Source organism: Bordetella genomosp. 12, from assembly GCF_002261355.1.
Lineage (GTDB): Bacteria > Pseudomonadota > Gammaproteobacteria > Burkholderiales > Burkholderiaceae_B > Bordetella.
On sequence record NZ_NEVU01000003.1, the window covers coordinates 1655605 to 1711463 of the forward strand.

At 65.9% G+C, this 55859-nt stretch carries 56 protein-coding genes (2 of these 56 only partly in view); 29 read left to right on the forward strand and 27 right to left on the reverse strand.

What is annotated here, in order from left to right; all coding sequences use genetic code 11:
• Nucleotides 1-305, forward strand: partial view of a helix-turn-helix domain-containing protein gene (locus CAL22_RS19710; RefSeq protein WP_432264316.1) — the 3' portion only. The gene continues 49 nt to the left of window position 1, outside the view; the window shows 305 of its 354 coding nt (coding positions 50-354); its start codon lies off the left edge, out of view; its stop codon occupies nt 303-305.
• A gap of 18 nt (nt 306-323) precedes the next feature.
• On the opposite strand, the gene CAL22_RS19715 is transcribed toward CAL22_RS19710, so the two are convergent.
• Complete coding sequence (locus CAL22_RS19715) at nt 324-896, reverse strand: SecDF P1 head subdomain-containing protein (RefSeq protein WP_094816077.1); 573 nt, start codon at nt 894-896, stop codon at nt 324-326.
• A gap of 294 nt (nt 897-1190) precedes the next feature.
• Between CAL22_RS19715 and thiC the strand changes: the two genes are divergently transcribed.
• Entirely contained in the window at nt 1191-3104 is a 1914-nt protein-coding gene (thiC, locus tag CAL22_RS19720; RefSeq protein WP_094816079.1) for a phosphomethylpyrimidine synthase ThiC, read from the forward strand.
• Nucleotides 3105-3142: 38 nt separating this feature from the next.
• On the opposite strand, the gene CAL22_RS19725 is transcribed toward thiC, so the two are convergent.
• Nucleotides 3143-3514, reverse strand: coding sequence for a hypothetical protein (locus CAL22_RS19725; protein WP_094816081.1), 372 nt, complete (start codon nt 3512-3514; stop codon nt 3143-3145).
• Nucleotides 3515-3585: 71 nt separating this feature from the next.
• Nucleotides 3586-4479, reverse strand: coding sequence for a LysR substrate-binding domain-containing protein (locus CAL22_RS19730; RefSeq protein ID WP_094816083.1), 894 nt, complete (start codon nt 4477-4479; stop codon nt 3586-3588).
• A gap of 100 nt (nt 4480-4579) precedes the next feature.
• Here CAL22_RS19730 and CAL22_RS19735 point away from each other — a divergent pair, with 100 nt between their 5' ends.
• Nucleotides 4580-5563 carry a TerC family protein gene (locus CAL22_RS19735; RefSeq protein ID WP_094816085.1) on the forward strand — a complete coding sequence of 328 codons (984 nt, stop codon included), beginning with the start codon at nt 4580-4582 and terminating at the stop codon, nt 5561-5563.
• A gap of 48 nt (nt 5564-5611) precedes the next feature.
• Here CAL22_RS19735 and CAL22_RS19740 read toward each other — a convergent pair whose 3' ends face one another.
• The 6 genes from CAL22_RS19740 to gpmA all read right to left on the reverse strand — a co-directional run bounded on the left by CAL22_RS19740 (nt 5612) and on the right by gpmA (nt 12376).
• Nucleotides 5612-7024, reverse strand: coding sequence for an FAD-binding oxidoreductase (locus tag CAL22_RS19740; protein ID WP_094816087.1), 1413 nt, complete (start codon nt 7022-7024; stop codon nt 5612-5614).
• Nucleotides 7025-7027: 3 nt separating this feature from the next.
• On the reverse strand, nt 7028-7726 hold the full coding sequence (locus tag CAL22_RS19745) for a FadR/GntR family transcriptional regulator (RefSeq protein WP_094816089.1): 699 nt from the start codon (nt 7724-7726) through the stop codon (nt 7028-7030).
• A gap of 75 nt (nt 7727-7801) precedes the next feature.
• Nucleotides 7802-8551, reverse strand: a complete 750-nt coding sequence (locus tag CAL22_RS19750) for a HesA/MoeB/ThiF family protein (RefSeq protein ID WP_094816091.1) — start codon at nt 8549-8551, stop codon at nt 7802-7804.
• Nucleotides 8548-10002, reverse strand: coding sequence for a S41 family peptidase (locus CAL22_RS19755; protein ID WP_094816093.1), 1455 nt, complete (start codon nt 10000-10002; stop codon nt 8548-8550). The genes CAL22_RS19750 and CAL22_RS19755 overlap by 4 nt, the downstream gene beginning before the upstream one ends.
• Nucleotides 10003-10029: 27 nt before the next feature.
• The gene (locus CAL22_RS19760; RefSeq protein WP_094816095.1) at nt 10030-11619 is read right to left on the reverse strand and encodes a murein hydrolase activator EnvC family protein; all 1590 of its coding nucleotides are present in this window, start codon (nt 11617-11619) and stop codon (nt 10030-10032) included.
• Nucleotides 11620-11623: 4 nt separating this feature from the next.
• Nucleotides 11624-12376: a 2,3-diphosphoglycerate-dependent phosphoglycerate mutase gene (gene gpmA, locus CAL22_RS19765; RefSeq protein ID WP_094816097.1), complete on the reverse strand. Its 753-nt coding sequence runs from the start codon at nt 12374-12376 to the stop codon at nt 11624-11626.
• Between the two features lie 192 nt (nt 12377-12568).
• Between gpmA and CAL22_RS19770 the strand changes: the two genes are divergently transcribed.
• Genes CAL22_RS19770 through CAL22_RS19790 form a run of 5 tightly spaced genes read left to right on the forward strand, consistent with a single transcriptional unit; the run spans nt 12569 to nt 16024 of the window.
• The gene (locus CAL22_RS19770; protein WP_094816099.1) at nt 12569-12991 is read left to right on the forward strand and encodes a rhodanese-like domain-containing protein; all 423 of its coding nucleotides are present in this window, start codon (nt 12569-12571) and stop codon (nt 12989-12991) included.
• 56 nt (nt 12992-13047) lie between these two features.
• Nucleotides 13048-13305 carry a glutaredoxin 3 gene (gene grxC, locus CAL22_RS19775; RefSeq protein ID WP_094816101.1) on the forward strand — a complete coding sequence of 86 codons (258 nt, stop codon included), beginning with the start codon at nt 13048-13050 and terminating at the stop codon, nt 13303-13305.
• A 58-nt stretch (nt 13306-13363) separates the two neighbouring features.
• Nucleotides 13364-13891: a protein-export chaperone SecB gene (gene secB / locus CAL22_RS19780; protein ID WP_094816103.1), complete on the forward strand. Its 528-nt coding sequence runs from the start codon at nt 13364-13366 to the stop codon at nt 13889-13891.
• A gap of 12 nt (nt 13892-13903) precedes the next feature.
• Nucleotides 13904-14980 carry an NAD(P)H-dependent glycerol-3-phosphate dehydrogenase gene (locus CAL22_RS19785; RefSeq protein ID WP_094816105.1) on the forward strand — a complete coding sequence of 359 codons (1077 nt, stop codon included), beginning with the start codon at nt 13904-13906 and terminating at the stop codon, nt 14978-14980.
• Between the two features lie 60 nt (nt 14981-15040).
• Nucleotides 15041-16024 (forward strand): Bug family tripartite tricarboxylate transporter substrate binding protein, encoded by a 984-nt coding sequence (locus CAL22_RS19790; protein WP_094816107.1) that lies wholly within the window; start codon nt 15041-15043, stop codon nt 16022-16024.
• 29 nt (nt 16025-16053) lie between these two features.
• Here the strand turns inward: CAL22_RS19790 and CAL22_RS19795 are convergent, their stop codons facing one another.
• Nucleotides 16054-16524, reverse strand: a complete 471-nt coding sequence (locus CAL22_RS19795) for a tRNA (cytidine(34)-2'-O)-methyltransferase (RefSeq protein ID WP_094816814.1) — start codon at nt 16522-16524, stop codon at nt 16054-16056.
• 27 nt (nt 16525-16551) lie between these two features.
• Nucleotides 16552-17055, reverse strand: a complete 504-nt coding sequence (locus CAL22_RS19800) for a ComF family protein (protein ID WP_244193950.1) — start codon at nt 17053-17055, stop codon at nt 16552-16554.
• Nucleotides 17056-17375: 320 nt separating this feature from the next.
• Between CAL22_RS19800 and CAL22_RS19805 the strand changes: the two genes are divergently transcribed.
• The gene (locus CAL22_RS19805; protein WP_094816109.1) at nt 17376-18302 is read left to right on the forward strand and encodes a methyltransferase domain-containing protein; all 927 of its coding nucleotides are present in this window, start codon (nt 17376-17378) and stop codon (nt 18300-18302) included.
• 3 nt (nt 18303-18305) lie between these two features.
• Here the strand turns inward: CAL22_RS19805 and CAL22_RS19810 are convergent, their stop codons facing one another.
• The 9 genes from CAL22_RS19810 to CAL22_RS19850 form a co-directional block, all read right to left on the reverse strand.
• Nucleotides 18306-19538, reverse strand: a complete 1233-nt coding sequence (locus CAL22_RS19810; protein ID WP_094816111.1) for a YbdK family carboxylate-amine ligase — start codon at nt 19536-19538, stop codon at nt 18306-18308.
• 385 nt (nt 19539-19923) lie between these two features.
• Nucleotides 19924-21393 carry a TrkH family potassium uptake protein gene (locus CAL22_RS19815; RefSeq protein WP_094816113.1) on the reverse strand — a complete coding sequence of 490 codons (1470 nt, stop codon included), beginning with the start codon at nt 21391-21393 and terminating at the stop codon, nt 19924-19926.
• Nucleotides 21394-21420: 27 nt separating this feature from the next.
• Nucleotides 21421-22800 carry a Trk system potassium transporter TrkA gene (trkA, locus tag CAL22_RS19820; RefSeq protein ID WP_094816115.1) on the reverse strand — a complete coding sequence of 460 codons (1380 nt, stop codon included), beginning with the start codon at nt 22798-22800 and terminating at the stop codon, nt 21421-21423.
• Complete coding sequence (locus CAL22_RS19825; protein ID WP_094816117.1) at nt 22797-23486, reverse strand: response regulator; 690 nt, start codon at nt 23484-23486, stop codon at nt 22797-22799. Before CAL22_RS19825 ends, trkA begins: the two co-directional genes overlap by 4 nt.
• Nucleotides 23487-23497: 11 nt before the next feature.
• Entirely contained in the window at nt 23498-25795 is a 2298-nt protein-coding gene (locus CAL22_RS19830; protein ID WP_094816119.1) for a sensor histidine kinase, read from the reverse strand.
• Entirely contained in the window at nt 25792-26376 is a 585-nt protein-coding gene (locus tag CAL22_RS19835; RefSeq protein ID WP_094816121.1) for a DUF4390 domain-containing protein, read from the reverse strand. The genes CAL22_RS19830 and CAL22_RS19835 overlap by 4 nt, the downstream gene beginning before the upstream one ends.
• 42 nt (nt 26377-26418) lie before the next feature.
• Nucleotides 26419-27750 (reverse strand): 16S rRNA (cytosine(967)-C(5))-methyltransferase RsmB, encoded by a 1332-nt coding sequence (gene rsmB, locus CAL22_RS19840; protein WP_094816123.1) that lies wholly within the window; start codon nt 27748-27750, stop codon nt 26419-26421.
• A 112-nt stretch (nt 27751-27862) separates the two neighbouring features.
• Nucleotides 27863-29044 (reverse strand): acyl-CoA dehydrogenase family protein, encoded by a 1182-nt coding sequence (locus CAL22_RS19845; RefSeq protein WP_094816125.1) that lies wholly within the window; start codon nt 29042-29044, stop codon nt 27863-27865.
• Between the two features lie 2 nt (nt 29045-29046).
• The gene (locus CAL22_RS19850) at nt 29047-30006 is read right to left on the reverse strand and encodes a tripartite tricarboxylate transporter substrate binding protein (RefSeq protein ID WP_094816127.1); all 960 of its coding nucleotides are present in this window, start codon (nt 30004-30006) and stop codon (nt 29047-29049) included.
• A gap of 198 nt (nt 30007-30204) precedes the next feature.
• Between CAL22_RS19850 and CAL22_RS19855 the strand changes: the two genes are divergently transcribed.
• From CAL22_RS19855 to CAL22_RS19870, 4 genes are read left to right on the forward strand one after another with little or no spacing between them, the layout of a single operon-like run.
• Complete coding sequence (locus tag CAL22_RS19855; protein WP_167383695.1) at nt 30205-30918, forward strand: SDR family oxidoreductase; 714 nt, start codon at nt 30205-30207, stop codon at nt 30916-30918.
• 23 nt (nt 30919-30941) lie between these two features.
• Complete coding sequence (locus tag CAL22_RS19860; protein ID WP_094816129.1) at nt 30942-31985, forward strand: cyclase family protein; 1044 nt, start codon at nt 30942-30944, stop codon at nt 31983-31985.
• A gap of 10 nt (nt 31986-31995) precedes the next feature.
• Nucleotides 31996-33588: an AMP-binding protein gene (locus tag CAL22_RS19865; RefSeq protein ID WP_094816131.1), complete on the forward strand. Its 1593-nt coding sequence runs from the start codon at nt 31996-31998 to the stop codon at nt 33586-33588.
• Nucleotides 33589-33590: 2 nt separating this feature from the next.
• Nucleotides 33591-34349 (forward strand): GntR family transcriptional regulator, encoded by a 759-nt coding sequence (locus CAL22_RS19870; protein ID WP_094816133.1) that lies wholly within the window; start codon nt 33591-33593, stop codon nt 34347-34349.
• A gap of 7 nt (nt 34350-34356) precedes the next feature.
• Here CAL22_RS19870 and CAL22_RS19875 read toward each other — a convergent pair whose 3' ends face one another.
• Nucleotides 34357-35256 (reverse strand): LysR family transcriptional regulator, encoded by a 900-nt coding sequence (locus CAL22_RS19875; RefSeq protein WP_094816135.1) that lies wholly within the window; start codon nt 35254-35256, stop codon nt 34357-34359.
• Nucleotides 35257-35360: 104 nt separating this feature from the next.
• Here CAL22_RS19875 and CAL22_RS19880 point away from each other — a divergent pair, with 104 nt between their 5' ends.
• From CAL22_RS19880 to rimO, 3 genes are all read left to right on the forward strand, one after another.
• Entirely contained in the window at nt 35361-36572 is a 1212-nt protein-coding gene (locus tag CAL22_RS19880) for an MFS transporter (RefSeq protein WP_094816137.1), read from the forward strand.
• 115 nt (nt 36573-36687) lie between these two features.
• Complete coding sequence (locus CAL22_RS19885) at nt 36688-36933, forward strand: helix-turn-helix domain-containing protein (protein WP_094816139.1); 246 nt, start codon at nt 36688-36690, stop codon at nt 36931-36933.
• Between the two features lie 178 nt (nt 36934-37111).
• Complete coding sequence (gene rimO, locus CAL22_RS19890; protein ID WP_094816818.1) at nt 37112-38413, forward strand: 30S ribosomal protein S12 methylthiotransferase RimO; 1302 nt, start codon at nt 37112-37114, stop codon at nt 38411-38413.
• A gap of 39 nt (nt 38414-38452) precedes the next feature.
• On the opposite strand, the gene CAL22_RS19895 is transcribed toward rimO, so the two are convergent.
• Nucleotides 38453-39343: a LysR substrate-binding domain-containing protein gene (locus CAL22_RS19895; RefSeq protein WP_094816141.1), complete on the reverse strand. Its 891-nt coding sequence runs from the start codon at nt 39341-39343 to the stop codon at nt 38453-38455.
• Between the two features lie 188 nt (nt 39344-39531).
• Here CAL22_RS19895 and CAL22_RS19900 point away from each other — a divergent pair, with 188 nt between their 5' ends.
• The 12 genes from CAL22_RS19900 to CAL22_RS19955 all read left to right on the forward strand — a co-directional run bounded on the left by CAL22_RS19900 (nt 39532) and on the right by CAL22_RS19955 (nt 52041).
• Nucleotides 39532-41001 carry an NAD-dependent succinate-semialdehyde dehydrogenase gene (locus tag CAL22_RS19900; RefSeq protein WP_094816143.1) on the forward strand — a complete coding sequence of 490 codons (1470 nt, stop codon included), beginning with the start codon at nt 39532-39534 and terminating at the stop codon, nt 40999-41001.
• Nucleotides 41002-41008: 7 nt separating this feature from the next.
• Nucleotides 41009-42643: a GMC family oxidoreductase gene (locus CAL22_RS19905; protein WP_094816145.1), complete on the forward strand. Its 1635-nt coding sequence runs from the start codon at nt 41009-41011 to the stop codon at nt 42641-42643.
• 62 nt (nt 42644-42705) lie between these two features.
• The gene (locus tag CAL22_RS19910) at nt 42706-43896 is read left to right on the forward strand and encodes an ABC transporter substrate-binding protein (RefSeq protein WP_094816147.1); all 1191 of its coding nucleotides are present in this window, start codon (nt 42706-42708) and stop codon (nt 43894-43896) included.
• Nucleotides 43897-43950: 54 nt separating this feature from the next.
• The gene (locus tag CAL22_RS19915) at nt 43951-44865 is read left to right on the forward strand and encodes a branched-chain amino acid ABC transporter permease (RefSeq protein ID WP_094816149.1); all 915 of its coding nucleotides are present in this window, start codon (nt 43951-43953) and stop codon (nt 44863-44865) included.
• Entirely contained in the window at nt 44862-46619 is a 1758-nt protein-coding gene (locus CAL22_RS19920) for a branched-chain amino acid ABC transporter ATP-binding protein/permease (protein ID WP_094813893.1), read from the forward strand. Before CAL22_RS19915 ends, CAL22_RS19920 begins: the two co-directional genes overlap by 4 nt.
• 9 nt (nt 46620-46628) lie before the next feature.
• Entirely contained in the window at nt 46629-47351 is a 723-nt protein-coding gene (locus CAL22_RS19925) for an ABC transporter ATP-binding protein (RefSeq protein ID WP_094816151.1), read from the forward strand.
• Between the two features lie 11 nt (nt 47352-47362).
• A complete protein-coding gene (locus CAL22_RS19930) occupies nt 47363-48553 on the forward strand; it encodes a CaiB/BaiF CoA transferase family protein (protein WP_094816153.1) in 1191 nt (396 codons plus the stop codon).
• 11 nt (nt 48554-48564) lie between these two features.
• Nucleotides 48565-49488: a hydroxymethylglutaryl-CoA lyase gene (locus CAL22_RS19935; RefSeq protein ID WP_094816820.1), complete on the forward strand. Its 924-nt coding sequence runs from the start codon at nt 48565-48567 to the stop codon at nt 49486-49488.
• Nucleotides 49489-49596: 108 nt separating this feature from the next.
• A complete protein-coding gene (locus tag CAL22_RS19940) occupies nt 49597-50184 on the forward strand; it encodes a TIGR00730 family Rossman fold protein (protein ID WP_094816155.1) in 588 nt (195 codons plus the stop codon).
• Nucleotides 50185-50194: 10 nt separating this feature from the next.
• The gene (locus CAL22_RS19945; protein ID WP_094816157.1) at nt 50195-50773 is read left to right on the forward strand and encodes a hypothetical protein; all 579 of its coding nucleotides are present in this window, start codon (nt 50195-50197) and stop codon (nt 50771-50773) included.
• Nucleotides 50770-51402 carry an HAD hydrolase-like protein gene (locus CAL22_RS19950; protein WP_094816159.1) on the forward strand — a complete coding sequence of 211 codons (633 nt, stop codon included), beginning with the start codon at nt 50770-50772 and terminating at the stop codon, nt 51400-51402. The genes CAL22_RS19945 and CAL22_RS19950 overlap by 4 nt, the downstream gene beginning before the upstream one ends.
• Before the next feature lie 12 nt (nt 51403-51414).
• Entirely contained in the window at nt 51415-52041 is a 627-nt protein-coding gene (locus tag CAL22_RS19955; RefSeq protein WP_094816161.1) for a pyridoxamine 5'-phosphate oxidase family protein, read from the forward strand.
• An 8-nt stretch (nt 52042-52049) separates the two neighbouring features.
• Here the strand turns inward: CAL22_RS19955 and fmt are convergent, their stop codons facing one another.
• The 3 genes from fmt to kynU form a co-directional block, all read right to left on the reverse strand.
• The gene (fmt, locus tag CAL22_RS19960) at nt 52050-52982 is read right to left on the reverse strand and encodes a methionyl-tRNA formyltransferase (protein WP_094816163.1); all 933 of its coding nucleotides are present in this window, start codon (nt 52980-52982) and stop codon (nt 52050-52052) included.
• Between the two features lie 101 nt (nt 52983-53083).
• Entirely contained in the window at nt 53084-53596 is a 513-nt protein-coding gene (gene def / locus CAL22_RS19965; protein ID WP_094816822.1) for a peptide deformylase, read from the reverse strand.
• Nucleotides 53597-53702: 106 nt separating this feature from the next.
• Nucleotides 53703-54941 carry a kynureninase gene (gene kynU / locus CAL22_RS19970; protein WP_094816164.1) on the reverse strand — a complete coding sequence of 413 codons (1239 nt, stop codon included), beginning with the start codon at nt 54939-54941 and terminating at the stop codon, nt 53703-53705.
• Nucleotides 54942-55083: 142 nt separating this feature from the next.
• Between kynU and CAL22_RS19975 the strand changes: the two genes are divergently transcribed.
• The gene (locus tag CAL22_RS19975) at nt 55084-55548 is read left to right on the forward strand and encodes an Lrp/AsnC family transcriptional regulator (RefSeq protein WP_094816166.1); all 465 of its coding nucleotides are present in this window, start codon (nt 55084-55086) and stop codon (nt 55546-55548) included.
• A 38-nt stretch (nt 55549-55586) separates the two neighbouring features.
• On the opposite strand, the gene CAL22_RS19980 is transcribed toward CAL22_RS19975, so the two are convergent.
• Together CAL22_RS19980 and cstA are read right to left on the reverse strand one after the other, a co-directional pair.
• The gene (locus tag CAL22_RS19980) at nt 55587-55799 is read right to left on the reverse strand and encodes a YbdD/YjiX family protein (RefSeq protein ID WP_348271697.1); all 213 of its coding nucleotides are present in this window, start codon (nt 55797-55799) and stop codon (nt 55587-55589) included.
• Nucleotides 55800-55812: 13 nt separating this feature from the next.
• Nucleotides 55813-55859, reverse strand: partial view of a pyruvate/proton symporter CstA gene (cstA, locus tag CAL22_RS19985; RefSeq protein WP_094816167.1) — the 3' end only. 2038 nt of this gene lie beyond the right edge of the window; only the last 47 of its 2085 coding nucleotides appear in the window; its start codon lies beyond the right edge, outside the window; the stop codon is at nt 55813-55815.

Below are 55859 nucleotides of genomic sequence, written 5' to 3' on the forward strand. Positions count from 1 at the left end.
GCGTGGCGGGCCTGTCGCAAAGCGCCATCGCCAGCTACGAAAGCGGACGCAGACACAGCAGCCGGGCTTCCCGCCGGCTGGCGCGCGCCCTGCGCGTGCAGCGCGACTGGCTGGAGACCGGCCAGGGCCCGCGCGAGATCGACATGCCGCCCGAACTGCAAGAGCCCGGCCCGCCCCGGGCCGCGCTGCACCCACGGGATCAATTCATTCTGGATCGTCTGGTCAACGCCTATATCAGCGCCTGTCTCGAATGGCCGCCGGAACAGGCCGCCATGAAAAAGCCCGCCGGTGAGGGCGGGCTCTGAAGCGCCAGACAGCTGGCCTTAGCGCGTGGGCGCAGCCGGCACGCCGCCCGCGGCCGGTGCCGCAGCAGGCGGGGGAGCGTCACCGCGGATCTTGGCGGCGATGGCGGCCGCAGCATTGGCCGTGGGCACGCCAAAGGCCAGCACGCCCTTGTTCAGCGGCTCGGCGATACGCGGCGCGGCGATGAGCTCGCGATCGATGACCAGCACCAGCATCTTGCCCACGTTCTGGGTGCTGACTTCGGTCAGCTTGCGGGTGCCAGACTCGCTAAAGCGCAAGCCGACGAAATTCTGGCCTTGACGATCCACCAAAGCTTGGGCCTCGGTCAGATCGGCGCGGGTAAGCACCGGTGCGCGTTGCAGATACAGCGTGCCGTCGGAGACCTTGACCGGGGTCAGCGAAGGATCGGCGTCCGTGGAGGCGATGTAAAACTCGACTGCCGCGCTGGTGGCCGGGGCCTGGGCCTGCGTGGCCGCGGTGGGCTGGGTATTGCCGTTGGCTGTCTTGTCCGCGCCCTTGGGAGCTGCGCATCCGGCCAGCGCCAGGACAGCAATCAAAGCCGCCGGAGCAAGTTTTCGCTTAGTCAGTTGCATAGTGGATTCCTTCTGAGGTTGGCTTGCGTACCAGGACAGGGCCTGCCCCTGGCTCATGAACAAAGTTTACAGGGCCATATTACGCGGCTTCACGCCGGACTGCTTCCAGATGTAAAGACCCAATACGGCCTATACTCCGGATTCACGCAGGGGTACTCGTGCGCCGCAAGGCACGCGTGTTGAGAGAGTCCCTTCGTACCAGTACGGATAATGCCGATGCTGGGAGCGTCTTTCCCCGGGTATTGCCCGCGGGGAGAAGATCCCGATTCGGCTCCATTTTCTTTGGAGCTTTCCATGAATGCCAACCCGAAGTTCCTGGCCGCCACGGCCGAGGTCGACGCTGCCGCTGTCGCACCGCTTCCCAAATCCCGCAAAATCTACGAAACCGGCTCGCGGCCCGATATCCGGGTGCCCTTTCGCGAAATCGAGCAACACGATACGCCGACGATGTTCGGCGGCGAACACAACCCGCCGTTGACCGTCTACGACACCAGCGGCCCCTATACCGATCCCCAGGCCACGATCGACATCCGCCGCGGCCTGCCGGAATTGCGCCGCGCGTGGATCGATGAGCGCGGCGACGTGGAAGTGCTTGACGGCCCGAGCAGCGAGTACGGCCGTGGCCGTCTGGAAGACCCCAAACTGACGGCCATGCGCTTCGATTTGCGCCGCCCGCCGCGCCGCGCCAAGCCGGGCGCCAACGTGAGCCAGATGCACTATGCCCGCCGCGGCATCGTCACGCCGGAGATGGAATACGTCGCCATCCGCGAAAGCCTGCGCCGCGAACATTATCTCGAGTCGCTGCGCGCCAGCGGCCCCGAAGGCGAGAAGATGGCCCGCCGCCTGATGCGCCAGCACCCGGGCCAGTCTTTTGGCGCCGCCATCCCCACGGCCATCACGCCGGAGTTCGTGCGCGACGAAATCGCGCGCGGGCGCGCCATCATTCCGGCCAACATCAATCACCCGGAAGTCGAGCCGATGATCATCGGCCGCAATTTCCTGGTCAAGATCAACGCCAATATCGGCAACTCCGCCGTGAGCTCGGGCATCGGCGAGGAAGTCGAGAAGATGACCTGGGCCATCCGCTGGGGCGGCGACACCGTCATGGATCTGTCGACCGGCAAGCACATCCACGAAACGCGCGAATGGATCATCCGCAATTCGCCCGTCCCGATCGGCACAGTCCCCATCTATCAGGCGCTGGAAAAAGTCGACGGCAAGGCCGAAGACCTGACCTGGGAGATTTTCCGCGACACGCTGATCGAGCAGGCCGAGCAAGGCGTGGATTACTTCACCATTCACGCGGGCGTGCGTCTGCCCTTCATCCCCATGACCGCCGATCGCATGACGGGCATCGTCTCGCGTGGCGGCTCCATCATGGCCAAGTGGTGTCTGGCGCACCACAAGGAGAGCTTCCTCTACGAGCGCTTCGAAGAAATCTGCGAAATCATGAAGGCCTACGACGTGAGCTTCTCGCTCGGCGACGGGCTGCGCCCGGGCTCCGGCTATGACGCCAATGACGAAGCGCAGTTCGCCGAGCTCAAGACCCTGGGCGAGCTGACCCAGGTCGCCTGGAAACACGATGTCCAGGTCATGATCGAAGGCCCGGGCCACGTGCCCATGCAGATGATCAAAGAGAACATGGAGCTGCAGCTGGAGCACTGTCACGAAGCGCCCTTCTATACGCTGGGGCCGCTGACCACCGACATCGCGCCGGGCTACGATCACATCACCTCCGGGATCGGCGCGGCGATCATCGGCTGGTATGGCACGGCGATGCTGTGCTATGTCACGCCCAAGGAGCACCTGGGCCTGCCCAATAAGAAGGACGTCAAGGACGGCATCATCACCTACAAGATCGCCGCCCATGCCGCCGATCTGGCCAAAGGCCATCCGGGCGCGGCCGTGCGCGACAACGCCCTGTCCAAAGCCCGCTTCGAGTTCCGCTGGGATGACCAGTTCAACCTCGGTCTGGACCCGGACACCGCGCGCGAATTCCACGACGAGACGCTGCCCAAGGATTCGATGAAGGTGGCGCACTTCTGCTCGATGTGCGGCCCGCACTTCTGCAGCATGAAGATCACCCAGGACGTGCGCGAGTACGCCGCCAGCCAGGGCCTGTCGGATCAGCAGGCACTGAGCCAGGGCATGCAGGAAAAAGCGATCGAGTTCGTGAAAAAAGGCGCGGAGGTCTATCACCGCAACTAAGCGGCGCGCGCCCGCCCCACGCAACCGCCCGCGTCAGCTCACTGACGTGGGCGGTTTTTTTTGCCCGCCAGCCAGTGCAGGCCCGCCGCGACCAGCAACAAGCCCAGCATGATGCAGCCCCAAAACAGCCAGGCCGCCACGCCGATGACGGCCGACAGCCCGCCGGCCATGGGCAGGACGGCGTTGGCGGCCCGGGCGAAATCCAGCAGCATCTGCTGCAGCATGGGCATCCAGGGCCCGTCCAGCAGCGGCCCCGCCCAGGGCGGGGCGGGCTGGGCCTGCGTGCCCGTCGGCAAGCTCGCCGCGGCGACGGCGCCCAGCATCCAGTCGGTCAGGCGCAGCAACAGCCAGATCGTCAGTGTCCACAAGCCGGCCAACACCGCAAAGGACAGCCAGATAAGTTTTCTCATGACAGCTCCGCGCAAAGCGGCAGGATAGCGAGTCTGGCCAGACCGAAAAACCAGTTCTGGCGATACCCACACTACGAAAAAACCGAAGTTTTCGCCTCGGCGAGGATGCGCTGCACCAAGGGATGCTGCTGGCCGCGCCGGTTGCGTATGGCGTGGATTTCCTCGTGGACGGCCTCGCAGCGGCCCAGCGGGCGCAGCCCGTTGAGCAGGCGGACGTCTTCGCCGCCCATGCGGCTCAATGGGAAAACACCCAGGCCGCGCGCGGCGAACACCGCCATGAGCGCGCTGTCCTCGAACTCGCCAACGATCTGCGGCACGATGCCCTGCGCCTCAAACCAGCGATCCAAGGTCTGGCGCAGCACCGAGTGCCCGGTGGGCAAGAGCAGCGGCAGCCGGGCCAGACTGGCGGGAAAAGCCGCCACATCGGCGCGCCGCACCCAGCGTGCCGGCCCGTACCAGTCCACCGGCGAGGAGATCAGGCGCTCGCTGGTCAGCCGCAGATTGGGATTGGGAGGAGCCCCCTGCCCGGTGAGCACCAGGTCGAGGTGATGGCGGGCCAGTTCGCCCAGCAGTTCGTCGACCTCGCCGTCGTGGCAGGTCAGCCGCAGGTCCGGTGTCTCCAGGATGGGCCCGAGCAGCGCATGCACCGCCAGTTTGGAGATCCCATCCGACAGCCCGATGGCCAGCCGCATCATCGGCCGGGTGGCCGCGGATCGTACGTCGTCGGCAAGCTGCTGGCCGATCTGGAATATCTCTTCGGCCCGGGCGAAGGCCGCCTCGCCCGCTTCAGTGAGCGCCACGCCCCGCCCGGCGGGCTTGAGCAATTGATGCCCGAGGTTGCGCTCGAGCTCGCGCACCTGGGCGCTGATGGTCTGGATGGCCATATCCAGTTTCTCGGCCGCCCGCGCGAAGCCGCCCTCTTTGGCCACAGCCCAGAAATAGTAGAGATGCCGGTAGTTGAGCATGGAATCACTTCGGTTTTTTCGAACCATAGCTCAAATTCAAGCTGATTTATAGAGCAGGCCCATGCCAGGAAGATGACAACCTTCTTAGACGAGGTAAAGCATGGATGCCTTGATGACTTTCTTTCTGAACGATTTTCTGGGCACGCCGGTCTGGAGCTGGCTGCTCTTTCTGGGCGTGGTCGTGGCCCTGCTGGCCTTTGACCTGGGCGTGCTGCACAAGGAGGAGCGCGAGATCGGCGTGCGCGAGAGCCTCTTGCTGTCGGCCGGCTATATCGCCGCGGCCCTGGCCTTTGGCGGCTGGATCTGGTGGCAAATGGGCGCCGAGAGCAGCATGGCGTACTACACGGGCTTTCTGATCGAAAAATCATTGTCCATGGACAATGTCTTTGTGATCGCGCTGATCTTCACCTACTTTGCCATCCCGCGCCTTTACCAGCACCGCGTGCTGTTCTGGGGCATCTTGGGGGTCATCGTGCTGCGCGCCATCATGATCGGCCTGGGCACGGCGCTGGTCAGCCAGTTCGGCTGGATCATGTATGTGTTTGGCGCCTTTCTGGTCTACACCGGCTTCAAGATGTGGCGCATGGTGGATGAAACACCCGACATCGAGAACAACGCCATTCTCAAGTTCCTCAAGCGCCGCATGCGCGTGACGGATGGTTTGCGCGGCAGCGCCTTCACCGTGGTGGAGACCGACCCGGCCACTCAGCGCAAAGTGCGCTTTGCCACGCCGCTGCTATTGGCGCTGGTGTTGATCGAGTTCGTGGATCTGCTGTTCGCGGTGGACTCGGTGCCGGCGATTTTCGCCATTACCACCGACCCCTTCATGGTCTATACCAGCAACATCTTCGCCATCCTGGGTCTGCGTGCGCTGTATTTCGCCCTGTCGGCCCTGATACACCGCTTCCATTACCTGAAGTACGCCCTGGCGCTGGTGCTGGTCTTTATCGGCGGCAAGATCTTCCTGCACGGCCTGGTGGGCAAGGTGCCCGCGACCTTCTCGCTGTCGGTGACCTTCGGGCTGATCGCGGCAGGTATCCTTTATTCGCTGTGGAAGACCCGCAAGGAAGTCCCCGCCAGCTAACACCTGCCCCTCAGGGCACCTGCAAGGGCGCTCCGAGGGGCTTTACTCTTACAGCAGCTTGCCGGGGTTCATGATGCCGGCCGGGTCGACCAGGCGCTTGATGCCCGCCATCAAGCGCAGCTCCAGCGGATCCTTGGTGTGCAGGAAATGCTCGCGCTTGAGCTGGCCGATACCATGCTCGGCGCTGATGCTGCCGCCATAACGATGGACCTCATCGAGCACCACGTCCGTCACACGCCCGCCTTCCTGCGCCGCCCACGCTTTGCTCGCGCCCTCAGGGCGCGACAGGTTGTAGTGCAGATTGCCATCGCCGAAATGCCCGAAGATATAGAGGCGGATACCGGGGTCCAATTCGCGCACGCGTTGCTGGGCGGTCTGCATGAAGGCGGGGATCTTCTCGATGGGCAAGGACACGTCATGCTTCAAGTGCGGCCCGTCGGCGCGCTGGGCTTCGGAAATCTCCTCGCGCAGCTTCCACAGTGCCTGCAGTTGGCCCAGCGAGGCCGATACCGCGGCGTCCAGGCACAGCCCCTCTTCGAGCGCCTGACCGATCACCTTCTCCAACATGGCGGTCAGGGCCGCCTCGTCCTCGGTGTCGGCCAACTCCATCAGCACGTAACCCGGATAGCGCTGAGCGAAGGGTTCCTGCACCCCCTCGGCATGCCGCAGCACCAGATCCAGGCAGTCACCGGTGAAAAACTCATAGGCTTGCAAACGCGCGCCGCACGCCTGGAACAGCAGCTCGTACAACGACAAGGCCTGGGCCGGCGACTCCACGGCCGCCAGCACCACCGTACGCACATCGGTGCGCGGAAACAGGCGCAGGGCCACGGCGGTAATCACGCCCAGCGTTCCCTCCGAGCCGATCAGCAACTGTTTGAGGTCATAGCCGGTATTGTCCTTGCGCAGCGTACGCAGCCCGTGAAAGATCTCGCCCGTCGGCAGAACGGCCTCCAGCCCGAGGACCAGCTCGCGCGTCATGCCGTAGCGCACGACGTTGACGCCGCCGGCGTTGGTGGCAACGTTGCCGCCGATCTGGCTGGAATCCTCGGCCGCCAGGCTCAAGGGCAATAGCCGGCCGGCGTCCTGCGCGGCGCGGCGCAGATTGCCCAGGATGCAGCCCGCCTCGGCCACCATGGTATTGGCGATGGTATCGATGCCGCGGATGGCATTCATGCGATCCAGGCTCAACACCACGTTGGCGGGCGACGCGTCCGGCGTTGCCGCCCCGCACAGGCCGGTGTTGCCCCCGCGCGGCACCACCGGCACCGCCTCGGCCTGGCACATGGCCAGCGCATGCGCGACCTCTTCGGTCGTGCGCGGGCGCAGCACCGCCTGGGCCTGGCCCTGGTACATGCCGCGCCAGTCGGCCAGCCACGGTGCAACATCGTCAGGCCGGGTCAGCACCACATCGGGACCCAGGGCGGCGGTCAAGCGTTCGGCAAAAGTGTTCTGGCTCATGGTTCAGGCTGTCAGAGAAAAATCGAGTTGCAGGCGGGCGGCGGCGTTGCGCAGATGCTGCCAGGCCGCCTCGCGCGCGGCATCGGCGCGGCCGGCGGCGATGGCTTGGAAAACGGCAATATGCTCGCCGTGCACGGCGCGCGCCAGACCCTGCTGGCGAGCGGTATTGGCGCGCGCGGCGGTCACGGCCTGGCGCAATTGCAGATTGAGGTAGTGCAGCAAACGCTGGTAATGCTCGTTGTGCGTGGCGCGCGCGATGGCCAAATGAAAGGCGACATCGTGCTCGCTGCCCTGCACGGGATCCTCCAGATGCAGTTCGAGGGCCGAAAGCGCCGCCTGCATGGCCTGCAGATCGGTCGGGTCGCGGCGCTGGGCGGCCAGCGCGGCCGCACCCGCCTCCAGGTCCATGCGCAATTCATACACCGCGCCCAGGGCGGCACGATCCAGCGCGATCTCCGGCGGCACCTGGAAACCCTGCGCGCCGGTGCGGGCGATCACCGTGCACCCCGAGCCCTGACGCGTGCGCACCAGGCCTTGCGTGCGCAACCGTTCGGTCGCTTCGCGGATCACGGCCGCGCTGACCCCGTATCGGGCGGCCAAAGCGCGGCCCGAGGGCAGTTTTTCTCCCACGGGATAGTCGCCGCGGCCAATCTCATCGGCCAATTGATGGGCGACCTGTTCGGTAAGCGTCCTCGTTTGCATGCCGCGGATTATAGCCACAAAGCATTCAGGTTATCTGATAACTTTGGGCGCACATCCGCCCCACGCCCGACCGTCTCAACGATGGCGGCAGACGGGGCAGTCGGGATCGCGCGGCACGTTGACGCTATGCCATTGCATGCTGCGCACATCCAATTGCAGCAGGCGGCCGGCCAGGGTCTGGCCCAGACCGGCGGCCAGTTTCAGCGCCTCGGCTGCCTGCATGGCACCAATGATGCCCACCAGGGGCGCCAGCACGCCCGTCGTGGCGCAATTGATTTCTTCGACCTCGTCCGACTCCGGGAAGAGGCAGTGATAACAGGGCGCGTCATCGCGGCGCAGGTCGTAGGTGCTGATCTGGCCGTCATAACGAATGGCCGCCCCCGACACCAGCGGCTTACGGTGCTGCACGCAGGCGCGGTTGATGGCATGCCGGGTGGCGAAGTTATCGCAGCAATCCAGCACGATGTCGGCAGCAGCGACCGCGTCGGCCAGGGCCTGGCCATCCAGCCGTTGGACGCGGGGTTCGACCTCCACCTCCGGATTGAAGGCCGCCAGCATGTCGCGCCCGGACTCGGCCTTGGGCCGGCCCAGGCTGGCCGTCGTGTGCAGGATTTGGCGTTGCAGATTGGACAGTTCGACGATGTCGTCGTCGACCAGCGTGATGTGTCCCACGCCGGCGGTGGCCAGATAAATGGCGGCGGGCGAGCCCAGCCCGCCCGCTCCGATGATCAGGACTTTTGCCGCCAGAAAGCACTCCTGCCCTTCGATGCCAAGATCGTCGAGCAGGATGTGCCGGGCATAACGCAGCAGTTGCTGGTCGTTCATTTCTTGCCGGCGGGCTCGACTCCGGACGGCGTGATCGTCATGCGCTGGGTCGTGGCGCCCGTGGCGTTGGGCTTGATATCGGCCTTGGCCTGCGCCCGCGCCGAGCCCTTCTGCACCGGCTTGCCTTGCAGCAGGTTGATGCCTTGCAGCAGCTGGAAGTCATCCTTGCCGCCGAACTCGAACACCTTGCCAGCCGGCGTGTCGGGGTTTTCGTTGGGGTCGGACTTCACTTCCGAGTTGGGGCTTTGCTGATTGGACAGATGGCGCTGCAGATCGGCTTCGCGCGGCAGGCGGAACAGATCGCCATCGGCCGTATCAGCCACGACGTAATCCGGCTCGATGCCCGTTGCCTGGATGGAACGGCCGCTGGGCGTGAAATAACGCGAGGTGGTGAGCTTGACCGCCGTGGTTTCGGACAACGGCAGGATGACCTGCACCGAGCCCTTGCCGAACGTGCGGTTGCCCAAGACCTTGGCCCGCTTGTGATCCTGCAGCGCGCCGGCCACGATTTCGGAAGCCGAGGCCGAGCCGACGTTGACCAGCACGACCATGGGCACTGTCTTGGTCCAGGCCGGCAGGTCGTTGAGGTAGTTCCCTTCGCCGCGGGAGTACTCCGAGGGCGTGGCCAGATACTTGTGGCGGGCATCAGGCGTGCGGCCGTCGGTCGACACCACCAGGGCATCGGTCGGCAGGAAAGCGCCGGCCACGCCGATGGCGCTGTTGAGCAGGCCGCCCGGATCGTTACGCAGATCGAGCACCAGACCCTTCGGCGCTCCCTTGGCGCCGAGCTCGTTCAGGTGACGGGCCAGATCCGGGCCGGTTTTTTCCTGGAACTGGGCAATGCGCACATAGGCCACGCCGTCGTCGAGCATCTTGCTGCGCACGCTGCGCACCTTGATGATGTCGCGCACGATCTTGATCACGATGGGCTGCGGGCGATCCGCGCGCATGATGGTCAGCGTGATGGTGGACTTGGGCTTGCCGCGCATGAGCTTGACGGCGTCATTGAGAGACATGCCCTTGGTCGGCGTGTCATCGATCTTGATGATGAGGTCGCCCGCCATGATGCCGGCGCGCGCGGCCGGCGTATCCTCGATGGGCGAGATCACCTTGACGAAACCGTCTTCGGCACCGACTTCGATACCCAGCCCGCCGAACTCGCCCTGCGTGGCGGTCTGCATTTCGCGGAAAGCGTCTGCGTCCAGGTAGGCCGAATGCGGGTCAAGGTTGGAGACCATGCCCGAGATCGCATTGCTGATCAGGGTCTTGTCGTCGACCTGTTCAACATAGTTGTTCTTGATCGCGGCAAAAACGTTGGTCAGCTGCCGCAATTCGTCCAGCGGCAATGGGCTGCCCCGCTGCGCGACCGCGGTCACGCCCACGCTCAGCAGTATGCCTGCCACGACACCCGTGGCGACCAGACCGAAACCGCGAAACTTGCGAGTGCTCATGCACACATCCTGATTTTGATGCCCGATTTATTGAGCCAGCCACTGGGCTGGATCCACCGGGGCGCCACTGTGGCGAATTTCAAAGTATAGGCCCGATTCAACCTGACCACCGGTAGCCCCCACTGTAGCAATAGTATCTCCCGTTGCCACGCGGTCGCCCACTCGCTTGAGCAGGCTCTGGTTATAAGCGTAGACCGTCAGATACTGCTGCCCGTGGTCCACGATGATCAGATTGCCGAAGCCACGCAGCCATTCTGCATAGACCACGGTCCCGGGCGCAACGGACTTAACCGCCGTCCCCTCCGGGGCACGAAGCACAATCCCGCGCCAGACCCCGCCATCGGGGCGGCTGACGCCGAAGCGGCCCTGCACCTGACCCCGCACCGGCGGGGGCAACCCACGGCGCAGGCCATTGCCGCCCCCGACCAGGGGCCGCGCCTCTTCCTGCGCGGCTTGCGCCGTGCGTGCTGGCGCGGTCTGGGGCTCGGAAACGGGCTTGTCGGCCTCTTGCCTTGAGGGTTGGACAGGTTTGGTCGCAACTGGTTCACGCGATTCGACGAGACGGGGGTGCGCGCCCTCGGCGGGCTTGAGCCCCGCGCTGTCCGGATCGGCCACTACCGCGGCCCGGCGGTCGCGCTCGATGGCCGCCTCGGCCTGCTCGCGCACCCGGGCGGCTTCCTGGGCATCCTGGCTGCGCCGGGAGTCGGCTTCGGCCTGCCGGGCCTTGCGCGCGGCCTCCGCGCGCCGGCTTTCCTCGGCCTTGCGAGCCTGTTCCGCCCGGCGGGCCTCTTCCGCCTTACGCGCCGCTTCGAGCCGGCGCGCCTCCTCGGCCTTGCGCCGGGCCTCTTCGGCCCGGCGGCGCGCTTCTTCCTCGGCCTGCTTGGCGATGGCGGTGCCCAGATCGTCGATCAGATGGGTCAGCCGCTGGTCATCCCGCCCCAGGCGATTGGCCTCGGCACGCTGCGCCTCTATCTGTCCCTCTAATTTGGCCAACAGGGTGGCACGCTCTTTCTGCTGCGCGACCAGCGCCGATTTTTCGTTGGCGGTTTCGGCCGTCAGTTGCTGCAGCTCGGCCCGCCGGGCATCGGCGCGCTTTTGCAGCGCATTGAGACGATCGATGTCCTGACGCACTTCGGTGACGGCCTGCGTGCGCGCGCGGGACACATACTCCAGATAGCCCAGATTGCGGCCCAGCTCCTGGGGGTCGCCGCCGGACAGCAGCTCCGTCCAGGGCGACAAACCGCTGGTGTACTGCGCCTGGAGCTGGCCGGCGAGCTGGGTGCGCCGCTGATGCAGGACCTCGGTCTGGCTGGCGATCTGCTTTTCGAGCGACGCCAGATCTCCCTCTGCCAAGCGCGTGCTGTCGGCCAGTTCGCGCAGGCGCCGGTTGATGGTGGAGATCGCCGACTCGGATTCCTTGAGCGCATCGGCGGCCTCCTTGCGGGCAGCCTCGCGCTCATCGATGGTTTTCTGCAAAGAATCGATGCGGTTGCGCAGCGCGGCCTGCTGCCGCTCGGCCTCCGTCTGGCGGCTGGCCAGATCGCCCGACGCCGCCTGCGCCGCCTGCGGCACCCATGCCGCGACGGCCAAACCCAGCAAACCCGCTGCGAACCGCATGCAATCAGTCCTTCTTTGCCTTGCCTTGCGCGGCCACGGCGGCCATCGCCGCTTCGATCTCGGCCGCATCGCCCAGATAGTAATGGCGAATCGGACGCAGATTTTCGTCCAGCTCGTAGACCAGGGGCTGGCCGGTGGGAATGTTGATGCCGACAATGTCGGCATCCGACACGTTGTCCAGATGCTTGATCAGCGCGCGCAGGCTGTTGCCGTGGGCGGCGATCAGGACGCGGCGGCCCGAGCGGATGGCCGGGGCGATCGACTCGTTCCAGAAGGGCAGCACGCGGGCCACGGTGTCCTGCAGGCATTCGGTGGCGGGCAGCTGTTCGGCCGGGATCTTGGCGTAGCGGCTGTCAAAGCGCGGATGGCGCGGATCGTCCAGGTCGAGCGGCTCGGGTGCGATGGCATAGGCGCGGCGCCAGATCAGAACCTGCTCATCGCCGAACTTGGCGGCCGTCTCGGCCTTGTTCAGACCTTGAAGCTGCCCGTAATGACGCTCATTGAGGCGCCAGTTCACGCCGACCGGCGTATACATGGCGTCCATGGCGTCCAGCGCGATCCACAAGGTGCGGATGGCGCGCTTGAGCACCGAGGTGTAGGCGAGGTCGAATACATAGCCTTCGCGCTTGAGCAGTTCTCCCGCCTTGCGGGCCTGCTCACGGCCGGTTTCGGTCAGGTCGACGTCGGTCCAGCCGGTGAAGCGGTTTTCCAGGTTCCACTGGCTTTCGCCGTGGCGCATAAGGACGAGTTTGTACATGGTCAGAGGCGCAAAATGCGCAGGTTGGAGGTGAACAATAGGCTCATTTTATAATTGACTGATTTTGCCTCAGGCTTAGCCCTCCCGGCGCGGTATGCTGCCGGTCCGTCGCCATCAGGCCCGAAAGCCACCCGGCCCGACGCCAAGCGTCGAAAACCCGGGTGTCCAAGGCGCCGCTTTTCAGGACGTCTCGTGGATTTTCTGCAATTTTTGCTCGATAAGAACAATATTTTCATCGTCGTCGTGGCGCTGGCTTCGGGCGCCATGCTCGTGGTGAGCGGCCTGCGCAAGGGCCGCGGCGGCTCGGCCGTGGACACCACCGCCGCGATCCAGATGGTCAACCACCAGGGCGCAGTCTGGGTGGACGTGCGTGCCGCCGAGCAGTTCCAGGCCGGCCACATCGCCCAGGCGCGCAGCGTTCCGGCCGATGATCTCGAGAAGAAGGCCGCGGCGCTGCCCAAGAACAAGCCGCTCATCCTGGTCTGCGAACAAGGCCGCACCTCGCCGCGCATCGCGCAACGTCTCAAGGCCCTGGGCCTGACCGACGTCAAGACGCTCGACGGCGGCATGCGCGCCTGGTACGCCGCCAATCTGCCCGTGACGCAGAAAGGCTAAGACCGCAACCCCGGGATCCTTAATGGGTCCTAAATTGCTTTCGATTGAGGAAAACCATGCAAAAAGTCGTTATGTATAGCAAGGATTACTGTCCGTATTGCGCCCGGGCAGAAGCTTTGCTGCGTCAACGCGGGGTCGCCGAGATCGAGAAAATACAGATCGATCACGCGCCCGCCCAGCGCGACGTCATGATCGAGCGCACCGGCCGCCGCACGGTGCCCCAGATTTTCATTGGCGACACCCATGTGGGCGGCTGCGATGATCTCCAGGCGCTGGACCGCTCCGGTGGTCTGCTGCCCTTGTTAAACGGCTGACGGCAACAACCGCCAACGGCTTCCCTCAAGCCCTACAACCCTAAAACCGGAATATCTCATGGCCGATCAGGACCAAAACACTCAGCAAGCCGGCTCCGAAGGGCCCGCCTTCAACCTGCAACGCGTCTATCTCAAAGACCTGTCGCTGGAAATGCCGAATGCGCCGCATATTTTCCTGGAACAGGAAGGCCCGGCCGTGGAAGTGAGCATCAACGTCGGCGGCCAGCGCCTGGCTGACACGGTGTTCGAATCCACCGTCACCGTCACCGTCACCACCCGCGTCAACGACAAGGTGCTGTACCTGGTCGAAGGCACGCAAGCCGGCATCTTCGAACTGTCCAACATCCCGCCCGAGCAGATGGATCCCATCCTGGGCATCGTCTGCCCGACCATGCTCTACCCCTATCTGCGTGCCAACGTGGCCGATGCCATCACCCGCAGCTCGCTGCCGGCCCTGCACCTGACCGAAGTCAACTTCCAGGCCCTGTACGAACAGCGTCTGGCTGAAATGGCGCAACAGCAGGAAGGCAAGGTCAACGGCGCCGACTCCGGCATCATCCTGCCGCCCGGCGCGACCCGCCAGTAAACGCTACACGCCATGGACCGTTCCCCTCCCCCTGCCTTGCGCGCAGCCGTTCTCGGCGCGGGCAGTTGGGGCACGGCCCTGGCTGCGGCGGCTGCCCGCCGCCACCCCACCTTGTTGTGGGCACGCGATCCGGCCCAGGCCCAACAGCTGCAGGCCCGGCGCGAAAATACCCGTTATCTGCCTGACGTGGCACTGCCTGCCGCGTTGGACATCAGCGCCGAACTCGACCACGCCCTGGATTTTCTGGGCCCGGATCCCGATGCGGCGCTCATCATCCTGGGCGTGCCGGTCGCCGGCATGAGCGGCATCATGGCCGAGCTCGCCCGGCGCCTGCCCGCGCGCGGGATGGCCCGTACCCCCATCGTCTGGACCTGCAAAGGCTTTGAGACCGAGACCGCCCGGCTGCCGCACGAGATCGCGCACCAGGCCGCCGCCAGCCTACAGGGGCTGGCCTGCGGCGTGCTGTCCGGCCCCTCTTTTGCCCGCGAAGTCGCCCAGGGCCTGCCCGTGGCGCTCACGGTAGCCAGCGACGATCCACGCGTCACCCGCGCGACCACCAGCGCCCTGCACGGCGGCGCGGTCCGCGTCTATGCCAGCCAGGATGTGGTCGGCGTCGAAGTCGGCGGTGCGCTCAAGAACGTCATCGCCGTGGCTTGCGGGATCTCCGACGGCCTGGCGCTGGGCACCAATGCCCGTGCCGCCCTCATCACCCGAGGCCTGGCCGAAATGGCCCGCTTTGGCGCGGCGCTGGGCGCGCGCGCCGAGACCTTCGCCGGCCTGACCGGGCTGGGGGATCTGGTGCTGACGGCCACCGGCGAACTCTCGCGCAACCGCCGCGTAGGCCTGGAAATCGGCGCGGGCCGCAAGCTCGCCGACATCCTGGCCAGCGGCGTGACCGCCGAGGGGGTGCGCTGCGCACGTGCGGCCCTGGAGCGGGCCCGCGCTTTGGACGTCGAATTACCCATTACGGAAGCCGTGTGCGCCGTGCTGTTCGACGGCGTGGCGCCCATGACTGCTGTGTCGGCCCTGCTGGCCCGCGAAGCGCGCCAAGAGGGCCCGGGCCCTTGCCACAAGGAACCCAGCTCCTGAGACGGAGCGTTTTGCCCCCCATCCGCGCTTACACAACAAGAAACCCGAGGAGAGCCTTCCATGTCTTTCGCACGCCTGTTCGCCCGCCTGCGCGGCGCTCTGGGGCTGGCCAGCGTCCTGCTGCCGCTGGCGGCGCACGCCGCCTGGCCCGAGCGCCCCATTCATCTGGTGGTGCCCTTCCCGCCCGGTTCGTCGCCCGACCTGCTGGCCCGTACCATCGCCGAACCGTTGTCGCAGGCATTGCAGCAATCCATCGTGGTGGACAACAAGCCCGGCGCCGGCGGCAATATCGGCACGCGCATGGTCGCCCAGGCCAAGCCGGATGGCTACACCCTGCTCTACACCATCAATGGCCCGCTGGTCACCGCCCCCACGCTGTACAAGCGGACCCTGGGCTACGACCCGCTGACGGATCTCGCGCCCATCACCCTGGTGGCCACCAGCCCCAATGTGCTGACCGTGCCCGCCAACCTGGGCGTGAACACGGTGCAGGAGTTCGTGGCGCTGGCCAAGACCCGCGCCGGCACGCTGAACTACGGCTCGGTCGGGCCGGGCAGCTCGGCCCACCTCGCCATGGAGATGTTCAAACAGGAAGCCAAGATCGATCTCACGCAGATCCCCTACGCGGGCTTTCCGCAGATCATCTCGGCCATCATCGGCGGCGATGTGCAAGCGGGCTTCATGGTGCCCGCCATTGCGATGCCGCAGGTCAAGGACGGGCGCGTCAAGGCGTTGGCCATCACCAGCCTGCAACCCAGCGAAGCCCTGCCCGGCATTCCGACCATGGCCTCGCAGGGCTATCCGGGCTTTGAGGCCATTTCCTGGAACGCGATCCTCGCTCCCGCCGGCACGCCCACGCCCATCATCGAGCAGCTCAACAGCGAGCTGGCCCGCATCATCGGCAGCGAGGCCGTGCGCAAGCAGATGCTGCTGCAATACTTCACGCCCGCGCCGTCCACCCCCCAGGCGCTGACGCAGCGCATGCGCGAAGAAAAGACGCGCTGGGACCGCGTCATCCAGAACCTGAACCTCTCTCTGGATTGAGGCTCTGCGGGGCCGCGCGGCCCCGCGGCTCATTCTCCGCCGGCGTAATCCTGCTGGCGCCAGGCCTCGAACACCGTGACGGCCACGGCATTGGACAGATTGAGACTGCGCTGCCCGGGCCGCATGGGCAGGCGCAGCCGCTGCGCCGGCGCAAACAGCGCCACATGCTCGTCGGACAGGCCGGCCGTTTCCCGGCCGAACACAAAGACGTCGCCCGGCTGAAAATGCATGCCGGCGGCGCTGCGCGCGCCCTGAGTGGTCATGGCAAAGCGGCGTTCGAGCGGCGCACCCGTGGCGGCGAGCGCCGTGGGCAGGTCGTCATGCACCTGCATGGGCTGCCATTCGTGATAGTCCAGCCCCGCCCGGCGCAGCCGGGCATCATCCAACGCAAAACCCAGCGGCCGCACCAGATGCAGTTGCGCGCCGGTATTGGCGCAAAGCCGGATGGCGTTGCCCGTATTGGGCGGGATTTCGGGGCAGACGAGGATGACGTGGAACATGATGACGGAAAGGGCGCCGTGCGGCATTCAGACGGTATTGTGCCAGCCCGGCGCCGGGGTGCGCGCCGCGGCCAGCACGCCGACGCAGCGCGCGCCGGCCCGTCTGAGAGCCACAGCGGCAGCATGCGCCGTCGCACCGGTCGTCACGACATCGTCGACCAGCACGACATCCCGGCCGGCCAGGCAGGCATCGGCCTGGAACAGCCCCCGCAGGCCGCGCCAGCGGGCGCGGCGCCCCAGGCCCCGTTGCTGAACCCGCTGCCGCGTGCGGCGCAAACCCAGGCGGCATAGCGGCAGCCCCTGGCACTGCGCCACAACGCTGGCCAGTTCGGCGGCGGGATTGAATCCACGCCGCCGCAGCGCCGCGGCCGAGGCGGGCACGGGCACCAGCACCACCTGAGCGGCGACGGCCTGCCGGCGCCAGGCGCTGGCCATCAACGCGCCCAGCGCGCGCGCCAGCGCCAAGCGCCCTTGCCCCTTGAAAACCTGCACCAGCGCATCGCCAGGAAAGGCGTAGTCAAACGCCGCCACGCACCGGCCGATGCGCGGCCGACGCCTCAGGCAGGCAGCGCACCAAGGACCGCCTGCGCCCGGCAGACGCGCCGCGCACACCGGGCAGCGGGCTGCCGGCCCACGCATGGAGGCGGTGACATCGCGCAGGCAGGCGCGGCACAGGCATCCGCCTCTGGCCGGGCCGGCGCACAGCGGGCAGGCCGCGGGCCAACGCCAGGACGGCCGGCAGGGCTTCATACGGGGGACGGATAGTGGATGGGCCATAATGTGGGCGGCGAACGCGGAAGTCCGCCATCTCAACATACCGGCGCGCGCTTGCCGCACGTCACTGCACGCCTATGTCCCAGCCAACCTCTCTGCCCGACCTGCCCATCAATCCCCTGGACGTCAGCCGCCAGTTCGCCCGGCGCGGCGACCTGTCCGAGGCGCAGTTTCTCTATGGGGAGATCGCCACGCGCATGATGGGACGGCTGGGCTATATCCGGCTGCAGCCGCAATCCCTGCTCGACGCCGGTTGCGGGGCGGGCGATAACCTGCCCCTGCTGCGCGAACGCTATCCGCAGGCGGCCTATACCGGCCTGGACCATTGCGCGCCGCTACTGGCCATTGCCCGCCAGCGCTTTCAGCCGGCCGGGCTGTCGGCCTTGATGGGCAAACTCACCGGCCGCGGCAAACCCGCAACCCAGTTCGTGCAGGCCGATCTGGCGCAGACCGGCCTGGCTCCCGAGTCGCTCGACCTGGTCTGGTCCAACCTGGCCTTGCATTGGCATCCGGCGCCGCACGCCGTCCTGGCGGAGTGGCGCCGCATTTTGCGCACCGGCAGCCTGGCCATGTTCTCCTGTCTGGGGCCGGCCACGCTGAAAGAGCTGCGCAGCGCCCTGGAAGCGGCCGGGCTGCGCACGGCGACGCCGGCCTTCGTGGACATGCATGACTTTGGGGATCTGCTGGTGGAAAACGGCTTCGCCGATCCCGTCATGGACCAGGAAATCCTGACCCTGACCTACGCCACGCCCGACAAACTGCTGCAGGACGTCCGTGCGCTGGGCGGCAATCCGGCCCGGGGACGGCGTGCTGGCCTGACGGCCAGAGCCTGGCGCGACCGCCTGTGCGCCGCGCTGGAGGCGCAACGCGGCGCGGACGGCCGGATCTCGCTGACGATCGAAGTGGCGTACGGGCACGCCTGGCGGGCCGCCACGCATCGCGCGGCCCCCGGCGAAACCCGCCTGTCGGTCAGCGCCATCGGTGGACGGCGCGCCGGCAGTTAAGCCTCAGTGCAGGCGGTCCGGCCACATCGTGGCAGGATCGGTGGGCGCCATCGCTGAGCCGACCGGCTCGGAGGTGGCGCGGATACGGCGGCGCAAGGCATCCGCCGGGCGCGGCAGCTCGGCCTGTTCGCCACGGAAGACGTCGGTCATGGCCTCGACCATGGCCGGCAACTCGCGGCTGCGGTGGAACTGACTGCGCAACCAGCGCGCGTCATTGCCGCCGCGCAAGACCTCGTCGCGCAGGGAATGCAGGATGTCCGCCGTGCCCAGTTCCTCGGCCACCGGCGCCAGGCGCTCGAACAACTGCTTCATGTGATCCGAAAGGCGCACACGCTGGCCCTCGGCCGTGACATAGCTGCCATGCAATCCGAAGCGGCACGCCTGGAAGTGATTGCTGCGGTAAGCCAGCCAGGCCTTGGTAGGCGGGGCCGGTTCGCGGCTCAGCAGCACGGCCAATGCCTGGGCAAAAGCGCCCAGCTGGCAGGCCCGCTCGACGGTCAGCGGCGTGTCGCAGACGCGGATCTCCACCGTGCCGAACTCGGGCTTGGGCCGAATATCCCAGTAAAGATCCTTGATGCTTTCGGCCAGGCCGCTTTCGCGCAGCTCCGCCAGATGCGCCTCGAAGCGGTACCAATCACTCACGTCCGGCGGCATGTGGCCGGCCAGCGGGAAGCTGTTGACGGCATTGAGCCGGGCGCAGGAAAACAGCGTATCCACACCCTCGCGATAGGGGGAGGAGGCCGACAGCGCGATGAAATGCGGCACATAGGGCGACAGCCCATGGACCAGCTTTACCGCTGCGTCGCCCGAGGTCACGCCCAAGTGGATATGCTGGCCGAAGACGGTGAACTGGCGGGCCAGATAACCGTACATTTCGGCCAGGTACTGAAAGCGCGGCGTATCGGAGATGGAGCGTTCCTGCCAGCGCATGAAAGGATGGGTGCCGCCGCCGCTGACGCCCACACCGACGGCGTCCGCCGCCTCGCACAGGGCATCGCGCATCTCGCGCATTTCCGCCAGCAGGCCGGCCGGGTGCTCATGTACCGAAGAATTCAGCTCGATCATCGAGCGGGTGATTTCAGGTTTGACGCGGTCGGCCACGGGGTGGTTGGCCAGTTGCGCGAGCAGCTCATCGGAAGCCGCCGTCAGATCGAAGCTTGCCGTGTCGATCAGTTGGAGTTCCAGTTCAATGCCCAAGGTATTGGGGGAAGAGGAAACGAACGGGATTTGTTCCATCTCCGGCTCCTTGTGATTGCTGTTGAGGGATGCGCCGTTTGACCTTGAAGCCCGGATGCTGCCCGGGGGGTGCGTGACGGCATCTAGTGATTGCATGATAGCCGCGAGTTTGTGGCAAAAAGATTGAAATTCGTGACATTTATCGGCGTTATCGCCACATCACGCAAATCGCTCTAAGAGGTGCGTGATAGCAAGCACTCACACTCAAGTATTGACGCGGCCTGCCCGGGTGCGCGGACCGCAGAGCCGCGCCAGCATTGGCTGAAAACCGGCACAGGGAAAACCCGAGGCAGCGTTTTTTCCGGGGCAAAATGGGGGTTACAAAACCCCGTGGCGGTAAGCGTTTGCCGCTGGTTACGAAGCTGACAAGACCCGCGGCGGGCCCTTATTTCCGCCAGAACCAGGGGGTGAAAAGCACCAGCACCGTCAGCAATTCCAGGCGCCCGATGAGCATGGCGAAGGTGCAGATCCAGACCTGAAAATCGCTCAGCACCGCATAGTGGCCCATGGGGCCCAACACGCCCAGGCCCGGCCCGGTGTTGTTGATCATGGCCATGACGGCCGAAAACGCCGTGGTCAGATCCAGGCCCGACAGCAAGAGCAAACTGCTCAAGACGCCTACCGAGAGGCCGTAGACCAGCATGAACGCCAGCACGGAGAACATCACGCGCTGATCGACGATGCGGCTGCCTATCCGCACCGGGCTGACGGCGTGCGGATGCAGCATGGTGACGAGCTCATTGCGAGCCTGCTTGATCAGCAGGATCACCCGGATCATTTTGATGCCCCCGCCGGTGGAACCGGCCGAGGTGGCAAAGGCCGACAGCAGAAGCATGGTCAGCGGCGCAAACAAAGGCCAGGCGCCGTAATCGGCATTGGCGTAGCCCGTGGTCGTAGCCACCGAAATCGTGTTGAACATGCCGTAGCGCAAGGCCTGCAGCGGATCGGTATAGACGTGCTTGAAGAACAAGTAGACGGATATCACCAGGCCCGCGCCCAGCACGACGGCCAGATAGGGGATGGTCTGAGGGCAGGTCAGGTAAGGCCGGAAACTGCGCTGGCGCAGGGCATTGAAATGGGTGGCGAAGTTGATGCCCGAGATCAGCATGAAGACGATGGCCACCAGCTCGACCGGCACCGAGTCGAATCTGAGAAAACCCTCGTCATAGGTGGAAAAACCGCCCAGGCCCATGGTCGTGGCCATGTGCGCCCAGGCGTCGAACCACGACAGCCCCACGGCGCGATAGGCCAGAAAACACAGGATGGAAAAACCGAAGTAGACCGCGTAGAGCGCCTTGGCCGTGCTGGCGATACGCGGCGTGAGCCGCTCGTCCTTCATGGGCCCGGGCGTTTCCGCACGCACGACCTGATGCCCGCCCACGCCCAGCAGCGGCAGGATGGCCACGGCCAGCACCAGGATGCCCATGCCGCCGATCCAGATGAGCGTGGCGCGCCAGAGATTGATCGACGGCGGCAGATGGTTCAGGTTGGTCAGCACCGTCGCGCCCGTGGTCGTCAGGCCCGACATCGCCTCGAAATAGGCGTGCGTGAAGGACAGCGGCTGACCGATCTGCGAGTAATAAAGCAGCAAGGGGATGGCCGCCAGCAGCGGCAGCCCGACCCACACGATGGACACCAGCAGAAAGCCATCGCGGGCGTGCAGCTCGCTGCGCCAGCGATGCGCGGCCAGGCAGACCCCGGTGCCGATGCCCATGGCCAGCCCGAAGCCTTCGACAAAGGCCCGCAGACCCGCGTCCTGGCCCACCCAGGCCACGCCCAGGGGAATGAGCATGGTGAGCGCGAACACCACCATGGTCAGTCCGAGTACGTAAAACGTGGCCAGCAAACGCTTCATGATCGGGTCATGGGCCCCAGAGCGGGTTCAGAAGAAAGATGCCGATACCTGGAACAGCTTTTCCACCCGCGCCATCTGCTGCCGGGTGGGCACAAACACAATGACGTGGTCATCGTTTTCGATCACGGTATCGCCGTCAGGCAGGAGGATCTCATCTTCGCGCACCAGCGCGCCGATGCTGGCCCCCTTGGGCAGGCGAATATCGCCCACCCGGCGCCCCACCACTCGCGAGGTCGCGCGATCGCCATGCGCGACGGCTTCCAGCGCCTCGGCCACGCCCTGGCGCAGGCGATGCACCGCCACCACATCGCCGCGGCGCACGTGGCGCAGCAGCTCGCTCATGGTCGCCTGCGATGGCGACACGGCGATGTCGATGTGACTGCCTTGCATGAGCTCGCCGTAGGCATGCCGGTTGATGAGCGCAATCACCTTGCGCGCGCCCATGCGCTTGGCCAGCAGCGAGGACATGATGTTGTCCTCGTCGTCGCTGGTCAGCGCCAGCCAGGTGTCCATGTCCTGGATGTTCTCCCGCTCGAGCAGCGCCTCATCCGTGCCGCTGCCATGCAGCACGAGCACGTTGGAGGGCAGCTCGGCGGCCAGATACTCGCATCGCTTTTCGTTGCGCTCGATGATGCGCACGCTGTAGTTTTCTTCGGCCAGCTGGCGGGCTAGCCGCAAGCCGATGTTGCCGCCCCCGGCGATCATCACCCGGTGCACGGACTTCTCGGCTTCGCGCAGCTGGCGCACCGCCCGGCGGGCGTGGCGGCTGTCGACCACCAGCACGACCTCGTCGCCCGGCGCGATCACCGTGCCCAACCCGGCATGCAGCGGGCGGCCGTCGCGCAAGACATCGATGATGCGGGCGGTGACATCGGGCCAGACTTCGCGCAGGCGATCCACCGGCGCGTGGGCCATGGGGCTGCCATGCCCCACCCGCACGGTCACGACACTCAACCTGCCCTCGGCGAACTCCACGACCTGCAGGGCTTCCGGAAACTCGATGAGACTGTGCAGATAGGTCGTGACGCTGCGCTCGGGACTGATCAGGGCGTCGATACAGAATCCCTCATCGCCCATGAGCTCGGGATGGTCGGCGAATTCCGGGGCGCGTATGCGAGCGATGCGGCGCGGCACATTGAACACCTGCCGGGCGATCTTGCAGGTGACCATGTTGACCGAATCCGACGCGGCACAGGCAATCAGCAGATCGGTATCGGCCGCGCCGGCGGCCTCGAGCACGGATACCTGGGTGGCATCCCCCTGCATGACACGCAGGTCGAAACGCTCCTGGAGATAGCTCAGCTGCCCGGGCTGAACGTCCACCACCGTGATGTCGTTCTCCTCGGACACCAGGTTTTCGGCCACGCTGGTACCAACGCGGCCGGCTCCCACGATGAGGATTTTCATGAGCCTCGCTTGCGCGCGGATTCAATGCCCAGTTGCTTGAGCTTGCGGTAGAGGTGGGTGCGTTCCAGCCCGGTGCGCTCGGACACACGGGTCATGCTGTGGTTCTCGCGCACGAGGTGGTATTCGAAATAAATCCGCTCGAACTCATCGCGTGCCTCACGCAACGGCTGATCCAGCGAAATGCTGCCCAGCTGGCCGTTGTTGGCCGAGGCCGGTTCGCCCGCGGCGGGATGGGCCACGGCCACGGGGGGATCCAACTCGTCTTCGAGCGCGATGGCCGGTGTGGCGTGGACCACGGGCGCGGCTGCCGCAGCGGGCAGACGCCCACGCGCCAGGCCGGCGGCGATGGTTTTGAGCAAGCGCTGCAAGGTGATGGGCTTTTCGAGGAAGTCCATCGCGCCGATGCGCGTGGCCTCGACAGCGGTATCGATCGTCGCATGCCCGCTCATCATGATGACCGGCATGTCCAGCAGGCCCTGGGATGCCCACTCTTTGAGCAGGCTCACCCCGTCGGTGTCCGGCATCCAGATGTCCAGCAAAACCAGATCCGGACGCGAGCGCAGCCGGGCGGCACGGGCTTGCGCCGCGTTCTCCGCCAATTCAACCGTGTGTCCTTCGTCGTAAAGAATCTCCGACAGGAGTTCGCGAATGCCAACTTCGTCGTCGACCACCAGAATTCTGGCCATAAACCTTTCACCTATTGCGTAGCCGCATTATGCTTTTGTTGCAAGGTCTCGTCCATAGTATCGGACGCACTCGCCAAGCGGGTCAACAAGATAGAGACCCTCGCGCCGCCTTCCTTGCGGTTGGCAATATCGATGCGCCCGCCATGTTCTTCCACGATCTTACGCACAATTGCCAATCCTAGCCCGGTGCCATGGGCCTTGGTCGTGACATAAGGCTCGAAGGCGCGCTGCATCACCTGCGGCGGAAAGCCCGGGCCATTGTCTGCCACCGTAAACCGGACCGCGGCAGTTTCCGACCCGTCTGAGTGCGGAATGCGGGTGAGCTGGGTGACGACCTTGACCTGGGCGTCTTCGCCTTTTTCATTGACCGCGTCCCTGGCGTTAGCTAGCAGATTATGAATGACCTGGCGCAGTTGTGTGAGGTCGCCCTCGATGACGGGCAGGCCCTCGGCCAGCTCGGCGTCCAGCCGGGGGCCGCCATTGCGCGCCTGACCGTCGATCGGATCCCAACCATAGAGCGCCAGCACGTCGGCCACCAGGCCGTTGAAATCGATCGGCTGCATGACCGCGGGCGGCGTGCGCGCATACTCGCGGAAATCATCCACCATCTGCTTGAGCGAGCCCACCTGGTTGACGATGGTATTGGTGGCGCGTTCGAGCATCTGCGCCTCGCGGGGCGGCAGGTGATCGGCCAGCTTCATCGCCAGGCGTTCGGCCGAAAGCTGGATGGGCGTGAGCGGATTCTTGATTTCGTGGGCCAGGCGCCGGGCCACTTCGCCCCAGGCCATGGTGCGGTTGGCCGAAATGACCTCGGTGATGTCGTCGAAGACGACCAGATAGCCATTGCCCCGGCCATCAACGCGCAAATGCGTGCCGCGCGCCAGCAGAATGATGGGCTGCGCCCCGGCCTGCGCCGGCGTGATCTCGAACTGCTGCTGCCAATGCTGGCGCTCGGAGCCTACCGCCGCGTGGGCGGAAAACGCTTCGCGCACGGTGCCGGCGAACTCGAGCATGCCATCGGCGGTCTCCAGCGGCCGGCCGATGACCGAGCGCAGATCGGCCTGCAGGATGTTCTGCGCCCCCTGGTTGACGGTGGTCACCCGGAAGGACTCATCAAAGGCCATGACCCCGGAGGACAGGTTGGCCAGCACGCTTTCCAGATAGACATTGGTGCGCTCGAGCTGCCGCCGGTTGCTCTCGACCATCTGGCGCGCCTCGTCGAGCTGGCGCGTCATGGCGTTGAAAGAGCGGGTCAGGTGGCCGAGCTCGTCGCGCGCGGGCGGCTCGGGCAGGGGGCGGTAATCGCCCACGCTCACCGCCTGCGTGCCGGCGGCCAGGGAGAGCAGCGGGCGCACCAGGCGTTTGGACAGCGACAATGCCACGGCAATGGCGGCAAACACCGCCAGCAGCAGCGCGAGGGTCAGCGTGATGCCATAGAGCTTGCGCAGGCCCAGCCGCGACAGCGCCAGCTCCTGGTAGTCGCGAAAGCCCTGCTGCACGCGATTGGCGTTGTGCGCGATCTGCTCGGGCACGTTCTGCATCAGCTGCAGCCAACGCGGCTCACCGGCGCCGGCCAGCGAGCTGTCAAAGCGCACGGGCGTATTGAGCGGGATCACCACCCGCAGATGCAAACCGTCTTCGGCGCCCGCGATGCCGGGATCGTCGGCTTCGGCGGCCGAATACCCGCGCGCCAGTTTGAGCTGGTTCAGAACGGTGGACGGCGGCGTGGGCGGCACCAGCTGGCCGAATTTGTTGGTCGAAAAGGCCAGCGGCCGGCCGCTGCCGGTAAACACCAAGGCCTCCTGAACGCCGTTGCTCTCGCGCAGCCGGGTCAGGGCCAGCGGAATATCGGCATCAGGCAGGTTGTTCAGTTCGGAGGCCATGGCGCGGGCCCGCGCATCCAGATCCGCCAGTTGCGAGTCCAGCGCGGCGCGTCCGAGGTTCAGCCCCGCCTCCAGGGCGCTATCGACGCGGACGTTGAACCAGGATTCGATCGAGCGCGACAGAAACTGCACCGACAGGGTGTAGATCAGCGCCCCCGGCACCACGCCGATCAGGGCAAAGGCCAGCGCGAAGCGCGCCGTCAGCCGCGCGCCGAACATCCGGCGCCGGATCTGCCGCGCCAGACGGACCGTCAGCGCGACCACCCAGACAAAGAGCGCCAGGGCGAACACGCCGTTGAGGATGAGCAGCACGTCGTAGTAGCGCGCCAGGCGCGATGCGCTGCCCGTGGACCAGACCAGCAGGCCCAGCAAGGACAGCCCGCTGACGGCCCCGATGATCAGGGCCAGCCGCAACAAGACTCTCATGAGGGATCCCGCGCCGGCGCGGTCAGGGTAAAGGAGAACTCCCGCCACGGCGTGGAAGCGGCCCAGGCGCTGCTATTCAAGGCGTTGACCTGGAAGGGGCGCGCAAGCAAAGACGTGTCCAACCGCACCCGCAGCTGGCCGGTATAGACCTCACCGGCCTCGAACTCGGACGCATCGGCCACGCGCCAATCGCGAATCCGTCTGACCACGTCCATGGCGTCGTCCAGCGAAGCCACATTCAAGGAGAGCTCTCCCTGCCCCACCCGCCACTGGCGCGTCAGGGCGTTATAGCTGACCCGCCAGGTCATGCTGGTATCGACCAGGCTGCGGTCGAACCACCACCAGCGCGCCTTGGTGATCTGGATGTCCGCCGTGAAATACAACGGCAGGCCGCGTTGGGCGGCATCGCGCAACTGGTCGTTGAGCGGGAAATCGACATCCGCATTGATGCCCAGGCGGCCGTCCTGAATGATGGGGTCTATCATCTGCACCGTCGGTTCGGCGGCAAATGCCCGCCCTCCCCCTCCGAACCAAAAAGGGGCGGTAGCCAACAAGAAGGCGGCAATTAGACGAACAATCATGGACTTTCAATAGGGGCATGCTTTGTCCCTATTCTTGGCGATTCAGCGCCGCTTGGCAAACAAGGCATAGAAAAAACCATCATGCTGCGACTCGGGTGTTGCATTCACAGCAACTGGCAGCAATTGGCCCGGGGAAGGCAGGGCCTCGGCGTCGGGATGCCGGGCCGCAAATGCCTGCGCCTGGGCCTGACCTTCCGCCGGGAAAATGGAACACGTCACATAGAGCAGATGTCCGCCCGGCGCGACCAGTTCCCACAAGGCATCGGCAATGCGCGCCTGCAGGGCCGCCGTGCGCGCCACATCGGGGGCGCGCCGCAGCCAGCGAATGTCGGGATGGCGCCGCACGATGCCCGATGCCGTGCACGGCACATCGGCCAGCACCGCGTCGAAAGGCTTGCCATCCCACCACGCGCGCGGGTTGGCCGCGTCGCCGGTGACCAGCCGGGCCCCGCTCAGGCCCAGACGCTCGAGGTTCTGCCCCACCCGTTCCAGCCGCCGGGCGTCATTGTCCAGCGCCACCAGATCCAGTTGCGCCATCTCCAGCATGTGCGCGGTCTTGCCGCCGGGGGCGGCGCAGGCATCCAGCACCCGCATCCCGTCGGCCAAGGGCAGCAGCGGCGCGGCCAGCTGCGCGCCGGCGTCCTGGACCGACCACCACCCCTGGGCATAGCCCGGCAATTGCGTGACCGGCCTGGGCTCGAGCACGACCAGACCGAAGGCGCCGGTTTCACGCACGGCCAATCCGGCCGCCGTGAACGCCTCGACCACCTGCTCGCGGCTGGCGCGGCGCCGGTTGACCCGCAGCGTCAGCGGGGCGGGCACGTTGGCCGCCTGCAGCAGCGTCTGCCACTGCTGGGGATACGCCTGCCGCAGCGTCTTGATCCACCACTGGGGGTGATTCCAGCGCACCACCGGATCATTGGCCAATTCGGCGGCAAACGCCTCGCGTTCGCGCAGAAAGCGTCTCAGGCTGCCGTTGATCAGCCCTTTGAAGCCCGCCAGGCGCTTGCTGTCCGCCGCCGCCGTCACGGCCTGATCGACCACGGTATGCGGGGCATAGACCGGCATGCCCGGCACCACCTGTCCGGGCTGGTCCGGCGCTTTGAGCAGCGCCAGCGACACCCGCAGCAGGGCCCCGGCCAGCGGCGCGGGTTCGCGCGGCACCAGCCGGTTGGCGATCGTGTCGGCCCACCCCATGTAGCGCATGGCGTGAAACGACACGGCCTGGGTCGCGGGCCGCAAGCCAGGCTCGGTCTCGGCCAGGGCGTCGGTGAGAGAACGGCCCTCGTCGACTGCCTGCACCGCGGCAGCGGCGGACAGGAGAACAGCGGACAAGGGCGGGGCCAGATTGCCCGATTCGGAAGCAGAAGCCATGCGGAATTCCATATGCAGAGCCGCTATGGTAGCCGCTGGGCGCCCCTGTCTGCTGGCCGGCGCCCGAAGGGGCGCCTCAGGCGACGGGTCTGCGGCCGCGGGCCGGGACCCTTTACGCCGGAGAACGCAGCAATTCGCGGCTGATGATGAGCTTTTGCACCTCGGTGGCGCCCTCGTATATGCGCAAAGCGCGAATGTCGCGATATAGCCGCTCCAGAATATGGCCGCGCACAACGCCTTTGCCGCCGAACATCTGCTGGATCCGGTCGATGACGCGCTGCGCCGCCTCGGTCGCCGCCATCTTGGCCATGGCGGTTTCCATGGTCGAAGACACCTGCTGCACGTCCCGCACCCAGGCCGCCCGGTAAGTCAGCAACGCCGATTGATCGATCTCGGTCGCGGCATCGCCCAGCGCCGCCTGGGTGATCTGGAAATCCGCCAGCGTCCGGCCAAACATCCGCCGCTGGCGGACATGGTCCAGGCCCTCGGCCAGCGCCCGGCGGGCAAAGCCCAGGGCCGCTGCGGCCACCGACGTTCGAAAGACGTCCAGGGTGCGCATGGCGATCTTGAACCCCTGCCCGGCCCCTCCCAGCATCTGATGCGCGGGAACCCGGCAGTGCTCCAGGCGCAGCGTGGCCAAGGGGTGAGGCGAGATCACGTCGATCTGCTCCTGCACCACAAGCCCGGGCGTGTCGGCATCGACGATAAAGGCGGAAATGCCGCCCGAACCCGAAGCGCCCGTGCGGGCGAAAACACAATAAAAATCGGCCAAGCCGCCGTTGGAAATCCAGGTCTTGCAGCCATCGAGCACATAGTCCTGGCCGCTAGGCTGCGCGCGACACTGCAAGGCCGCGACGTCCGACCCGGCATCGGGTTCGGACAAGGCAAAAGCCGCGATCTTGCGGCCCTGGGCCACGGCGGGCAGATAGGCGGCCTGCTGCCTCGGATCGCCCGCCAGGGAAATGGCGCCGCTGCCCAAGCCCTGCATGGCAAAAGCGAAGTCCGCCAGCGCATGGTGACGCGCCAACGTTTCGCGGATGACGCACAGGCTGCGCGCATCGAGCGCGGGCAAGGCGCCGCCCAGATCGGCGTTCGGACCGGCCGGCACGCAGTAGCGCAACCACCCTGCCCGGCCCAGCGCATCCACCCACTGACGGCAGGCGATATGGACGTCGTCGTGCGCAAGACCTGCCGCGTGCTCCTGGCACCACCGGTCGAGCGACTCGGCCAGCACACCGTGGCGGGTCTCCAGAAAGGGCCATTGCAACCAACTCCGTGCTTGCCGCTCGCTCATGCCTACTCCTTACCCGCAAATTGCTGCAGCAAAGGCGTCCAGCCAACCAGCGTGTCTTTCACATACTGGCCAAAGGCCGCCGCATCGCGGAAATCCACCTTCAGACCAAACTGGTCTGCGCAATTGGCGAATTCCGGCGTGCGCGTGGCGACTTCGAAAGCGTCCTGCAGCTTCTTCACGTTGGCCGGATCCATCCCGGCCGGCCCGGACACGCCCAAGAGACTGGGCGCCACCAGGTCGTAGCCTTGCTCCTTGAGCGTGGGCGCGTCGAATCCTTGCATGCGCTCATCGGTGTACACCGCCAGCAGACGCAAGCGGCCATCCCGGACATAGGGCACCCATTCGGCCGTCTGAGCCATGAAATCCACGTCCCCGCGCAGCAGCGCCGAAATGGATTCGGGGCCGCTCTTATACGGCACATGCACCCACTGCGTGCCGATCGCCTGCGCCAGCCGCTCGGTGGTCAGATGCTGCGGCGTACCGATGCCGGCGGTGCTGTAACTCATGGACTTCTTGCTGCGCTTGGCCGCCGCAGTCAGATCCGCCAGCGTTTTGTAGGGGGAGTCGGCACGTACCAGCAGCCCGACCTGGTACTGGGCCACCATGGCAATGGGGGTGAGCTCCTTGGTGACGTCGTACTTATTGCCGGGATTGAGCACTTGATTGAGCACGCCGCCGGTCGACAGGGAGGCGATGCTGTAGCCATCGGGGCGTTGCCGGGTGATGTAACTGACCGACAGCGACGAGCCCGCGCCCGGCCGGTTCTCGATGATCACCGTCTGGCCGAGCTTCTTGCCGACGTCATTGGCCAGCACCCGGTTGCAGACGTCCGTGCCCCCGCCCGCGCCGTAACCGACGACCAGGCTGATGGGATTGCTGGGATAGCCCGCGGCCAGGGCAGACGCGCCAGACAGCGACAGGCAGGCCCAGGCCGCTGCCCGCTTGATGAGGGAGTGTTTCATTGCAGTTTGTCTCCATGGTCTTGAGCCGCTGGGGCAGCTTCTTTTGCGATGGCTGTCGCACAGGCGCGACGTCAGTCATTTTGCACGGATAAAAGGTCATATATATAGATGTTTGTACTAATGCCTTTTTTTGGGCATGGCCGATAAGCTCCCAGCAAAACAGGACAGGCAGGCAGCGACCTGCAAGGAGACAGCGAAGTGAGCAGCAAGCGCGTACTGGTGACGGGCGCCAGCAAAGGGATAGGCAAAGCCGTCTGCGAACGCCTGACGGCCGACGGATATCAGGTGGTGGGCGTTGCCCGCACGCCGCCGTCCAACCCGCCTGCCGGCATGGTGTTTCACGCCGTCGACCTCGGCGACAACGACGCCGTGGCGGCTTTCCTGGCCGGACCCGCGGCAAGCGGGCCGTTCTACGGCCTGGTGAACAACGTCGGCATGGTGCCCATCGGCAAGCTGGAAGATGTCCAGCCCGACGACCTGTACCGCGCCGTCCAGCTCAATATCGAAGTCGCGTTGCGCTTCACGCAGGCCGTGGCAGGCGGCATGCGTTCACAAGGCATTGGCCGGATCGTGAACATGGCCTCGCGCGCCGCGCTGGGTAAACCGCAGCGCAGCATCTACAGCATGACCAAGGCGGGTCTGATCGGCATGACTCGGACCTGGGCCCTGGAACTTGCCAGCGCCGGCGTGACCGTCAATGCCATCGCCCCGGGCCCCATCGAAACCGACTTCTTCGCCGGCGCCAACGATCAGGCGCGCACCCGGCAACTGCTGGCCGGCATACCGGTAGGCCGCATGGGCAAGCCCGAAGACGTCGCCCACGCGGTGGCTTATTTCATGGACGAGCGCTGCGGATTCGTCACCGGCCAGACCCAGATGGTCTGCGGCGGCATGACCATCGGCGCGGCCTGACACACCCGATACTGAGGAAGCAAATGAAACGCTGGACACAACGACCGGAAGGCTCCACCTGGGGCGATTTCGGCGAACATGATCAACTGGGCCGCGTCAACCTGATCGGCTCCGAACAGGTGCTCAAAGGCGTCAAGGAAGTCAGACAGGGCAGCGTGTTCTGCCTGTCCCTGCCACTGGATCTGCCGGGCGGCATGGCATTGAATCCGCGCCGTAAACCGCCTCGCCTGAGCGGCACCGAGCGCGATGGGGTGCCGTACATGAACTTCCCGATGGAAAAGCTCGACCCCTCCTCCATCGATGTGTTGAGCGACGACCAGGTCGTCATGTCTTTGCAGTACTCCACGCAATGGGATGCGCTCGCCCATGTGGGGGCGTACTTCGACACCGACGGCAGCGGCGCGCCGCGCAAGGTCTACTACAACGGCTACCAGGCCGGCCAGGACATCCTGGACGCCGGCACGCCGCACGGCCATGGGGACTGCTGCGGTAGCGGCAGCCACGCCATGGGCGCGCTCAAGCTTGGCATCGAGAACTTCGCCGTCAAGGGCATGCAGGGCCGTGGCGTGCTGGTGGACTTCACGCGCCACTATGGCCGCGAGCGCACGCTGATCGGATATCGCGAACTCATGGAGGTGATGCACAAAGATGGCGTCACGGTCGAGCCCGGCGACATGCTCGTGCTGCGCACGGGGTTCGCGGAGCTCATCACCGAGATGGCGGGCAGCCCCGATCCGGACAGGCTGCACCACGCCTGCTGCGTGCTCGATGGCGCCGACGAGGCCTTGCTGGCGTGGATCAGCGACAGCGGCATTGCCGCCATCTGCGCCGACAACTACGCCGTCGAAGCCTATCCGGCCCGCGAGCGCGAGGGCAAGAAGTCTTTGCTCCCCTTGCATCATCACTGCCTGTTCAAGCTGGGCTTGCCGCTGGCCGAACTCTGGTACCTCAAGGACCTGGCCGAGGCCTTGCACGCCGCCGGGCGCAACCGCTTCCTGCTGACCGCGCCGCCGCTGCGCCTGCCCGGCGCCGTCGGATCGCCCGTCACGCCGATTGCCACGCTCTGAGGCCCGCAGCATGAATTTCCATACGCTTATTCAGGCGCACGCGGCGCGTACGCCCCAACGCATTGCCTTTCAGGATCAGGACCGCGCACTGGACTACGCCGGCCTGCTGGCCGAGGTGGAGCGGCTGTCCGGCCTCATGCATGAACACGGCGCGCGACGCGGCGAGCGGCTGGCGCTTTGGATGCCCAACTGCATCGAATGGCTGGTGACCTTTCTGGCCTGCGCACGGCTGGGCATGACGGTGGTGGCGGTCAATACGCGCTTTCGCGAGCACGAGGTCGGGCAGCTGCTGGCGCGCGGCCGCTGCACCTGGCTGGCCATGTGGCCGGATTTCAAGGGCCTGCCCTTCGCCGACACACTCAAGCGCATCGATCCGGCCATCCTGCGCCCCCTGCGCGGCGTCATCGCCGTGGGCGAGCGCGAGCCGCTGACAACCATTGCCGCCCTGCCCGACGCACTGCCCTATACGGCGCGCGGCAAGCAATCAGACGTCCGGCTCGAAGACCCCGGCCAGGAAAGCGACGGCGCCCTGGTCTACACCACCTCGGGCACGACCTCGGCGCCCAAGCTGGTGCTGCATCGCCAGGCTGGCCTCATCGCGCACGGCCACATCGCCGCGCAGGCCTATGGCATCGATGCGGACAGCATCGTGCTGCTGGCCTCGCCCTTGTGCGGCGCTTTCGGCTTCTCCACCATGCTGGCCGGGCTGACGCAGGCCGCGACCCTGGTGTCGTTGGCGGTGTTCGATGCCGCGGCCACGGCGCGCCAGATCCGCGAGCATGGCGTGACCCACACCTTCGCCAACAACGAATTCATCGATCACGTCCTGCGGCAGGCCGAAGGCCAGCCCCGGCCCTATCCTTCTTTGCGCTACGTCGGCTTTGCGAGCTTTTCGCCGGCCATGGACGATCTGCCTGAACGCGCCCGCCAGGCGGGTCTGCCTATCGCCGGGCTGTACGGGTCCAGCGAATTGCAGGCCCTGGTGGCCGGCCACCGCTTGCAGACCGATTGGCCGCAGCGTCGCGTCGCCGGTGGCACCATCGCCGCGCCAGAGGGCCGCGTGCGCGCGATCGACCCGGACAGTGGCGCCATCCTGCCCCACGGCGCCATCGGCCAGATCGAAATCAAGGCGCCGAGCCTCATGGCCGAGTATCTGGACGACCCGGAGGCGACCCGCAAGGCCATCAGCGCCGACGGTTTTTTCCGCACGGGAGATCTGGGTTACACCCTCGATGAGCGCCTGTTCATTTTCCAGGGCCGCGATGGGGACCACCTGCGCCTGGGCGGCTTTCTGGTCTCGCCACTGGAAATCGAGCAATTCATCGAAGCCTTGCCCGGCGTGGCCGGCGCACAGGTCGTCGGCGCGCAGTGGCAGGGCAAGACGGTGGCGGTCGCCTTCGTGCGCCGCAACGCGGCGGACACGGATGAGCGCGCTATCATTGACGCCTGCCAGACCGCCATGGCGAAGTTCAAAGTCCCGCATCGCGTGATCTTCGTGGAGGACTTCCCCATGGTGCAAAGCGCCAACTCCAACAAAGTGCAAAAACACGTGCTGCGCCAGCAAGCCCAGGCCATTCTGGACGACCGCCAGCCCCCGACCTAGCCATGGCCCAGCCGTCCCTGCCGCAAGCGCACGCCTCCGAGGTTCTGTCCCGCAGCAAGTTGCCGCTGTATCTGCAACTGGCGGCGGAGTTTCGCCGCAATATCGCGCAAGGCGTCTGGCTGCCCGATCAGCAAATTCCCTCGCTGGAAGACCTGATGGCGCACTACCGGGTGGCCCGCATGACACTGCGCAACGCCCTGGGCATCCTCGAAGAAGAAGGCTACATCCGGCGCGGGCGGGGCAAGGGCACCTTCGTGCGCAGCGATCTGCCCGGGGTGACGGAACTGCAGATACCGTCAAACTGGGAAGAAACCGTGGCCCTGAGCGATCTGCTGGGCACCGAGAGCATCGCCGACGGCGCACATGCCATCGCCACGCTGCCCGAACTCGGCATGGCGTTTTCCGGCCAGTATGCGCAAGCCTACCGCCATCTGTGCCGCCTGCATGTCAAAGATGGCGTGCCGTATTGCTTCAGCGAGGTCTACCTCGCCGAGGACTTGTTCAAACGGCACAAGGCGGCCTTTCTCAAAGCGGCGGCCGCCTCGGTCATCGCTCGTATCCCCGGGCTGAAGATCGGCCAGGCGCGGCAGAAAATCACCATCGCCGACGCCGGCATCGAATCGGCCCGCGCGCTGAACCTCAACGTCGGCGACAGCGTGGCCGAGGTGCGCCGCTACGCCTGTGACGACGAGCGCCTCATCTACTTTGCCCGGCTCGAGTTCCCCACCAAATTCGTAAAACTGGAGTTCGATCTTTGCTGAGCGCCGCTCACGCGAATGACTGTTGCTCCAGCGCCTGGCCGAGATAATCCAGCAGCACGCGCACCCGGCTGGCGAGCAGCCGCTGATGGGTCAACAAGGCATAGATGGGCCGGGGCGCGGGTTCGCACTCAGGCAGCACCGGCCTCAGGCGGCCCTGCGCCACATGATCGGCAAAGGCCCAGGCCGGCGCGTAGACAATCCCCGCGCCGGCGACCGCGGCGGCCATCACACCGTCCAGAACGTTGGACCGCATACGCACCCGCGGACGCACGGCCACCAGATTGTCGCCCTCGCGCAGCCACCATTCCTGCTCGTTCGCATGCGGGCTGAACACCAGCCCGTCATGCTGGGCCAGATCGGTCAGGCGGCGCGGTTCGCCGCGGCGCTGCAAGTAAGCCGGCGCGGCCGCCAAAGCCCAACGGATCGCCCCCAGTTTGCGGGCCACGAGGCTGGAGTCGGGCTGCGGGCCGACAACGATGGCGATGTCTATCCCCTCCTCCAGCAGATTGACGGGCCGATCGAGCAGCGACACATCCAGCGTCACCTGGGGATAACGCAGCAGAAACGTGGCCAGCAAAGGCACCAGGTGGACGCGGCCCAGCAATAAAGGGGCGGTCAGCTGCAAGCGTCCGGCGGGCTCGGCGGCCTCGGCGCTCAGCCCCGCTTCCATCTCATGGATTTCGGCCAACATGCGCTTGGCGCCCTGGTAATAGCGCCGCCCCGCTTCGGTGACCAGCAGTTTGCGGGTGGAGCGCACCAACAGACGCGTGCCCAGCCGGTTTTCCAGCGCGCTCATGTGGCGGCTCACCGAGGCCAGCGACAGGCCCGTCAACCGGGCCGCCGCGGACAGGCTGCCCTGATCGACCGCGGCCACGAACAATGCCATTTCGTCGGGACGGGGAATCATCGCCACTCTTTCAAATTTGAATGGATACCTTGCAGATATTAGTCTTCTCTGCAAGAAGCTGCGCTTTCATAATCCCCACCTTCGAGACTTCTCCAGGAGCCGGCATGCCCGCCGCTTCCGCTCAAGCCCCCCTGCCCTCGGCGCTGGACGCCAGCCTGCTGGCGACACTGGCCGCCGCCTGCGGTGTGTTCGTGGCCAGCATCTATTTCAATCAACCGCTGCTGGAACTGCTGCTGCAAGCCTTCCCGCACGACGCGGCCATCGTCAACCTCATTCCCACCGCCACGCAGCTGGGTTTTGCCTGCGGACTGCTGTTGCTGGTGCCCCTGGGCGACCGCGTCAATCGCCGGCATCTCATTCTGTGTCAGTCCGCGGGCTTGTGCCTGGCGCTGGCCGGGCTGTCCCTGGCGCCCGCGGCCTGGAGCGCAGCCCTGATCTCGGTCTGTGTCGGCATTGGCGGCTCGGTGGCTCAGCAGATCGTCCCCCTCGCCGCCGAGCTGGCCCATCCGCAACGCCGCGGCCAGGTCGTGGGCACGGTCATGAGCGGCCTGCTCTGCGGCATCCTGCTGGGGCGCGTAGTAGGCGGCTTTGCCGGCGAACACTGGGGCTGGCGAGCCGCCTTCGGCCTGGGTGCGGCCGCCTGCGCCCTGATGTGGCTCATCCTGCTGGTCAAACTGCCCTCTACCCGCCCTCAGACCACGCACCGCTATGGCGAACTCATGCGCTCGCTGCGGGGTCTGTGGCGGTCTGAACCGCAGTTGCGCCGCGCAACGCGCGTGCAGGCCCTGCTCTTCGGCGCCTTCATTGGCATGTGGACCATCCTGGCCCTGTATCTCGATCAAGCCTTCGGGCTGGGCGCGGACGTGGCCGGCCTGATGGGTGTCGTGGGCGCGGCCGGCATTCTCATGGCCCCGCTGGCCGGCCGCATCGCCGACCGGCGCGGCCCGCACAGCGTGATCGCCTTGGGCGTGTTCATCATGCTGGTCTCTTTCGTGATCCTGGGCGCCTGGGCCAGCCTCATCGGCCTGGTTGTGGGCATCCTGTTGGTAGACATCGGCGAGCAAGCGGCCATGATCGCCAACCAGCATGTGGTCTATGCCCTGCGCCCGGAAGCGCGCAGCCGCCTGAACACGCTCTACATGACCGGCATGTTCCTGGGCGCGGCGGCCGGCTCCTGGGGCGCGGGCCTGGCCTGGCATGCCGGCGGCTGGAAGCTGGCCTGCCTGCTGTGGGGCGTGTTGTGCGCCCTGGCCTGGCTCGTGCATGCCCGGGGCCGGCCGGCGCCTGCGCCCGCGACGGGACGCCACACCGGATAGGCCGCCGAGCACCCTACGGCATTGCCGTATAATCCCGCATCTTCGGCCTGCGCCTCCCCCGGCGCGGCGGCCCAGGCCGCGGGGGCATCCCCCCCGCCCGTGAACAGATCAAGCCATGAAACAAGCAGCCCCGCCGCAGCGTCCCGCGCGGTGGCCGGCGTCGCGCATCAGTGAGGCCCGCAATCGCGTGGGACTGCCGCAGGCAGACTTCGCCGATCTGCTGGGCGTCAGTGTGCGCACCCTGCAGGATTGGGAACAAGGCCGCCGCAATCCTTCGGGCGCGGCCCAGACCCTGCTGCGGGTGGCGATTCTCCATCCGGAGACGCTGCGCGACCTGCCACCCATGGACGAGACGGCCTGAATAACTCCGCGACGCGGCCGCAGGCCGCGCGCAACTACGGTGAACGATAGTGGAAATCCTGGAAACATCCCGGGCCGGCAAAGGCCCCAGCAGCGCCGCAGGTTCAACGCCTGCCACCCTTCAGGCGCCGGCCGCAAGCCAAGCGGCCAGCAGCGGCTCGAGCGGCCGCGCGCCGCGCGTGGGCTTTGTCAGCCTGGGCTGTCCGAAGGCGCTCGTGGACTCCGAGCGCATCCTCACGCAGCTGCGCACCGAGGGCTATGAGGTCACGCCCGAGTACAACGACGCCGATGTGGTGGTCGTCAATACCTGTGGCTTCATCGACAGCGCCAAGGCCGAATCGCTGGACGCGATCGGCGAAGCGCTGGCCGAAAACGGCAAGGTCATCGTCACCGGCTGTATGGGCGTGGAAGAGTCGGTGATCCGCGAGGTGCATCCCAGCGTGCTGGCCGTGACCGGCCCGCAGCAATACGAGCAGGTCGTGCGCGCCGTGCACACGGCCGCGCCGCCGCGCCTGGATCACAATCCCTACGTCGATCTGGTGCCGCCGCAGGGCGTCAAGCTCACGCCGCGCCACTACGCCTACCTGAAGATCTCCGAAGGCTGCAATCACCGCTGCAGCTTCTGCATCATCCCGTCCATGCGCGGCAATCTGGTCAGCCGCCCGGTGGGCGACGTGCTCAGCGAAGCCGAGCGCCTGGTCAAAGCCGGCGTCAAAGAGCTGCTGGTCATCTCGCAAGACACCAGCGCCTATGGCGTGGATCTGAAGTACCGCAGCGGCTTCTGGAACGGCCGTCCGGTCAAAACGCGCATGACCGAAATGTGCGATGCCTTGTCCGAACTCGGCGTCTGGACCCGGCTGCATTACGTCTACCCTTATCCCAGCGTCGACGACATCATCCCGCTGATGGCCGACGGCCGCGTGCTGCCCTATCTGGATATCCCCTTCCAGCATGCCAGCCCGCGCATTCTCAAAGCCATGAAGCGTCCCGCCTTCGAGGACAAGACGCTGGCGCGCATCCATCAATGGCGCGCCGCCTGTCCGGACCTGACCATACGCTCGACCTTCATCGTCGGGTTCCCCGGCGAGACCGAAGCGGATTTCCAGTACTTGCTCGACTGGATGAGCGAGGCGCAGCTCGACCGCGTGGGCTGTTTCCAGTATTCGCCCGTGGAAGGCGCGCCGGCCAACGAGCTGGCCGACCCGGTGCCCGACGCCGTCAAGCAGGAGCGCTGGGAGCGCTTCATGGAGCACCAACAGGCGATTTCGGCGGCGCGCCTGCAACGACGCATCGGCCGCGAGATCGATGTGCTCATCGATGAGGTCGATGAAGAGGGCGCGGTGGGCCGCTCCAGCGCCGATGCGCCCGAGATCGACGGCTGCGTATATGTCTCGACGGACACGCCGGTCAAGCCGGGCGACATGGTCCGCGTGCGGGTCACCGACGCCGATGAGTACGACCTCTGGGCCGATCGCATCTGACCGGCAGGGGTCATCGCCTGCGGCGATGACCCGCCCGCCTTACAACTGCGGCCGGCTCAAATGGTCGACAAACAGCTTGGCCGCGGTGGGCAGCGCGTCAAAGGCGCGCACGCAGATCTGAATTTTGCGGCGCGCCCAAGGCTCGGTCAGCGGGATGATGCGAATGTTGAACATGGCGGAGTAACGCTGCGCCAGATCCAGCGGCAGCACGCCCACGCCCAGCCCCGAATCCACCATAAAGCAAAGCGCGTCAAAACCGGTGACCTGCACCTTGAGCTTGACGGTGCGCTTGGCGCCGCTGGCCGCATGCGACAGGATACGGTTGATGGCGCTGCCGCGATGCAGGCCGATGAAGTCATACTCCAGCGCGTCGACGAAACGAAAACCCGCGGTGGCCTGCAACGGATGCGTGGCCGGCACCACCAGCGCGAGCATGTCTTCCCGATAGGGCAGGATCTCCACGTCGTGGTCGGGCACCGTACCTGAAAAAATGCCCACATCGGCGGCGTTTTCCGCCACGGCCTTGATAATGGCGGGCGTGATTTTCTCTTCGAGATCCACCTGAACGTTCGGATATTCACCCAGGAAATCCTTGATGTCCCGTGGCAGGAACTGCGTGATGGCCGAAATATTGGCGAATACACGCACGAAACCGCGCAGGCCGCTGGCGTACTCGCGCATGCGCACTGCCACTTCATCCAGCTCGTGCAGGGCGCGCCGCGCCATGGTCGACAGGGCGAAGCCGGCCGGCGTGGGGTGTATCCCCTTGTTGGTGCGGGTCAACAGGCGAATGCCCAGGTTCTCTTCCAGCTCGCTGACGCGCTTGCTGACCGCCGCCGCGGCGATGTGCTCCTGCTCGGCGGCCGCGGCAATCGTGCCCAGCTCGACCACGCTGATGAAAAGCTTGAGGGAGGTGGGATCGAGACGCATGCAACGGCCAGCCCGGAAAAGGTTACGGCGCCCATTTTAGCCACGACGGCAGCCGTCATCGCATTTGGTGATGGCAGCATCGCTAAACACTGCTTTAGCCGCTGCGCGCGCCATTGCTAGACTCGCCCCAAAATGGCCTCGATGTCACCGACATGGGGCGATAAGTTCGATGTGGAAGACGAGACAGCATGAAATTGCAGAATGCCCAGCTGCTGCGGCAGCAGGCCTATATCGGCGGCCAATGGTGCGACGCCGACAGCCAAGCCACCATCACCGTACGCAATCCGCATGACGGCAGCAGCCTGGGAACGGTTCCCAACCTGGGCGCCGCGGAAACGGCCCGCGCCATCGCGGCCGCCGACCGTGCGCTGCCGGCCTGGCGCGCCAAGACGGGCAAGGAGCGCGGCGCGATTCTGCGCAAATGGCATCAACTCATCGAGGCCCATGCCGACGACCTGGCCCTGCTGCTCACGCTGGAACAAGGCAAGCCCCTGGCCGAAGCCCGAGGCGAGCTGAACTACGCCCTGTCTTTCGTGGAATGGTTCGCCGAGGAAGCCAAGCGCGTCTACGGCGACGTGCTGCCCAGCCCCCGGGGCGACCAGCGCATGATGGCCATCCGCCAGCCGGTCGGCGTGGTGGCGGCCATCATCGCCTGGAATTTCCCGTCGGCGCTAGTCACGCGCAAAGTCAGCCCGGCGCTGGCGGCGGGCTGCACCGTGGTGCTCAAGCCCTCCGAACTCACGCCGTTTACCGCGCTGGCGCTGGCCTGGCTGGGCGAACAGGCCGGCATCCCGCCTGGCGTGCTCAACGTGGTCATTGGCGACCCCGCGCCCATCGGCGCCGAGCTTTCCGGCAACAGCACGGTGCGCAAGCTCACCTTTACCGGCTCGACCCAGACGGGTCGCCTGCTGATGCAGCAAAGCGCCGCCAACATCAAGAAGCTTTCGCTCGAACTGGGCGGCAACGCGCCGTTCATCGTGTTCGAGGACGCCGACCTGGACGACGCGGTGCAGGGGCTGATGGCCTCGAAGTTCCGCAATGCCGGCCAGACCTGCGTGTGCGCCAATCGCGTCTACGTGCATGCATCCGTGGCGCAGTCCTTCACGGACAAGCTGCAAGCCGAGATCCAACAACTCAAGCTGGGCGGCGGCCTGCAACCCGGCGTCACGCTGGGCCCGCTGATCGATCAGCGCGCCGTGGACAAAGTGCGTGGCCTGGTCGAGGACGCCCGCGCCAAGGGCGCCCGCATACTGACCGGCGGCCAGCTTCAGGCCGAGGGCAGCCTGCTCTATGAAGCCACGTTGCTGACCGGCGTGACCGACGCCATGGACATCGCCCATCAGGAGATCTTCGGGCCGGTCGTGGGCATCAGCACCTTCGAAGACGAAGCGGCCGTTCTGACCCGCGCCAACGACAGCGAGTCGGGCCTGGCCGCGTATTTCTACACCGCCAACCTGGAGCGCGTCTGGCGCGTCATGGAAGGCCTGGAGTACGGCATCGTGGGCGTCAATACGGGCGCAGTCTCCAACGAGGTCGGCCCCTTTGGCGGCATCAAGGAGTCGGGCGTCGGCCGCGAAGGCTCGAAGTACGGCATCGAAGAGTTCCTGGAAATCAAATACGTCTGCCTCGCCGGCAAGACGTTCAACGCCGCACGCTGAAACCGCCATGAATCAAGCACAGCAATCGTCCCTGCGGGATGCGGACCGTTACGACTATGTGATCGTGGGTTCGGGCGCCGCCGGCGCCATCCTGGCCAATCGTCTCAGCGCCCGCGGCGCGACGGTCTGCGTGCTGGAAGCCGGCCCGCCGGATCACAGCCCCTGGCTGCATATCCCGGCCGGTTTCATCAAGGCGGTGTTCAACAACAAGTACGCCTGGCAGTTCTCCAGCGAGCCGACCGATCTGACCAACGGCCGCCGCGTGCCGATTCCGCAAGGCCGCACGCTGGGCGGCTCGACCTCGATCAACGGCCTGGTCTACAACCGCGGCCAGGCGGCCGATTACGACCACTGGGCCAGTCTGGGCAACACCGGCTGGTCGTATGAGGAAGTCCTGCCCTACTTCAAGTCCATGGAACGGCGCATCGGCGGCGACTCGCGCTATCGCGGACGCACGGGCGAGCTGCCGGTCACGGACATCGACTGGATTCACCCCTTGTGCGAGGCCTTCATCGCCGGCGCCGAGGAACAGGGCCTGCCGCGCAATCCCGACTACAACGGCGCCAGCCAGGCCGGCGTCGGTTACTTTCAGCGCACCATCGACCGGGGCTGGCGCATGAGCACGGCGCGCTGCTTTCTGCGCCCCGCCATGGCGAAGAAGAACCTGACCGTTCGCACGCATGCGCAAGCCACCCAGGTGCTGTTCGAAGGCAACCGCGCGGTCGGCGTCGCGTACTGTGATCCGCGTCACCCGTCGGCTGCGCGCAGCGTGCGGGCCAACCGCGAGGTCATCGTGGCCAGCGGCGCCATCAACACGCCCAAGCTGTTGCAGCTCTCGGGGCTGGGTCCGGCCGATTTCCTGCGCGAGATGAACATCCCGGTCGTGCGCGATCTGCCCGGCGTGGGCGAGAACCTGAGCGACCACTACTCGGTCCGCGTGGTGGCCCGCGTCAAGCAAAGCCAGACCATGAACGAGCTGGTCAAGGGCCTGAACCTGGTCGGGCAAGTCAGCCGCTGGCTGCTCAAGCGCCCCAGCATCATGGCCCTGAGCCCCTCGCTGCTGCACTACTTCTGGAAATCGCTGCCCGAACTGGACGCTCCCGATCTGCAAGGCGTCTTCACGCCGGCCAGCTACAAGGAAGGTTATGTCGGCGTCTTGGATGACTTCCCCGGCATGACCGCCGGGGTGTGGCAGCACCGGCCGCAGAGCCGGGGCCAGGTGCGCGTGCGCAGCGCCGATCCCATGCAGGATCCCCTGATCCGCGCCAACTACCTCAGCCACCCCGACGACCAGATCACGCTGGTGCGCGGCATACGCCTGGCGCGCAGCCTGCTGCAGTCGCAGGCGCTGGCCCCCTATTTCGATGGCGAGGCGCTGCCCGGCCCTCTGTGCCAGTCGGATACCGAATTGCTGGATTTCGCCCGCCGCTACGGCGTGTCTTCGTACCACGTCAATGGCACGGCCCGCATGGGCCCGGCCGGCGACCGTCTGGCGGTGGTCGATCCCCAGCTCCGTGTCCACGGCGTGCAGAACCTGCGCGTCGTCGATTCTTCCGTCATGCCCGCGATGCCTTCGGCCAATATTTGCGCGGCCACCATGATGATAGGCAACAAGGCTGCGGATCTGATCAAGCAGTCCTGACCCACAAGCAGTTCCGATCGTTAAGGCACCCCGTATAAGGGGCACGCCCAGGAGACAACGCAGTGAAACACAACAACCCGCTCAAGGCTCTTGTCCTGACCGCCGCTTTGCTGGCCAGCGCCAGCGCACTGGCCGACGACATCAAGATCGGCTTTAACAGCGATATGTCGGCCACCGGCTCGGCCGACTTCGGTATTTCGGCTCTGGCCGGCGCCCGTCAGGCTGCCGACGAGCTCAACGCCGCAGGCGGCGTGCTGGGCAAGAAGGTCGTCATCGTGGCGCGCGACGACGTGGGCGCGCCGCCCAAGGCCATCCAGAACACCAACGAACTGGTGGACAACGAGAAGGTCAACGCCATGCTGGGCGGCGTGAACTCGGGCAACATGCTTGCCTGGCTGCACATCGCGCAACAGAAGAAGATCCCGACGATCTCGCCGGTTGCCACGGCCACCGATATCACGGGCCGCTACACCAAGTCGCCGCCGAACTACATCTTCCGCGTCTCCATGCGCGACCGCGACCAGATCGCGCTGCTGGCGGCCTACGCGGCACGCGCCAGCAAGAACGGCAAGGTCGCCATCATCGCCGACACCACCGGCTATGGTCAGCAAGGCGCCAAGGATGCGCTGGAGATCCTCGAGCTGCACAACATCAAGCCGGTGGCCAACGAGAAGTTCGGTCCGAAAGACACCGACATGAGCTCGCAGCTCAACAAGATCAAGAGCTCCGGCGCCGATACGCTCATCGTCTACGCACTGTCGGACTCCAATGCGCACGTCATGCGCAGCCTGGAGAAGATCGGCTACTTCCCGACCACGCTGGCCTCCTGGGCCAACCTGAGCTCGCCGTTCCTGCGCATCGCCGGGCCAGAACTGGCCAAGAAGATGATCTTCACCGCCTCGATCACCGAAGACTCTTCGGCTGACTCCAAGGCACTGTATGACACGCTCATGAAGCGCGACGGCCGCCTGCCCACCTATGTGATGGCCGCCCAGGCCTATGACTCGGTCAAGCTGCTGGCCGCCGCCATGGAGCAAGCCAAGTCCACCGATGGCGAGAAGGTACAAGCCGCGCTGGAGAATCTGCAGCAAGCCAAGGGCGTCATCAAGACCTATAACAAGCCCTTTACGGCAGACAACCACGAAGCCCTGTCGGTCAAGGATTTCCGACTGGTGCGCTGGGTCGATGGCAAGGTGGTCTCGGTCGATGACGAGATCGTCAAGGCCATCACGCCGGCAGACCTCAAGCTCTGATCGACGCAAGGCGCGTCCCTGTCGCGGCAGGGGCGCGCTGGCAAGGATTCCAGCATGCAATTACTACAAGCCATACTCAGTGGATTGGCCATGGGCAGCGTGTATGCCCTGGTCGCGTTCGGTTTCAGCATCACCTACACCACGACCAAGACCTTCAACTTCGGCCAAGGGGCGTTTCTGGCCCTGGCCGGGCTCATCGGCATCAGCGCCATCGTGCTGGTCACCCAGGGCAAGCTGATCGGTTTTCCGTCACCGCAGGACGTCACCTGGGGCAGCTTCCTGTTCGCCCTGGCCGCGGCCATGCTGGTGTTGGCCCTGCTGGGCTACGTGCTCTACATCACCGCCATCAAGCACTTCGTGGGCGAGGCCGGTCTGTCCTGGGTCATGAGCACCATCGGCTTTGGCATCATCATCCAGAACCTGGCTCTGCTCATCTGGGGCCCGGCGCCCATCGCCGTAGCCTCGCCGCTGGGCGAGGGCGTGGTCAACATCCTGGGCGCCGGTGTGCGGCCGCAGGAGATCCTGGTCTTTGCCACCACCCTGGTCCTGATGATCGTGCTGGACTGGGCGCTGCATCGCACCAAGATGGGCAAGGCCGTGCGCGCCGTCGCCTTCAGTAAATCGGCCGCCAGCCTCATGGGCATCAATGCCAACGCGGTCGCCGTGGGTGTCTTCGCCATCAGCTCGGCCCTGGCCGCGGTTGCGGGCGTCATGGTTGCCCCCATCGCCACGGCTTCCGTCTTCGTCGGCACGCTGCTCTCGCTCAAGGCCTTCTCGGCCGCCATCCTCGGCGGCCTGGAGAACCCGCGCGGCTGCATCTTCGGCGGCTTTCTGATCGGCCTGCTGGAATCCCTCATCGGCCTTTGGTACTCCAATCTGCGCGAGATCGCTGTCTTCGCGCTCATCATCGTCGTGCTCTATTTCCGGCCCGCCGGCATCCTGGGCCGTGTCCACGCGGAGAAAGTATGAATCTGCGTCCTCTCCTCGTCCCGCTGTGCGTGGCCGCTCTGGCCGTGGCTGCCGCCTACTCGGGTTTGAACGATTTCTACCTGCTCATCCTCTTTAACATCGGCGTGTATTACATCGCCGCCACGGGCTTTAACATCCTGGTCGGCCAGACCGGCCAGAAGTCCCTGGGCCACGCCGGCCTGTTCGGCGTGGGCGCCTACACGGTGGCGCTGCTCACGGTGAACTACCAGGTCAACCCCTGGCTGGCGCTGGCCGCGGCCATCGTGATCTCGGCCCTGTTCGGCGTGGCCATCGCGCTGCCCGCGCTCAAGGTCAAAGGCCCCAGCCTGGCCATGGTCACCATCGCCTTCGGCCTGCTCATCGAGAAGATCGTCTCCGAATGGACCGACGTCTTCAAGGGCCAGGAGGGCTTTTACGGCATCACCGGCCTGACCTGGGGCGGCGCGCCGCTCGACGGGCGCCAGTGGGTGGTCGTGGTGGTGGTGATCGGCCTGCTGCTGCATGCGGCCACCTCGCTGCTGCTCAACGGCCGCTTCGGCCGCGGCTTTGCCGCCGTGCGCACCTCGGAGATCGCCGCCGGCAGCGTGGGCATCAGCGTCTACCGCTTCAAGATCCTGGCCTTTGTCATCAGCGCCATCACCTGCGGCATCGCCGGCGGCCTGGTGGCCCAGCAAAACCAGTACATCAACTCCGACTTCGTCAACTTCAACCTCTCGGTCTTCTTCCTGGTGCTGGTGCTCTTTGGCGGGCGCTCGCCCACCGGGTCCTTCCTGGGCGCGGTGGTGCTGACCGTGATCGATGCCATGCTCGCGCGCTGGCCCGAGGTGCAGCACTTCGCCTATGGCCTGATCCTGCTGTTCGCGCTCTATGCCATGCCCGAAGGCCTGTCCGGCCTGCTGGCGCGCGTGCTGCCGCGCCGCAGCCTGCTCTCGGCCCGCGAGCGCGAGGCCATCAAACCCTGGTCGCCCACGCAGACCCGCAAGCAAGGCGCCGGCGACCTGCTGGTGGTCAAGGACCTGTACAAGGCCTTCGGCGGCGTGGTGCCCACCAACAAGGTGTCCTTCAGCATCCAGGAAGGCAGCATCGTCTCGCTCATCGGCCCCAACGGCGCGGGCAAGACCACCACGCTGAACCTGCTCTCCGGGCTGGTCACGCCCGATGCGGGCAGCATCCGCTTCAAGGATCACGACCTGGTGGGCCTGCCGGCCGATCAGATCGCCTCGCTGGGCATCGGGCGCACCTTCCAGAACCTCAAGCTCTTCGAGGGCCTGAGCACGCTGGAGAACGTCATGGTGGGCCTGTACCGCGTGCAGCGCTCCGGCTTCTGGGCCAACCTGCTGGGTCTGCCCTCCAGCCTGGCCGAGGAGCGGCGCATGCGCCGCGAGGCCTATGCCATCCTGAAGTTCTTCGAACTCGAGCGCTACGCCGATGACGCGGCCAACAGCCTGCCCTACGGCCTGCAGCGCCGCCTGGAGATCGCCCGCGCGGTGGCCGCCATGCCCGAGCTGCTCTTGCTCGACGAGCCGGCCGCGGGCCTGAACCCTGCCGAGACCGACGCGCTCACCGGACTGATCGCCCGGCTGCGCGACAAGGGCCTGACGGTGCTGCTCATCGAGCATCACATGGACCTCGTCATGGCCATCTCGGATCAGATCGTGGTGCTGGACTATGGCGTGAAGATCGCCAGCGGCCTGCCCGCCCAGATCCAGGAGAACCCCAAAGTCATCGAAGCCTACCTGGGCGCCCCGGCGTAGGAGCCAGTCATGAGCAGATTGCTAGATATCCAGAACCTCTCGGTCAACTACGGCGCGGTCAACGCGCTCAAGGAAGTGTCGCTGCACGTCGAGCGCCACGAGATCGTGACCATCATCGGCGGCAACGGGGCGGGCAAGAGCAGCATGATGCGCGCGCTCTCGGGCATCGAGAAATCCACCGGCCAGGTGCTGCTCGAGGGCCAGGACCTGGCCGGCATCCCCGCGCACCAGCGCGTGGGCCTGGGCATCGCCCATGTGCCCGAAGGCCGGCAGGTCTTCCCGGACCAGACCGTTCACGACAACCTGCTGCTTGGCGCGTTTCTGCGGCGTGAGCCCCAGGCCGTGCTCGATGCCGAGATCGAAACCTGCTTTGCGATGTTCCCGCGCCTCAAAGAGCGGCGCGAACAGTACGCGGGCACTTTGTCCGGCGGCGAGCAGCAGATGCTGGCCATCTGCCGCGCCCTGATGAGCAAACCCCGCATCCTGATGCTCGATGAGCCCTCGCTGGGCCTGGCCCCGCTCATCGTCGCGGAGATCTTCCGCATCATCCGCGCGCTCAAGGAACAGGGCATGACCATCCTGCTGGTCGAGCAAATGGCCAACCAGGCCCTGGCCATCTCCGACCGCGCCTATGTGCTCGAGGTCGGCAGTATCGTGATGCAGGGCAGCGGCCAGGAACTGCTGGCCAGCGAACGCGTGCGCCAGGCCTATCTGGGCAAACACAAGCATTGACGGGACTTAGCATGTCAACCAAACCCCTGAGCGGCATCCGTGTTCTCGAGCTGGGCCAGCTCATCGCCGGCCCTTTCGCGGCCAAGATGCTGGGCGAGTTCGGCGCCGAAATCATCAAGATCGAGCCTCCCGGCAAGGGCGATCCCTTGCGCAACTGGCGCCTCATTCATGAGGGCACCTCTGTCTGGTGGCAGGTCCAGTCGCGCAACAAAAAATCGGTCAGCCTGGATCTGCGCCAACCCGAAGCGCAGGATCTCATCCGCAAGCTGGTGACCGAGGTGGATGTCGTCATCGAGAACTTCAAGCCGGGCACGATGGAAGGCTGGGGCCTGGGCTGGGAAGATCTGCGCGCCATCAACCCGCGCCTGGTCATGCTGCGGGTCTCGGGCTACGGCCAGACCGGGCCGTACCGCGATCTGCCGGGCTTCGGGGCCATCGGCGAGGCCATGGGCGGCCTGCGCCACCTGAGCGGCGAACCCGGCCGCACCCCGGTGCGCGTGGGCGTGTCCATCGGCGACTCGCTGTCGGCGCTGCACGGGGTGATCGGCATTCTGCTGGCTTTGCGTTCGCGCGATGCCACCGGCGTCGGTCAGTGGATCGATGTCGCGCTGTATGAGTCCGTCTTCAACATGATGGAAAGCCTGCTGCCGGAATACGCCGTCTTCGGTGAAGTCCGCCAGGCCGCGGGCAGCAGCCTGCCGGGCATCGCGCCCAGCAACGCCTACCGCTGCCAGGACAACAAGTATGTGCTGATCGCCGGCAACGGCGACAGCATCTTCAAGCGCCTGATGGGCGTGATCGGCCGCCCTGAGCTGGCCGACGCCCCCGACCTGGCCAACAACGCCGGCCGCGTCAAACATGTCGAAATGCTCGATGCGGCCATTTCGGAATGGACCGGCCGCCATGACCAGGAAACGGTGCTGGCTGCGCTGAATCAAGGCCAGATTCCGGCGGGCAAGATCTACGACGTGGCCGACATCGCCGCCGACCCGCATTACCGGGCGCGCGACATGATCATCGACGAGCAGCTTGCCGACGGCACCCCGATCCAGGTGCCCGGCATCGTCCCCAAGCTGTCCGGCACCCCCGGCGAAATCGCCAGCGCCGCCCCCACCCTGGGCCAACACACCGACGAAGTGCTGGAAAGCCTGGGCGTGGACGCTCAGCAACGGGCGCAATGGCGCTCGCGCGGGCTCATCTGAGAAAACGCATCATGGACAACACGGGCAAGAAACTCTACATCCAGGAAGTCGCCCCCCGTGACGGCTTCCAGAACGAACGCCAGTTCATCGACACCGAAGACAAAATCGCCTTCATCGATAAGCTGTCGGCCAGCGGCTTTGCCAAGATCGAGGTCACCTCGTTCACCTCGCCCAAGGCCATCCCGGCCCTGCGCGATGCCGAAATGGTGATGCACCGCATTCAGCGCAATCCGGACGTGGTCTACACGGTGCTGGTGCCCAATGTGCGCGGCGCGCAACGCGCCATGGAATGCAAGGTCGACGAAGTCAATCTGGTGATGTCGGTCAGCGAAACGCACAACCGGGCCAACCTGCGCATGACGCGCGAGCAGTCGCTCGAACAACTGGCGGAAGTCATTGCGGTCGTGCGCGACAGTGGCATCGCCATCAATGTCTCGCTGTCCACCGTGTTCGGCTGCCCGATGCAGGGCGACATCAATGCGTTTGACGTCTACGAGCTGGTGGGCCGCTTCGCTTCCTTGGGCGTCGAGGGCATCACGCTGTGCGACACCACCGGGATGGCCTATCCCTCGCAGGTCCGCCGTATCTGCGCGGAAACCCGGCGCCTGTTTCCCGGCGTGGGATTGACGCTGCACTTTCACAATACGCGCGGCATGGCGCTGGCCAACACCATGGCCGCGCTCGAAGCGGGCATCGACCGTTTCGACGCCTCGCTGGGCGGGCTGGGCGGCTGCCCCTATGCGCCCGGCGCCAGCGGCAACGCCTGCACCGAAGAGCTGGTCCATATGCTCAACCTCATGGGCTATGACACCGGCATCGACGTCGAGCGGCTGCTGGAGATCTCCGCCACGCTGCCCGCCCTCGTCGGCCATGACATCCCCAGCCAATTGCTCAAGGCCGGCACGCGCTCGCGTCTGCATCCCCCTCCGGCCTGACCCTGCGCACAGAGGCCGTGGCGGCGTGCCTGAGGGCGCCGCCACAATTGCGTAAACTAGAGCGATTCCTCATCCGGCCGGCATCATGCCGGCCCCGCTTTAGCAGCCATGCCTCTCAAACGAATCTGTGTGTATTGCGGCTCCAACGGTGGCCGCCAGCCCGAATACCTCGAACAGGCCCACGCCTTCGGCCAGCAGCTTGCCCAGCGTGGCATCGGCCTGGTCTATGGCGGCGCGGCCGTCGGCCTGATGGGCGCCGTCGCTGACGGCGCCCTGCAAGCGGGCGGACACGTCATCGGCGTCATCCCCGAAAGCCTGATGCAGAAAGAACTTGCCCACCGCGGCCTGAGTGAGCTGCACGTGGTGCAATCCATGCACGAGCGCAAGACCATGATGGCCCAACTCGCCGAAGGTTTTGTGGCGTTGCCCGGCGGGGCCGGCACGCTCGAAGAACTGTTCGAGACCTGGACCTGGGCGCAGCTGGGCATGCACCAGAAGCCCTGCGGCCTGCTCAACATCGCCGGCTATTACGACGACCTCGCCCGCTTTCTGGACCACACCGTTGCGGAAGCCTTCATGCGGCCGCAACATCGTGCCATGCTGGCGATAGAACGCGACGCCGCGACCCTGCTGGACCGCTTTGCCACCTACGAACCGCCCACCGTATCCAAGTGGATCAGCCAGGGCGAACACTGACGCGCACATCATGACCCAGACCGCCGCCTCGACCACCGCCACCTGCCTGCGCAACTACTTCCATGCCAAGGACGAGAACCGGCCCTGGTACATGGCGCGCGCCTTCGCCCCGGATGCCCTGCTGGAGATGCGCCTGCACACGCAGGCCATCGCCTTTCCGCCCCAGGCACGCGGGCTGGAGGCCATCACCGACACGCTGGTGCGAAAGTTCGGGCAAACCTACGAAAACGTCTTCACCTTCTATCTGACCGCGCCGCCCGACGCGGCGGCGCTGGCCGGTTTTTCATGCGACTGGTTCGTGGGCATGACGGACAAGGCCAGCGGCGCGGTGCGCGTGGGGGCCGGCCGCTATGACTGGCTGTTCCAGCCCGAGCCCTATCTGGCGCGCCAACTGAGCATCACCATCGATGTCATGGAGGTGCTGCCGCCTACCGCGCAGTCCGCCGTACTCGGCTGGCTGACGCAATTACCCTATCCCTGGACCGACGCCGCGCGCATCGTATCGGCCGCCCCGCCCATCGAGGCGCTGGCGCCCGTCATGCACTGGTTACGCCATCAGACCGCGCCGGCCACTCAGACTCTGCCATGAAGTACTCCCTCGTGGCCTTCGATTTCGATGGCACCCTGGCCGACACCCTGCCCTGGATGGAATCCATCCTGCACGATGTGGCCGAAAAGTTCGGCTTTCGCAAGCCAGACGCCGAAGAGCGCCTGCGCCTGCGCCAGCACAGCGCCTACGACATCATGAAGCAGCTGGGTATCCCGCTCTGGAAAGCCCCGGCCATCCTCGCCTTCGTACGCCAGGCCATGGAAGACGCCGTGCCCAAGGTCTCCTTGTTTCCGGGCGTCGACGCCATGCTGCGTGCCGTGCACGGCAGCGGCTCGCGTATGGCCGTGGTCAGTTCCAACTCGACCGCCAACGTGCAGCGCGTGCTCGGGCCGGCACTGGCCCCCTTGATCGCCGATTACGCCTGCGGCACCGATCTGTTCGGCAAACCCGCCAAGATCGAACACTTGCTGCGCGACACGCACATCGCCGCCAGCCAGGCCATCCTGATCGGCGACGAAATCCGCGATATCGAGGCCGCCCGCAAGACCGGCGTCGATAGCGGCGTGGTGGCCTGGGGTTACAACCGTGAAGCGACCCTGCGTGAACATCAACCCGACCTGGTCTTCAGCAACGTGCACGAACTTGCCCGCTCGCTCCTGCCCGCCTGACTCCCGAGCCCCATGACTCCCGATCCGCGCTATCTCGTCACCGATGCGGTGGACCTCGCTCAACGTTATGGAGAGCCTGCGGGGCCATCGCTGGCCAAAGAGGCCGATCATGTGCATCCGCATTACCGGGCCTTCATCGCCGCGGCGCCCTTTGCCATCCTGGCCACCGCCGGATCAGAGGGATTGGATGCCTCGCCGCGCGGCGACCCCGCCGGCTTCGTGACCATCGAAGATGACCACACGCTGCTGCTGCCCGACAGGCGCGGCAACAACCGCATCGACAGCCTGCGCAACGTGCTCGACGATCCGCGGGTCGCCTTGCTCTTTCTCATCCCCGGCATCGGCGAGACACTGCGCGTCAACGGCCGGGCACAGATCAGCGTGGATCCGGGCCTGCTCGAGCGCTTCAGCATGGATGGCAAAACGCCGCGTTCGGTGCTCATCATCCATGTCGAGAAAGTGTATTTCCAGTGTGCCCGGGCCATTGTGCGCTCCGGGCTGTGGGATCCGGCCCGGCAAATTGCCCGCGACACGCTGCCCAGCACCGGCCGCATGCTGGCCGACCTGAGCGCCGGCACCATCGATGGCGTGGCTTACGACCGCGACTTGCCCGAACGCATGCGCGGCACGCTGTACTGAGGCCCTGATCAGGGCTGCCAGCCACGCACGAAGACCTCGGCCGGTTGGCGCTTGCCGCCGGCTTTCTGCAATTCCAGCAGACGCAGCACACCCTGCCCGGTTGCCAGATCCACCCCTTGCGCCGTTGCGCGCACGACCGTGCCGGGCACCGCGGTGCTGTGCTCGGGCAGCGCCTGCGCGCGCCACACCTTTACCGGCTCGGCCAGGCCGGGCAGCCGCAGGCTCGCGCCGGGCACCGGATTGAAGGCCCGGATGCGCCGCTCGAGGATCTGGGCGCTTTGGCCGAAATCCAATGCCGCCTCGGCCTTGTCCAACTTGGCGGCGTAGGTCACCCCTTGTTCAGGCTGTTTGCGCGGCGCGAGCCCGACCAGGTCCGCCAGCGCCGCCACGATGGCTTCGGCGCCCGCTTCGGCCAGGGCGTCGTGTAGAGCGGCGGCCGTGGTCTGGCCATCAATGGGCACGACCCGCTCGAGCAGCATATCGCCCGTGTCCAGCCCTTCATCCATCTGCATGATAGTCACGCCGGTACGCTCATCGCCAGCCTCGATCGCCCGTTGTATGGGCGCGGCGCCGCGCCAGCGGGGCAGGAGGCTGGCGTGAATGTTCAGGCAGCCCCGCGCCGGGAGATCCAGCGTCCAGCGCGGCAGGATGAGGCCGTAGGCGGCCACCACCATGACTTCCGGTGCGATCTCGGCCAGGCGTGCCTGGATGGCCTGCGCTTCGTCGGGATACCGCCCGTCCAGGCGCAGACTGCGCGGTTGCGCCACCTCGATGCCGGCCGCTAGCGCGGCCGCTTTCACCGGACTGGGTGTCAGTTTCAGGCCGCGGCCCGCCGGGCGGTCGGGCTGCGTCAATACCAGCGCAACTTCGTGACCCGCGGCCAACAGCGCTTGCAGGGCGAGGCGGGCGAAATCCGGCGTGCCGGCGAAAACGATGCGCATGGGGAAACTTCCAGAGTTGGGCAAAGCGATATTGTGAAACCGGCGCCGGAAAACACAAAGCCCGCCAGATGGCGGGCCAGCCTCACGCGGCGAGGCGGGGTTCAAGCGCGCAAGGCTTCGCGCTCGGCCTTTTTCAGGCGGGTCTTGATGCGGTTTTGCTTGAGCACGGACAGGTACTCGACAAAGACCTTGCCGTCGAGGTGATCGATCTCGTGCTGCACGCAAACGGCCAGCAGGCCTTCGGCCTCGAACTCAAACGGCTGCCCCTGGGCATCGAGCGCCTTGCAGCGGACGCGGGCGGCGCGCTTGACCTCGTCATACACGCCGGGCACGGACAGACAGCCCTCTTCGTAGACCTGCAGCTCTTCGCTCATCCAGGTGATTTCCGGATTGATGAGCGCGAGCAAGTTCTTGCCATCTTCGGAGACGTCGATGACGATGACGCGCTCATGGACGTCGACCTGCGTGGCGGCCAGACCCACGCCCGGCGCGTCGTACATGGTTTCGGCCATGTCCTTGACGAGCTGGCGGATGCGGTCATCCACGACCGCGACCGGCTTGGCCACCTTGTGCAGGCGAGGATCGGGATAACGAAGGATGGGAAGCAAGGCCATGGAAAAGTCGAAATTACCGAACAATGATGCGTAGACTCATATGATAGTTCATCAGAAACCGGATTTCTAATAGTTTTCAGCTAAGCCCCGCATAGACCTTGCCCGCTCAGGTCACGGCCGCGCGCTGGCGAAACTGCGGCTGGTCCCAGGCCCGCGTATCCAGCACGTCGCGCAAGACCTCCACCGCGTCCCATACATCGGCGTAGCCCACATACAAAGGCGTCAGGCCAAAACGCAGCACCTCGGGCTCGCGGTAATCACCGATCACCCCGCGCGCGATCAACGCCTGTATGACGGCATAACCTTCCGGATGCCGAAAACTCACATGACTGCCACGCCGGGCATGCGCCTCGGGCGTGATGAGCGCAAGCGGGTGGTCGGCGCAACGCTGGCGTACCAGGGCGATGAACAAATCGCTCAGCGCCAGGGACTTGCGGCGCACGTCGGCCATGTCGGCCTGCGCGGCGATATCCAGCCCGCACTCGACCAGCGCCAGCGAGGTGATCGGCTGCGTCCCGCACAGATAGCGGCGCACGCCCTCGGCCGGTTCGTAGCGGTCCAGCATGGCAAACGGCCGCTTGTGGCTCCACCAGCCCGACAGCGGCTGCCAGAATGTATTCTGGTGGCGCGGCGCCACCCACAGAAAGGCCGGCGCGCCCGGCCCGCCGTTGAGGTATTTATACGTGCAGCCCACCGCAAAGTCCGCCCCATCGGCCGACAGCGCCAGCGGCACCGCCCCGGCGGCGTGGGCCAGATCCCAGATAACCAGCGCCCCGCAGGCATGAGCCTGCGCCGACACCGCCGCCATGTCGTACATGGCGCCGCTGCGGTAATTGACGTGCGACAGCACCACCACGGCCACATCATCGGTCAAGGCATCGGCCAGCGACAGTTGGTCGTCGATCAGGCGCAAGGCATAGCCCTGATCGAGAAAATCCATCATCCCCTCGATCATGTACAGATCGGTCGGAAAATTATCGCGCTCGGAAACGATGACCTTGCGGCCTGCCTGGGTGCGCAAAGCGGCCGCCAATACTTTGAACAAATTGAGCGAGGTACTGTCGGTGACCACGACCTCCTGCCCCGCCACGCCCAAAAGCGGCGCGAGCTTGGCTCCCAGCCTGACCGGCAAATCGAACCAGCCAGCGGTATTCCAGCTGCGGATCAGATCCTGCCCCCATTGCTGCGCCACCACGGCCGCCGCGCAGGCATCAGCCGCGCGCGGCTTGGCGCCGAGTGAATTGCCGTCGAGATAGAGCACCCCAGGCGGCAGTTCAAACTGTTGTTTCAAAGGCGCCAGGACATCGGCCCGGTCCGCCGCCACGCATTCGTCACGGGTATGCATTGCTGATCCGTAAAAGCTGCTCGAGAAGGCTTTCATACTAGCAGCGGGCCCGGTCGCCTGCATTGCAAACTTCCCATGACATCGGCGCTGTTATGCACGATTATTCGACTCATTGGAGACAAAACCGCAGGAATTGCTAAAAATGACGCTGGATTCGATAGACCTGAAAATAATCGCCCTGCTGCGGCAAGAGGGACGGCTGAGCAATCAGCACCTGGCCGAGCGGGTGGCGCTGTCGCCCTCGGCCTGCCTGCGCCGGCTGCGCACCCTGGAAGAAGGCGGCGTCATCCTGGGCTATCAGGCGGTCGTCGACCCGCGCCACACAGGCCAGGCGTTCGAGGCCATCGTCCATGTCAGCCTGGATCAGGCGCAGCCGCACTGGCATGAGGCTTTCGTGGCCCAACTGGCCGGCTGGCCCGAGGTCCACGAAGCCAGCATCGTCACCGGCGCCAGCAACTACATCCTGCAAGTCCGCACCGAGGATCTGGCGGCATTCTCGACGTTCGTCGTGGACAAACTCAACCGCGCGCACGGGGTGCGCGAGATCTGCTCGCATATCGTGATGCGCAAAGTCAAAGCGCCAGGCCAGCCTGCCACATTGCGTTGACAGGCCGTCCTGGCGCCCGAGCCCTCAGGCGTGAGCCCTTAGCAGCAGGCGATGCGCTTGCCGCCACCATAGCGAGCGCTCTGACGCTCGCGGAAGAAGGCCTCGTACGTCATCGGCTCCTGGTCAGGGTGGGTGCGGCGCATATGCTCGACATAGTTTTGATAATCGGGCACGCCGACCATCAAGCGCAGCGTCTGTCCCAGATAGCGGCCGGCGGTGCTGGCCGCCTGGCCCATATTGCTGAATAACATAAGCGCCTCCCTGTCAGTGCGAGCTCGCCGCGGGCGTGGCGGGCATGGGTTGATACGGCG

Excerpts from the sequence above, each read along its gene's own strand:
- CAL22_RS19715 (WP_094816077.1), bottom strand. The coding sequence starts at position 896 with ATGCAACTGACTAAGCGAAAACTTGCTCCGGCGGCTTTGATTGCTGTC.
- thiC (WP_094816079.1), top strand. The coding sequence starts at position 1,191 with ATGAATGCCAACCCGAAGTTCCTGGCCGCCACGGCCGAGGTCGACGCT.
- CAL22_RS19725 (WP_094816081.1), bottom strand. The coding sequence starts at position 3,514 with ATGAGAAAACTTATCTGGCTGTCCTTTGCGGTGTTGGCCGGCTTGTGG.
- CAL22_RS19730 (WP_094816083.1), bottom strand. The coding sequence starts at position 4,479 with ATGCTCAACTACCGGCATCTCTACTATTTCTGGGCTGTGGCCAAAGAG.
- CAL22_RS19735 (WP_094816085.1), top strand. The coding sequence starts at position 4,580 with ATGGATGCCTTGATGACTTTCTTTCTGAACGATTTTCTGGGCACGCCG.
- CAL22_RS19740 (WP_094816087.1), bottom strand. The coding sequence starts at position 7,024 with ATGAGCCAGAACACTTTTGCCGAACGCTTGACCGCCGCCCTGGGTCCC.
- CAL22_RS19745 (WP_094816089.1), bottom strand. The coding sequence starts at position 7,726 with ATGCAAACGAGGACGCTTACCGAACAGGTCGCCCATCAATTGGCCGAT.
- CAL22_RS19750 (WP_094816091.1), bottom strand. The coding sequence starts at position 8,551 with ATGAACGACCAGCAACTGCTGCGTTATGCCCGGCACATCCTGCTCGAC.
- CAL22_RS19755 (WP_094816093.1), bottom strand. The coding sequence starts at position 10,002 with ATGAGCACTCGCAAGTTTCGCGGTTTCGGTCTGGTCGCCACGGGTGTC.
- CAL22_RS19760 (WP_094816095.1), bottom strand. The coding sequence starts at position 11,619 with ATGCGGTTCGCAGCGGGTTTGCTGGGTTTGGCCGTCGCGGCATGGGTG.
- gpmA (WP_094816097.1), bottom strand. The coding sequence starts at position 12,376 with ATGTACAAACTCGTCCTTATGCGCCACGGCGAAAGCCAGTGGAACCTG.
- grxC (WP_094816101.1), top strand. The coding sequence starts at position 13,048 with ATGCAAAAAGTCGTTATGTATAGCAAGGATTACTGTCCGTATTGCGCC.
- secB (WP_094816103.1), top strand. The coding sequence starts at position 13,364 with ATGGCCGATCAGGACCAAAACACTCAGCAAGCCGGCTCCGAAGGGCCC.
- CAL22_RS19785 (WP_094816105.1), top strand. The coding sequence starts at position 13,904 with ATGGACCGTTCCCCTCCCCCTGCCTTGCGCGCAGCCGTTCTCGGCGCG.
- CAL22_RS19790 (WP_094816107.1), top strand. The coding sequence starts at position 15,041 with ATGTCTTTCGCACGCCTGTTCGCCCGCCTGCGCGGCGCTCTGGGGCTG.
- CAL22_RS19795 (WP_094816814.1), bottom strand. The coding sequence starts at position 16,524 with ATGTTCCACGTCATCCTCGTCTGCCCCGAAATCCCGCCCAATACGGGC.
- CAL22_RS19805 (WP_094816109.1), top strand. The coding sequence starts at position 17,376 with ATGTCCCAGCCAACCTCTCTGCCCGACCTGCCCATCAATCCCCTGGAC.
- CAL22_RS19810 (WP_094816111.1), bottom strand. The coding sequence starts at position 19,538 with ATGGAACAAATCCCGTTCGTTTCCTCTTCCCCCAATACCTTGGGCATT.
- CAL22_RS19815 (WP_094816113.1), bottom strand. The coding sequence starts at position 21,393 with ATGAAGCGTTTGCTGGCCACGTTTTACGTACTCGGACTGACCATGGTG.
- trkA (WP_094816115.1), bottom strand. The coding sequence starts at position 22,800 with ATGAAAATCCTCATCGTGGGAGCCGGCCGCGTTGGTACCAGCGTGGCC.
- CAL22_RS19825 (WP_094816117.1), bottom strand. The coding sequence starts at position 23,486 with ATGGCCAGAATTCTGGTGGTCGACGACGAAGTTGGCATTCGCGAACTC.
- CAL22_RS19830 (WP_094816119.1), bottom strand. The coding sequence starts at position 25,795 with ATGAGAGTCTTGTTGCGGCTGGCCCTGATCATCGGGGCCGTCAGCGGG.
- CAL22_RS19835 (WP_094816121.1), bottom strand. The coding sequence starts at position 26,376 with ATGATTGTTCGTCTAATTGCCGCCTTCTTGTTGGCTACCGCCCCTTTT.
- rsmB (WP_094816123.1), bottom strand. The coding sequence starts at position 27,750 with ATGGCTTCTGCTTCCGAATCGGGCAATCTGGCCCCGCCCTTGTCCGCT.
- CAL22_RS19845 (WP_094816125.1), bottom strand. The coding sequence starts at position 29,044 with ATGAGCGAGCGGCAAGCACGGAGTTGGTTGCAATGGCCCTTTCTGGAG.
- CAL22_RS19850 (WP_094816127.1), bottom strand. The coding sequence starts at position 30,006 with ATGAAACACTCCCTCATCAAGCGGGCAGCGGCCTGGGCCTGCCTGTCG.
- CAL22_RS19860 (WP_094816129.1), top strand. The coding sequence starts at position 30,942 with ATGAAACGCTGGACACAACGACCGGAAGGCTCCACCTGGGGCGATTTC.
- CAL22_RS19865 (WP_094816131.1), top strand. The coding sequence starts at position 31,996 with ATGAATTTCCATACGCTTATTCAGGCGCACGCGGCGCGTACGCCCCAA.
- CAL22_RS19870 (WP_094816133.1), top strand. The coding sequence starts at position 33,591 with ATGGCCCAGCCGTCCCTGCCGCAAGCGCACGCCTCCGAGGTTCTGTCC.
- CAL22_RS19875 (WP_094816135.1), bottom strand. The coding sequence starts at position 35,256 with ATGATTCCCCGTCCCGACGAAATGGCATTGTTCGTGGCCGCGGTCGAT.
- CAL22_RS19880 (WP_094816137.1), top strand. The coding sequence starts at position 35,361 with ATGCCCGCCGCTTCCGCTCAAGCCCCCCTGCCCTCGGCGCTGGACGCC.
- CAL22_RS19885 (WP_094816139.1), top strand. The coding sequence starts at position 36,688 with ATGAAACAAGCAGCCCCGCCGCAGCGTCCCGCGCGGTGGCCGGCGTCG.
- CAL22_RS19895 (WP_094816141.1), bottom strand. The coding sequence starts at position 39,343 with ATGCGTCTCGATCCCACCTCCCTCAAGCTTTTCATCAGCGTGGTCGAG.
- CAL22_RS19900 (WP_094816143.1), top strand. The coding sequence starts at position 39,532 with ATGAAATTGCAGAATGCCCAGCTGCTGCGGCAGCAGGCCTATATCGGC.
- CAL22_RS19905 (WP_094816145.1), top strand. The coding sequence starts at position 41,009 with ATGAATCAAGCACAGCAATCGTCCCTGCGGGATGCGGACCGTTACGAC.
- CAL22_RS19915 (WP_094816149.1), top strand. The coding sequence starts at position 43,951 with ATGCAATTACTACAAGCCATACTCAGTGGATTGGCCATGGGCAGCGTG.
- CAL22_RS19920 (WP_094813893.1), top strand. The coding sequence starts at position 44,862 with ATGAATCTGCGTCCTCTCCTCGTCCCGCTGTGCGTGGCCGCTCTGGCC.
- CAL22_RS19925 (WP_094816151.1), top strand. The coding sequence starts at position 46,629 with ATGAGCAGATTGCTAGATATCCAGAACCTCTCGGTCAACTACGGCGCG.
- CAL22_RS19930 (WP_094816153.1), top strand. The coding sequence starts at position 47,363 with ATGTCAACCAAACCCCTGAGCGGCATCCGTGTTCTCGAGCTGGGCCAG.
- CAL22_RS19935 (WP_094816820.1), top strand. The coding sequence starts at position 48,565 with ATGGACAACACGGGCAAGAAACTCTACATCCAGGAAGTCGCCCCCCGT.
- CAL22_RS19940 (WP_094816155.1), top strand. The coding sequence starts at position 49,597 with ATGCCTCTCAAACGAATCTGTGTGTATTGCGGCTCCAACGGTGGCCGC.
- CAL22_RS19945 (WP_094816157.1), top strand. The coding sequence starts at position 50,195 with ATGACCCAGACCGCCGCCTCGACCACCGCCACCTGCCTGCGCAACTAC.
- CAL22_RS19950 (WP_094816159.1), top strand. The coding sequence starts at position 50,770 with ATGAAGTACTCCCTCGTGGCCTTCGATTTCGATGGCACCCTGGCCGAC.
- CAL22_RS19955 (WP_094816161.1), top strand. The coding sequence starts at position 51,415 with ATGACTCCCGATCCGCGCTATCTCGTCACCGATGCGGTGGACCTCGCT.
- fmt (WP_094816163.1), bottom strand. The coding sequence starts at position 52,982 with ATGCGCATCGTTTTCGCCGGCACGCCGGATTTCGCCCGCCTCGCCCTG.
- def (WP_094816822.1), bottom strand. The coding sequence starts at position 53,596 with ATGGCCTTGCTTCCCATCCTTCGTTATCCCGATCCTCGCCTGCACAAG.
- kynU (WP_094816164.1), bottom strand. The coding sequence starts at position 54,941 with ATGCATACCCGTGACGAATGCGTGGCGGCGGACCGGGCCGATGTCCTG.
- CAL22_RS19975 (WP_094816166.1), top strand. The coding sequence starts at position 55,084 with ATGACGCTGGATTCGATAGACCTGAAAATAATCGCCCTGCTGCGGCAA.
- CAL22_RS19980 (WP_348271697.1), bottom strand. The coding sequence starts at position 55,799 with ATGTTATTCAGCAATATGGGCCAGGCGGCCAGCACCGCCGGCCGCTAT.